General features: G+C 71.0%; 50 protein-coding genes and 1 pseudogene (1 of these 51 running past the window's edge). 35 read left to right on the top strand and 16 right to left on the bottom strand.

Annotated features, from left to right (window positions below; translation table 11 throughout):
* The 11 genes from FPZ41_RS06730 to FPZ41_RS06680 all read left to right on the top strand — a co-directional run.
* Window positions 1-468: the 3' portion of an NUDIX domain-containing protein gene (locus FPZ41_RS06730; RefSeq protein ID WP_152860067.1), read on the top strand. It extends 159 nt beyond the left edge of the window; only the last 468 of its 627 coding nucleotides appear in the window; its start codon lies beyond the left edge, outside the window; it ends in the stop codon at window positions 466-468.
* 216 nt (window positions 469-684) lie between these two features.
* Window positions 685-2,820 (top strand): tetratricopeptide repeat protein, encoded by a 2,136-nt coding sequence (locus FPZ41_RS06725; protein WP_322619902.1) that lies wholly within the window; start codon window positions 685-687, stop codon window positions 2,818-2,820.
* Between the two features lie 165 nt (window positions 2,821-2,985).
* On the top strand, window positions 2,986-4,110 hold the full coding sequence (gene ald, locus FPZ41_RS06720) for an alanine dehydrogenase (RefSeq protein WP_165934851.1): 1,125 nt from the start codon (window positions 2,986-2,988) through the stop codon (window positions 4,108-4,110).
* A gap of 464 nt (window positions 4,111-4,574) precedes the next feature.
* Window positions 4,575-5,711 carry a ParA family protein gene (locus tag FPZ41_RS46915; RefSeq protein WP_322619907.1) on the top strand — a complete coding sequence of 379 codons (1,137 nt, stop codon included), beginning with the start codon at window positions 4,575-4,577 and terminating at the stop codon, window positions 5,709-5,711.
* Window positions 5,696-6,322: a RodZ family helix-turn-helix domain-containing protein gene (locus FPZ41_RS06710; protein ID WP_322619901.1), complete on the top strand. Its 627-nt coding sequence runs from the start codon at window positions 5,696-5,698 to the stop codon at window positions 6,320-6,322. The genes FPZ41_RS46915 and FPZ41_RS06710 overlap by 16 nt, the downstream gene beginning before the upstream one ends.
* Before the next feature lie 57 nt (window positions 6,323-6,379).
* A complete protein-coding gene (locus tag FPZ41_RS06705) occupies window positions 6,380-7,558 on the top strand; it encodes a segregation/condensation protein A (RefSeq protein WP_152860061.1) in 1,179 nt (392 codons plus the stop codon).
* Window positions 7,555-8,229, top strand: coding sequence for an SMC-Scp complex subunit ScpB (scpB, locus tag FPZ41_RS06700; RefSeq protein WP_322619900.1), 675 nt, complete (start codon window positions 7,555-7,557; stop codon window positions 8,227-8,229). The genes FPZ41_RS06705 and scpB overlap by 4 nt, the downstream gene beginning before the upstream one ends.
* A complete protein-coding gene (locus FPZ41_RS06695) occupies window positions 8,229-9,308 on the top strand; it encodes a pseudouridine synthase (RefSeq protein ID WP_152860059.1) in 1,080 nt (359 codons plus the stop codon). The genes scpB and FPZ41_RS06695 overlap by 1 nt, the downstream gene beginning before the upstream one ends.
* 208 nt (window positions 9,309-9,516) lie before the next feature.
* On the top strand, window positions 9,517-10,233 hold the full coding sequence (locus FPZ41_RS06690) for an NUDIX hydrolase (protein WP_152860057.1): 717 nt from the start codon (window positions 9,517-9,519) through the stop codon (window positions 10,231-10,233).
* Window positions 10,233-11,255: an ADP-ribosylglycohydrolase family protein gene (locus FPZ41_RS06685; RefSeq protein WP_152860055.1), complete on the top strand. Its 1,023-nt coding sequence runs from the start codon at window positions 10,233-10,235 to the stop codon at window positions 11,253-11,255. Before FPZ41_RS06690 ends, FPZ41_RS06685 begins: the two co-directional genes overlap by 1 nt.
* 3 nt (window positions 11,256-11,258) lie before the next feature.
* Window positions 11,259-12,047, top strand: a complete 789-nt coding sequence (locus FPZ41_RS06680) for a nucleotidyltransferase domain-containing protein (protein ID WP_322619899.1) — start codon at window positions 11,259-11,261, stop codon at window positions 12,045-12,047.
* Here the strand turns inward: FPZ41_RS06680 and FPZ41_RS06675 are convergent.
* Complete coding sequence (locus FPZ41_RS06675) at window positions 11,952-12,716, bottom strand: nucleotidyltransferase domain-containing protein (protein ID WP_152860053.1); 765 nt, start codon at window positions 12,714-12,716, stop codon at window positions 11,952-11,954. The two genes, FPZ41_RS06680 and FPZ41_RS06675, sit on opposite strands and share 96 nt — an antisense overlap.
* 156 nt (window positions 12,717-12,872) lie before the next feature.
* Here FPZ41_RS06675 and aroH point away from each other — a divergent pair, with 156 nt between their 5' ends.
* From aroH to der, 6 genes and pseudogenes are all read left to right on the top strand, one after another.
* Window positions 12,873-13,235 (top strand): chorismate mutase, encoded by a 363-nt coding sequence (gene aroH, locus FPZ41_RS47980; protein WP_322619898.1) that lies wholly within the window; start codon window positions 12,873-12,875, stop codon window positions 13,233-13,235.
* Window positions 13,232-14,317, top strand: coding sequence for a prephenate dehydrogenase (locus FPZ41_RS06665; RefSeq protein ID WP_322619897.1), 1,086 nt, complete (start codon window positions 13,232-13,234; stop codon window positions 14,315-14,317). The genes aroH and FPZ41_RS06665 overlap by 4 nt, the downstream gene beginning before the upstream one ends.
* Window positions 14,318-14,422: 105 nt before the next feature.
* A pseudogene (locus tag FPZ41_RS47975) lies at window positions 14,423-14,542 on the top strand (prephenate dehydrogenase); the annotation flags it as partial.
* 139 nt (window positions 14,543-14,681) lie between these two features.
* Entirely contained in the window at window positions 14,682-15,359 is a 678-nt protein-coding gene (gene cmk / locus FPZ41_RS06655) for a (d)CMP kinase (RefSeq protein ID WP_322619896.1), read from the top strand.
* 56 nt (window positions 15,360-15,415) lie between these two features.
* On the top strand, window positions 15,416-16,003 hold the full coding sequence (locus FPZ41_RS06650) for a lysophospholipid acyltransferase family protein (RefSeq protein ID WP_152860104.1): 588 nt from the start codon (window positions 15,416-15,418) through the stop codon (window positions 16,001-16,003).
* A 75-nt stretch (window positions 16,004-16,078) separates the two neighbouring features.
* Window positions 16,079-17,557, top strand: coding sequence for a ribosome biogenesis GTPase Der (gene der / locus FPZ41_RS06645; RefSeq protein ID WP_152860051.1), 1,479 nt, complete (start codon window positions 16,079-16,081; stop codon window positions 17,555-17,557).
* Between the two features lie 89 nt (window positions 17,558-17,646).
* Here the strand turns inward: der and FPZ41_RS06640 are convergent, their stop codons facing one another.
* Window positions 17,647-18,066, bottom strand: coding sequence for a hypothetical protein (locus FPZ41_RS06640; protein WP_322619895.1), 420 nt, complete (start codon window positions 18,064-18,066; stop codon window positions 17,647-17,649).
* A gap of 149 nt (window positions 18,067-18,215) precedes the next feature.
* Window positions 18,216-18,989: a hypothetical protein gene (locus tag FPZ41_RS06635; protein ID WP_322619894.1), complete on the bottom strand. Its 774-nt coding sequence runs from the start codon at window positions 18,987-18,989 to the stop codon at window positions 18,216-18,218.
* Between the two features lie 538 nt (window positions 18,990-19,527).
* Here FPZ41_RS06635 and FPZ41_RS06630 point away from each other — a divergent pair.
* The 5 genes from FPZ41_RS06630 (at window position 19,528) to FPZ41_RS06610 (ending at window position 23,800) form a co-directional block, all read left to right on the top strand.
* A complete protein-coding gene (locus FPZ41_RS06630; RefSeq protein WP_152860047.1) occupies window positions 19,528-20,184 on the top strand; it encodes a LysM peptidoglycan-binding domain-containing protein in 657 nt (218 codons plus the stop codon).
* A 104-nt stretch (window positions 20,185-20,288) separates the two neighbouring features.
* Window positions 20,289-20,921 carry a hypothetical protein gene (locus FPZ41_RS06625; protein ID WP_228022529.1) on the top strand — a complete coding sequence of 211 codons (633 nt, stop codon included), beginning with the start codon at window positions 20,289-20,291 and terminating at the stop codon, window positions 20,919-20,921.
* Window positions 20,922-21,073: 152 nt separating this feature from the next.
* Window positions 21,074-22,336 carry a glycosyltransferase family 4 protein gene (locus tag FPZ41_RS06620; RefSeq protein ID WP_152860045.1) on the top strand — a complete coding sequence of 421 codons (1,263 nt, stop codon included), beginning with the start codon at window positions 21,074-21,076 and terminating at the stop codon, window positions 22,334-22,336.
* Window positions 22,333-23,163: a hypothetical protein gene (locus FPZ41_RS06615; RefSeq protein ID WP_152860043.1), complete on the top strand. Its 831-nt coding sequence runs from the start codon at window positions 22,333-22,335 to the stop codon at window positions 23,161-23,163. The genes FPZ41_RS06620 and FPZ41_RS06615 overlap by 4 nt, the downstream gene beginning before the upstream one ends.
* A 421-nt stretch (window positions 23,164-23,584) precedes the next feature.
* Window positions 23,585-23,800: an I78 family peptidase inhibitor gene (locus FPZ41_RS06610; protein WP_131558906.1), complete on the top strand. Its 216-nt coding sequence runs from the start codon at window positions 23,585-23,587 to the stop codon at window positions 23,798-23,800.
* A gap of 122 nt (window positions 23,801-23,922) precedes the next feature.
* On the opposite strand, the gene FPZ41_RS06605 is transcribed toward FPZ41_RS06610, so the two are convergent.
* The gene (locus tag FPZ41_RS06605) at window positions 23,923-24,972 is read right to left on the bottom strand and encodes a phosphatase PAP2 family protein (protein ID WP_322619893.1); all 1,050 of its coding nucleotides are present in this window, start codon (window positions 24,970-24,972) and stop codon (window positions 23,923-23,925) included.
* Between the two features lie 250 nt (window positions 24,973-25,222).
* Complete coding sequence (locus tag FPZ41_RS06600) at window positions 25,223-26,383, bottom strand: glycosyltransferase family 39 protein (RefSeq protein WP_322619892.1); 1,161 nt, start codon at window positions 26,381-26,383, stop codon at window positions 25,223-25,225.
* A gap of 352 nt (window positions 26,384-26,735) precedes the next feature.
* Here FPZ41_RS06600 and FPZ41_RS06595 point away from each other — a divergent pair, with 352 nt between their 5' ends.
* Complete coding sequence (locus FPZ41_RS06595; protein ID WP_152860041.1) at window positions 26,736-28,364, top strand: MFS transporter; 1,629 nt, start codon at window positions 26,736-26,738, stop codon at window positions 28,362-28,364.
* A gap of 151 nt (window positions 28,365-28,515) precedes the next feature.
* Window positions 28,516-29,706, top strand: a complete 1,191-nt coding sequence (locus FPZ41_RS06590; RefSeq protein WP_152860039.1) for an acyl-CoA dehydrogenase family protein — start codon at window positions 28,516-28,518, stop codon at window positions 29,704-29,706.
* A 43-nt stretch (window positions 29,707-29,749) separates the two neighbouring features.
* On the opposite strand, the gene FPZ41_RS06585 is transcribed toward FPZ41_RS06590, so the two are convergent.
* Window positions 29,750-30,187 carry a cell division protein SepF gene (locus FPZ41_RS06585; RefSeq protein WP_152860024.1) on the bottom strand — a complete coding sequence of 146 codons (438 nt, stop codon included), beginning with the start codon at window positions 30,185-30,187 and terminating at the stop codon, window positions 29,750-29,752.
* 673 nt (window positions 30,188-30,860) lie between these two features.
* Here FPZ41_RS06585 and FPZ41_RS06580 point away from each other — a divergent pair.
* The 9 genes from FPZ41_RS06580 (at window position 30,861) to FPZ41_RS06540 (ending at window position 43,733) form a co-directional block, all read left to right on the top strand.
* Window positions 30,861-32,672 (top strand): FAD/NAD(P)-binding protein, encoded by a 1,812-nt coding sequence (locus FPZ41_RS06580; protein ID WP_152860022.1) that lies wholly within the window; start codon window positions 30,861-30,863, stop codon window positions 32,670-32,672.
* Window positions 32,673-33,028: 356 nt separating this feature from the next.
* Window positions 33,029-33,934 carry a S1 family peptidase gene (locus FPZ41_RS06575; RefSeq protein WP_131558918.1) on the top strand — a complete coding sequence of 302 codons (906 nt, stop codon included), beginning with the start codon at window positions 33,029-33,031 and terminating at the stop codon, window positions 33,932-33,934.
* A 232-nt stretch (window positions 33,935-34,166) separates the two neighbouring features.
* A complete protein-coding gene (locus FPZ41_RS06570) occupies window positions 34,167-35,144 on the top strand; it encodes a slipin family protein (protein ID WP_152860018.1) in 978 nt (325 codons plus the stop codon).
* Between the two features lie 283 nt (window positions 35,145-35,427).
* Window positions 35,428-36,510 (top strand): S1 family peptidase, encoded by a 1,083-nt coding sequence (locus FPZ41_RS06565; protein ID WP_152860016.1) that lies wholly within the window; start codon window positions 35,428-35,430, stop codon window positions 36,508-36,510.
* Window positions 36,511-36,772: 262 nt separating this feature from the next.
* Window positions 36,773-40,366: a DNA polymerase III subunit alpha gene (locus tag FPZ41_RS06560; protein WP_322619906.1), complete on the top strand. Its 3,594-nt coding sequence runs from the start codon at window positions 36,773-36,775 to the stop codon at window positions 40,364-40,366.
* On the top strand, window positions 40,363-41,373 hold the full coding sequence (locus FPZ41_RS06555) for a DNA polymerase Y family protein (protein WP_152860011.1): 1,011 nt from the start codon (window positions 40,363-40,365) through the stop codon (window positions 41,371-41,373). The genes FPZ41_RS06560 and FPZ41_RS06555 overlap by 4 nt, the downstream gene beginning before the upstream one ends.
* Window positions 41,374-41,574: 201 nt before the next feature.
* Complete coding sequence (locus FPZ41_RS06550; RefSeq protein WP_152860009.1) at window positions 41,575-42,435, top strand: esterase/lipase family protein; 861 nt, start codon at window positions 41,575-41,577, stop codon at window positions 42,433-42,435.
* A 198-nt stretch (window positions 42,436-42,633) separates the two neighbouring features.
* Complete coding sequence (locus FPZ41_RS06545; protein WP_152860006.1) at window positions 42,634-43,083, top strand: GNAT family N-acetyltransferase; 450 nt, start codon at window positions 42,634-42,636, stop codon at window positions 43,081-43,083.
* Window positions 43,084-43,136: 53 nt separating this feature from the next.
* Window positions 43,137-43,733, top strand: a complete 597-nt coding sequence (locus FPZ41_RS06540; RefSeq protein ID WP_152860004.1) for a class I SAM-dependent methyltransferase — start codon at window positions 43,137-43,139, stop codon at window positions 43,731-43,733.
* A gap of 21 nt (window positions 43,734-43,754) precedes the next feature.
* Here the strand turns inward: FPZ41_RS06540 and FPZ41_RS06535 are convergent, their stop codons facing one another.
* Window positions 43,755-44,303 (bottom strand): DUF402 domain-containing protein, encoded by a 549-nt coding sequence (locus FPZ41_RS06535; RefSeq protein ID WP_152860002.1) that lies wholly within the window; start codon window positions 44,301-44,303, stop codon window positions 43,755-43,757.
* The gene (locus FPZ41_RS06530; protein ID WP_152860000.1) at window positions 44,284-45,204 is read right to left on the bottom strand and encodes a GNAT family N-acetyltransferase; all 921 of its coding nucleotides are present in this window, start codon (window positions 45,202-45,204) and stop codon (window positions 44,284-44,286) included. The genes FPZ41_RS06535 and FPZ41_RS06530 overlap by 20 nt, the downstream gene beginning before the upstream one ends.
* A 95-nt stretch (window positions 45,205-45,299) precedes the next feature.
* Here FPZ41_RS06530 and FPZ41_RS06525 point away from each other — a divergent pair, with 95 nt between their 5' ends.
* Window positions 45,300-45,668, top strand: a complete 369-nt coding sequence (locus FPZ41_RS06525) for a GntR family transcriptional regulator (protein WP_322619891.1) — start codon at window positions 45,300-45,302, stop codon at window positions 45,666-45,668.
* A 144-nt stretch (window positions 45,669-45,812) separates the two neighbouring features.
* Here the strand turns inward: FPZ41_RS06525 and FPZ41_RS06520 are convergent, their stop codons facing one another.
* Window positions 45,813-46,586 carry a DUF72 domain-containing protein gene (locus FPZ41_RS06520; RefSeq protein ID WP_152859998.1) on the bottom strand — a complete coding sequence of 258 codons (774 nt, stop codon included), beginning with the start codon at window positions 46,584-46,586 and terminating at the stop codon, window positions 45,813-45,815.
* Between the two features lie 15 nt (window positions 46,587-46,601).
* The gene (locus FPZ41_RS06515) at window positions 46,602-47,696 is read right to left on the bottom strand and encodes a DUF5925 domain-containing protein (RefSeq protein ID WP_152859996.1); all 1,095 of its coding nucleotides are present in this window, start codon (window positions 47,694-47,696) and stop codon (window positions 46,602-46,604) included.
* Window positions 47,697-47,909: 213 nt separating this feature from the next.
* Between FPZ41_RS06515 and FPZ41_RS06510 the strand changes: the two genes are divergently transcribed.
* Window positions 47,910-49,331: a GH39 family glycosyl hydrolase gene (locus FPZ41_RS06510; protein ID WP_152859994.1), complete on the top strand. Its 1,422-nt coding sequence runs from the start codon at window positions 47,910-47,912 to the stop codon at window positions 49,329-49,331.
* 76 nt (window positions 49,332-49,407) lie between these two features.
* On the opposite strand, the gene FPZ41_RS06505 is transcribed toward FPZ41_RS06510, so the two are convergent.
* The 6 genes from FPZ41_RS06505 to FPZ41_RS06480 form a co-directional block, all read right to left on the bottom strand.
* Window positions 49,408-53,193, bottom strand: coding sequence for a lipopolysaccharide biosynthesis protein (locus tag FPZ41_RS06505; RefSeq protein WP_322619890.1), 3,786 nt, complete (start codon window positions 53,191-53,193; stop codon window positions 49,408-49,410).
* Entirely contained in the window at window positions 53,186-53,983 is a 798-nt protein-coding gene (locus tag FPZ41_RS06500) for a polysaccharide deacetylase family protein (protein WP_152859992.1), read from the bottom strand. Before FPZ41_RS06500 ends, FPZ41_RS06505 begins: the two co-directional genes overlap by 8 nt.
* Entirely contained in the window at window positions 53,976-54,995 is a 1,020-nt protein-coding gene (locus FPZ41_RS06495; protein WP_152859990.1) for a glycosyltransferase, read from the bottom strand. The genes FPZ41_RS06500 and FPZ41_RS06495 overlap by 8 nt, the downstream gene beginning before the upstream one ends.
* Window positions 54,992-55,819: a glycosyltransferase family 2 protein gene (locus FPZ41_RS06490; RefSeq protein ID WP_152859988.1), complete on the bottom strand. Its 828-nt coding sequence runs from the start codon at window positions 55,817-55,819 to the stop codon at window positions 54,992-54,994. The genes FPZ41_RS06495 and FPZ41_RS06490 overlap by 4 nt, the downstream gene beginning before the upstream one ends.
* 339 nt (window positions 55,820-56,158) lie before the next feature.
* On the bottom strand, window positions 56,159-57,280 hold the full coding sequence (locus tag FPZ41_RS06485; RefSeq protein WP_322619889.1) for a GNAT family N-acetyltransferase: 1,122 nt from the start codon (window positions 57,278-57,280) through the stop codon (window positions 56,159-56,161).
* A 19-nt stretch (window positions 57,281-57,299) separates the two neighbouring features.
* On the bottom strand, window positions 57,300-57,671 hold a 372-nt coding region (locus FPZ41_RS06480), incomplete at its 5' end, for a hypothetical protein (RefSeq protein ID WP_228022527.1).

The following is a 57,671-nucleotide window of genomic DNA, read 5'->3' as shown; positions in this document are numbered from 1 at the left end:
GCCCTCGACGACACCGGCCGTGTCCTGGTCATCCGCCAGTACCGCCACCCCGTGCGCCAGAAGCTGTGGGAGATCCCCGCCGGGCTCCTGGACGTCCCCGGCGAGAACCCGCTGCACGCCGCCCAGCGCGAGCTGTACGAGGAGGCGCACGTCAAGGCCGAGGACTGGCGCGTCCTCACCGATGTCTACACCACGCCCGGCGGCTGCGACGAGGCCGTGCGGATCTTCCTCGCCCGCGGCCTCTCCGAGGCCGACGGCCGGCGCTACGAGGTCGAGGACGAGGAGGCCGACATGGAGCTGGCCCGCGTCCCCGTCGACGAGCTCGTACGCGGCGTCCTGGCCGGTGACCTGCACAACAACTGCCTGGTCGTCGGCGTCCTCTCCCTGGTCGCGGCCCTGAGCGGCGACGGGCTCGACGCGCTGCGCCCCGCTGAGGCCCCGTGGCCGGCCCGGCCGTTCGAGCCCTGAGAGGCGCCTTGGGGCGTGTTTCGAACGTCCCGCCTGCCCCGTGTGCGGGCTTCAGACCGGTCCGACACCGCCGGTCCTACGATCGCCTGATCCGATCGGGGGACGCCTCCGCCGTGCTCTGCCGGGATCGTTGCAGAGCGTGAACTAGGCTCTGCAGCACGCCCGCACCGGAGTCCCGGCGGGCCTTGCGCGTGCAGTGGGACGGGAGCGTGACCCGTGACGGATCAGGCGGTCGACACGGAGAGCACCGAGGTGTCCGGAACCGAACAGCCCCCGGCTGTCGACGACACCCCCACGGATCGTCAGTTTCTCGGCCGCGAGCGCGAGTTGAAGGAACTGCGTGCCGACATCGAGAGCGCCGGTCTCGAAACCCTCTCCGGCCGCAAAGCGCCACGCGCGCGCGTACTCCTCATCGCGGGCCGCCCCGGCTACGGCCGCACCGCGCTCGCCGAGGAACTCGCACGACAGGTCGCCGAGAGTTACCCCGACGGCGTGCTCCGTGCGCGCCTCACGGAGCCCGACGGCACCCGCGTACCGATCGAGCGCGCGGCCCGCGAGCTGCTCTCCGCGCTGGACCTGCCCTCCCCGCCCGGCGCGGCCGAGGACGACCTCAGCGCGGCGCTGCGCGACGCCCTCGCCGACCGGCGGGTGCTGCTCCTGCTGGACGACGCGGCCGACGCCGAGCAGGTCGACGCGCTGCTCCCGGACAACCCCGACTGCCTGGTCGTCGCGGTGTCCGGCGGGCCGTTGACCGGCATCTCCGACGTGCGCCCGTGCACCCTGGGCGGCCTGGACACCAAGTCCGCGGTGGAACTGCTCAGCCGCTTCACCGGATCCGTGCGCGTCACCGTCGACCCGCGCGCCGCCGAGGAACTGGTCCTGGAGTGCACCGGCCAGCCCGCCGCGCTGATGCTCGCCGGGGGCTGGCTCGCCGCCCGCCCCAAGGCCGCCGTGGCCGACCTGGCCCGGCACCTGAACGTCGCGGACGAGGAGGGCCCGCCGCTCGCCCGCGTCTTCCGGCTCGCGTACGGCTCCCTGCTCAGCCCCGCCGCCCGGATACTGCGACTGCTCTCGCTCGCCCCGGCGGGCCTCGTCGACCCGCACACCGCGTCCGCGCTGGCCGGCTGCTCGGTCGGCGCCGCCCGCACCACGCTGGACGACTTCGTGGCGCTCGGCTTCCTCCACGTGGTCGACTCGCCACTGCCGCAGTACGAGGTGCCCGGGTGTCTGCAGCCCATGCTGCGTGCCCTCGCCGAGAGCCAGGACCGACCGGCCGAGCTCCAGCTGGCCCGAGCCCGGATGCTGGAGCGCACCCTGCGCCTCCTGCAGTCCTGCCGCACCATCACCGAGACCGACAGTTCCCAGGCCCGCGAGAAGCTCCAGGAGATGCCCCGCGCCCTGCGCTTCCCCACGCCCCGGGCCGCCGAGGACTGGCTGCGCATCCGCCGGCCCGCGCTGCTGGCCGCGGCGCGGCTCGCGGTCGCCGACGGGGAGCTGGACACGCTCGCCCGGCGCCTGATGTCCCAGCTGGTGCGCACGATGGTCGCCCACTTCGGCACCCAGGCCGCCGCCCCCGATCTGTACGGCATCCACCGGCTCGTCCTCGATGTCGCCGAGCGCCGGAAGCTGCCCCGGGAGAAGGCCGCCGCCCTGCTGAACCTCGCCGACCTGGACGCCCGCACCGGCCGTACGAACGAGGCACTCACCCGCTACCGGGCCGCGCTGGACGCCGGACGGGAGGCGAACGACCCGTATGCGACCGGCCGCGCGATGGAATCCGTAGGGGGCGCCCACCAGGAGCTCGGGGATTACGAGCGGGCCGCCGACTGGTACGGCAGGGCGCTCGCCCAGCGGCTCGCCCGCGACGAGCGCGCCGACGCGGCCCGGCTCTACGGCCGTATCGCCGGCACGCACACCTGCGTGGGCCGCTACAGCGAGGCGCTGCGCACCTGGTCCTCGGCCCTCACCGGCTACCGCAGGCTCGGCGACATGAGCGGCCAGGCGAGGGCGCTGAGCGAGATGGGGCGCGTACAGGAGTACGCGGGACGGTTCGAGGAGTCACTGGCCATCTGCCAGGAGGCCCTGGAGTGGGCGCGCCGCGCCGAGGACACGCGGTTGCAGGCCGCGCTGCACGTCCGGCTCGCCGACACGCTGGAGAGGCTCGGGGACCCGGCGGCGGCCCGGCTGCACCGGGGGGCGGCCGAGCGCATGCTGGGAGACGAACTCGACCGACTCGACGAACTCCACGCACGCCACGGAATCCACGAGGGCGAAGCCTGCGCCGCCGACGAGACCGAGACGGAACACCGCGCTAACACCTGCGAAATCCGTAGCGGATCGGCTGGAGCTTGATGCATTGGAAGGCTAGACAGTAGCGAAGCCTTCATTAAACTGGGTTCGCCGCCGGTTCCCTGCGGTGTCTCCCGGTGCGCTCCGGTGCGTACGGGTATGTCCTGCATTGCCTGAGTACGCGTCGCCCCCTGCGCGCGTGCGCCACACCCCTCTGAGCCAAGGACCGTGATCGACGTGAAGGTCGGCATCCCCCGCGAGGTCAAGAACAACGAGTTCCGGGTGGCCATCACCCCCGCCGGCGTGCACGAACTGGTGCGCCACGGCCATCAGGTCGTCGTCGAGCGGAACGCCGGTGTCGGCTCGTCGATCACGGACGACGAGTACGTCGCCGCCGGTGCCGCGATCCTGGAGACCGCCGACGAGGTGTGGGCCACCGCCGACCTGCTGCTCAAGGTCAAGGAGCCCGTCGCCGAGGAGTACCACCGCCTCCGCAAGGACCAGACGCTCTTCACATACCTTCACCTGGCCGCCTCCAAGGAGTGCACGGACGCCCTCCTGGAGTCGGGGACGACCGCGATCGCGTACGAGACCGTCGAGCTGCCGGGCCGCGCGCTGCCGCTGCTCGCCCCCATGTCCGAGGTCGCGGGCCGGCTGGCCCCCCAGGTCGGCGCCTACCACCTCATGCGCGCGGGCGGCGGCCGCGGCGTGCTGCCCGGCGGTGTCCCGGGCGTGCCGGCCGGCCGGGCCGTCGTCATCGGCGGCGGCGTGTCGGGCTGGAACGCCGCTCAGATCGCCATCGGCATGGGCTTCCACGTGACCCTGCTCGACAAGGACATCAACAAGCTCAAGGAGGCGGACAAGGTCTTCGGTACGAAGATCCAGACCGTCGTCTCCAACGCCTTCGAGCTGGAGAAGGCCTGCCTGGAGGCCGACCTCGTCATCGGCGCCGTCCTCATCCCGGGCGCCAAGGCCCCCAAGCTGGTCACCAACGAGCTCGTCTCCCGGATGAAGCCGGGAAGTGTCCTTGTCGACATCGCGATCGACCAGGGCGGCTGCTTCGAGGACTCGCGCCCCACGACCCACGCCGAACCGACCTTCACGGTCCACGAGTCGGTCTTCTACTGCGTCGCCAACATGCCGGGCGCGGTGCCCAACACGTCCACGTACGCGCTCACCAACGCCACGCTGCCGTACATCGTGGAGCTCGCCGACCGCGGCTGGGTCGAGGCGCTGCGCCGTGACCCCGCGCTGGCCAAGGGCCTCAACACCCATGACGGCAAGGTCGTTTACCGCGAGGTCGCCGAGGCGCACGGCCTGGAGTGCGTCGAACTGGAGTCGCTGCTCGGCTAGACCGCCGACATGTCCCGGCCCAGCGCCGGACCTGTTCCGGACCCGCTCCGCATCTGCTCCGGACTGCTCCGAGTCGACTTGCCGACGGAAAAAGGCGATACGTCAACACGACTCGTCAACAGCGCACTTCCGGCCGGACCTGGCCTGATGAGGTCCGGCCGGAAGTGTGTATGTTCACCTCACAATGCGTGGTCAACTCGCCTCGAACGTAACCCTTCAACCGATTCGCGCAACGGTGAAACCTGCCGTGCGACGGCCGTACGCCCTTGACAGGGGGATGGTTCATTGCCGACACATCGGGCCGGGTCCGGCGGATTGTGTTGCTGCGAACCGCCGACACGCCATAGAGTCGCCAACCGTCGGCATGGTGCCACGCTGACCTATCTAGAAGTTCCCTGGTCACCAAGGAGGTAAGACGACTTGTGAATGAGTCGACATTTACTCCCGGGGGTGGTCAACCAGGAATCCCTGCGCAGGGTCATCGGCCCACGGGGCTTCAGGCTGTCGGCTCCGTAGCTGTGCGCACCTTCGCAGCCCACCGGAGTCACCCAGGTCCAGGGGTGACTCAGACAGCACACATGAGCATGGATGGCCATCACGTGAACGCCATGGCCGGCGACGGAAGTGGCGAGATCCGCAACCACTTCGCCGACTACGACGAACTGCCCGAGGGGCACTTCTACGACCCCGACGCCGAGTACGAGCCCGATCCGGAGTACGCGGCCACGCTCGCGCCCGACGCGGCCCGACAGCGCCGTGAGCGCATCGGCCCGACCGGGCGCCCGCTGCCGTACTTCCCGATCCCGGGCCCGCTGACCGACCACGGCCCCGCGAAGATCATCGCGATGTGCAACCAGAAGGGCGGCGTCGGCAAGACGACGTCGACCATCAACCTGGGCGCCGCGCTCGCGGAGTACGGACGGCGTGTCCTGCTGGTCGACTTCGACCCGCAGGGAGCGCTCTCGGTCGGCCTCGGCGTGAACCCGATGGAGCTCGACCTCACCGTCTACAACCTGCTCATGGAGCGGGGCATGGCGGCCGACGAGGTCCTGCTGAAGACCGCGGTCCCCAATATGGACCTGCTGCCGAGCAACATCGACCTGTCGGCCGCCGAGGTCCAGCTGGTGAGCGAGGTCGCGCGCGAGTCCACGCTGCAGCGCGCCCTGAAGCCGCTCATGGCGGACTACGACTACATCGTGATCGACTGCCAGCCCTCGCTGGGTCTGCTCACGGTGAACGCGTTGACGGCCGCGCACAAGGTGATCGTCCCCCTGGAGTGCGAGTTCTTCGCCCTCCGTGGTGTGGCGCTGCTGACCGAGACGATCGAGAAGGTTCAGGAGCGGCTCAACCCGGAGCTGGAGCTCGACGGGATCCTCGCCACGATGTACGACTCGCGCACCGTGCACAGCCGCGAGGTGCTCGCGCGTGTCGTCGAGGCGTTCGACGATCACGTCTACCACACGGTCATCGGGCGTACGGTCCGCTTCCCGGAGACCACGGTCGCCGGTGAGCCGATCACCACGTACGCCTCCAATTCCGTCGGTGCCGCCGCCTATCGCCAGCTCGCCAGGGAGGTGCTCGCCCGGTGTCACGCCGAGTGAGTCTGCCGGGGGCCGACGAACTGTTCCGAACGACAGGGGGGATGGCGCTCCAGGCGTCCACTCCCCGGCGCCAGGCCAACGGCGAGGCCAGGGTGCCGGCGCCGGCGGGGGAGAGTGATCCCGCCACCGCGGAGGACGCGCCGCCGTCGGTGCCCGCGCAGGGCGGTGACGGCGAGGGCGCCGAGCATGTGGCCGCGGACGCGGAGCCGGCCGACGCGGGGGAGTCCCGCAGCCGGGCGGCCGCCACGGAGGCGGACAAGGCCACCGGGCCCGTTCCGGGGGCGACGCGCTCGACTCGGCGGCAGCCCGGGCAAGCCGTTCAGCCCGCACAGGAAGGTTCGCCCGCGTCCGCCGCCGGTGCGTCCCGCCGCCGAGGGCGGGCCGCGGGGCGGCGGCCCAGCGGGCGCGAGCGGCACGACGAGAAGATCACCGTGTACGTGTCCGCCGAGGAGCTCATGGACCTCGAACACGCCCGGCTGGTGCTCCGCGGGGAGCACGGGCTGGCGGTCGACCGGGGGCGGATCGTGCGCGAGGCGGTCGCCGTGGTGCTGGCCGACCTTGAGTCCCGCGGGGACGCGAGCATCCTCGTACGCCGGCTGCGGGGGCGATAGCCGGTCCGGAACCGGTGGTCGGCTTCGGAGGGTGGTACGCGGTAGCCTGCGACGGCTATGACCTCGTCCCATACGTCCCACTCCGGCGGTTCGGCCGGTCGTCGGCGTGCGCTGGGCCGAGGGCCCAAGGCGGGGCCCCTCATGACGCCCCCGGAGGTCGTGGGGACCGAAACGGATTCTGAGCCCGAGAACGCCGGGCGTCCTCACCCGGAACCCGAGGCCGTGGCCCTGTCCGGAACCGCGGAGCCCCGTCCGGAACCGGAGACCGCCGCACCCCGCCCGCAGGCCGAGAGCGCCTCCGTCGAGCCGGAGCCGCCCGCCCGGCCCGAGGACACCGAGCCCGACGTCCCCCAGCCGGCCGCCGAAGACACAGGCGAACACGGCGAACCCGGCGAACCCGTCGAGCCGGAACCCGGCCAACCCGACGACGGCATCTTCAAGGTCCGGCTCGCCAACTTCGAAGGGCCCTTCGACCTTCTCCTGCAGTTGATCTCGAAGCACAAGCTGGACGTCACCGAGGTCGCGCTGTCGAAGGTGACCGATGAGTTCATGGCACACATCCGGGCCATGGGGCCGGACTGGGATCTCGACCAGACGACCGAGTTCCTCGTCGTGGCCGCCACGCTGCTCGATCTCAAGGCTGCGCGGCTGTTGCCGTCCGCGGAGGTCGAGGACGAGGCCGATCTCGCATTGCTGGAGGCGCGGGACCTGCTGTTCGCGCGGCTGCTGCAGTACCGCGCGTACAAACAGATCGCCGACATCCTCAGCCACCGCCTGGACGAAGAGGCCCGGCGCTACCCCCGTACCGTAGGGCTCGAACCGCACCACGCGGAGCTGTTGCCCGAGGTCGTCATCAGCATCGGCGCGGAAGGGTTCGCGAAGCTCGCCGTGAAGGCGATGCAGCCGAAGCCGAAGCCCCAGGTGTACGTCGACCACATCCACGCGCCCCTGGTGAGTGTGCAGGAGCAGGCCGCGCTCGTCGTGGGGCGGCTCAGGGAGCTCAAAGAGGCCACCTTCCGGGTGCTCGTCGCCGACACCGACGACACCCTCACCGTCGTCGCCCGGTTCCTGGCCCTGCTGGAGCTGTACCGCGAGAAGGCCGTGGCACTGGAGCAGGAGACCGCCCTCGGGGAGCTGCTCGTGCGGTGGACCGGGGGCGAGGGGGACGGGACGCCGCTGGTGACCGACGAGTTCGACCGACCGCCCGAGCGGCCCGAGGAGGAGAAGAAGACGTGAGCGAGGAGATCACCGAGGCGCCGGCCGGTCACCGGAACGTCGCCGATCTCGACCTCAAGCCCGCTCTGGAGGCCGTCCTCATGGTCGTGGACGAGCCCGCCACCGAGGAGCACCTGGCGAAGATCCTCGATCGGCCCCGGCGGCAGATCGCGAAGGCGTTGCGGGAGCTGGCCGACGACTACACCGTGCAGGGGCGGGGGTTCGAGCTGCGGTTCGTGGCCGGGGGCTGGAGGTTCTACACGCGAGGTGAGTATGCCGCCGCCGTCGAGCGTTTCGTTCTCGACGGGCAGCAGGCACGGCTCACGCAGGCCGCCCTGGAGACGCTGGCCGTGGTCGCGTACCGGCAGCCGGTCAGCCGTTCCCGGGTCTCCGCCGTGCGTGGCGTGAACTGTGACGGGGTCATGCGCACCCTCCTCCAGCGCGGACTGGTCGAGGAGGCGGGCGCGGAACCCGAGACAGGTGCGATCCTGTACAGGACGACGAACTACTTCCTGGAGCGGATGGGCCTGCGCGGTCTGGACGAGCTCCCGGAGCTCGCGCCCTTCCTCCCGGAGGCGGAGGCGATCGAGGCCGAGACCCAGGAAGCCGTACCGTCCTTCGATCCGGACGCCCCGGACGCGGACGACGGTCCGGCGACGGACATGCCGAAAACGACGACGACGGAATTTTGATGCGAAGCAGCGGTAGCGGTAAGAGCGACGGGCGCGGTAACTACCGCGGTGCCGGCAACAACAGGGACCAGAAGCAGGGGCAGGGCCGCCCCCGCAAGCCCCGCCCGGAGGAGCGCCGCTACGACGTCGGCCCCGGTGCCACCCCGGACGGACCGAAGTCGGGGCGCGGCGGCTCCGCGCGCGGCGGCGCCAAGGGCGGGCCCAAGAAGCCGCAGCAGGGCGAGCGGCAGGCCGGGCGCGGGCGTACGGCCCCCGCACGCTCCCGTGAGTACGACGCGCGCGCCGAGGAGCGCAACCGCGAGCGGTACGCGGGCAAGGAAGCCGTCAAGCCGCCCAAGACCTTCCCCGGAGCCGAGCAGGAGGGCGAGCGGCTGCAGAAGGTGCTCGCACGGGCCGGTTACGGTTCGCGGCGTGCCTGCGAGGAGCTGATCGAGCAGGCGCGGGTCGAGGTCAACGGCGAGATCGTTCTCGAGCAGGGCCTGCGGGTCGACCCCGAGAAGGACGAGATCAAGGTCGACGGGCTCACCGTGGCCACGCAGTCGTACCAGTTCTTCTCGCTGAACAAGCCCGTCGGAGTCGTCTCCTCGATGGAGGACCCGGAGGGGCGGCAGTGCCTCGGTGACTACGTCACGAACCGCGAGACCCGGCTCTTCCACGTCGGTCGCCTCGACGCCGAGACCGAGGGCGTCATCCTGCTCACCAACCACGGGGAGCTGGCCAACCGGCTGACCCACCCCCGGTACGGAGTGAAGAAGACCTACCTGGCGCACATCGTCGGCCCGATCCCGCGCGACCTGGGCAAGCGCCTGAAGGACGGCATCCAGCTGGAGGACGGGTACGCGCGCGCGGACCACTTCCGGGTGGTCGAGCAGACCGGCAAGAACTACCTCGTGGAGGTCACCCTGCACGAGGGCCGCAAGCACATCGTGCGCCGCATGCTCGCCGAGGCAGGCTTCCCGGTCGACAAGCTCGTGCGCACCGCTTTCGGGCCGATCACTCTCGGCGACCAGAAGTCGGGCTGGCTGCGACGGCTGTCCAACACCGAGGTCGGGATGCTGATGCGTGAGGTCGACCTGTAGATCCGTCGACAGGTCCGTGAAGATCCACGGCACCTCTTCGTGACGCTTCGAAGCGGCCGGGCCCGGATGACTCGGGTCCGGCCGCTTCGTCATGTCTCGTTTCTTTGCCGCCAACGGGTTGTCGGCACCCTCCGAACTCTTTATAGTCGTAGTGACTATTGGTCATGGTGACCATTAAGAGTGACCGATCAAGAGGGGTAGGTGGACCATGAACGGTTACGACAAGTACGCCTACGAACCCTTCGCCGTCACCGCCGACCTGGCAGTCCTCACCGTCCGGGCCGGCACGCTCCAGGTGCTGCTCGTCGAGCGCGGGCAGGAGCCGTACGCGGGCCACTGGGCGCTGCCCGGAGGGTTCGTGCTGCCGCACGAGTCCGCTGAGACGGCCGCCCGGCGTGAACTCGCCGAGGAGACCGGCCTGGAGGACGTCTCCGAACTCCACCTCGAGCAACTGCGGACGTACAGCGAACCCGGCCGGGACCCGAGGATGCGGGTCGTCACCGTCGCGTTCGCCGCGCTGCTGCCGCACCCGCCCGAACCGCACGGCGGCGGCGACGCGGCACAGGCCCGGTGGCTGCCGTACGACACGGCCGGCCCGCTCGCCTTCGACCACGACCGGATCCTCGCCGACGCCCACGAACGCGTCGGCGCCAAGCTCGAGTACAGCTGTCTCGCCACGTCCTTCTGCCCACCCGAGTTCACGCTCGGCGAGTTGCAGCAGGTCTACGAGACCGTGTGGGGCACCGCCCTCGACCGGCCCAACTTCCGGCGCAAGGTGCTGAGTACGCCGGGCTTCGTCGAGCCGGTCCCTGGCGCCGCGCGCCTGACCGGGGGCCGCGGCAAACCCGCCGCGCTCTATCGCGCGGGCGAGGCCACCACCCTGCACCCGCCTCTGTTGCGACCCACGCCCGAAGGACGGCTCTGATGACCACGACCCTGCTTGCCAAGCGCGCCGCCACCGGATCCCTGCTCGGCCTCGCCCTCGGCGACGCGCTCGGCTTCCCCACCGAGTTCAACGACGTCCCGTCGATCCTCGCCAAGTGTGGGCCCTGGCGGGAGATGGAGCTCCCGAAGCCCGCGTTCGTCACGGACGACACCCAGATGACCCTGGCTCTCGGACGGGCGCTGCGCACCGCGATGGACCGCGGCCCGCTCGGCCCCGAGGCCCTGGAGCGGGCCGCCCGCGCCGAGTACGTCGCCTGGTCCCGCTCGCCGGAGAACAACCGAGCCCCCGGCCGCACCTGCCTGGTCGCCTGCGACCTGCTCACCAAGGAGCGCCGACCCTGGCAGGACGCCAGCCAGATCCACTCCAAGGGCTGCGGGGCCAACATGCGGGTCGCCCCGCTCGGGCTCGTCCCCCGGCTGAGCGACGAACAGCGTGCGGGCGCCGCCCAGTTGCAGGCCGCACTCACCCACGGGCACCCCACGGCGCTCACCGCCGCCGACCTCACCGCACACGCGGTACGGCTCCTCGCCCAGGGCGTCGAACCGCTGGGCCTGGTCGACCGGTTGAGGTCGTACGCGTACGAGAACCGCGGCCGCTACCACACGCGCTGGCTCGGCGACCTCTGGCGCTACAGCCAGGACGCCTCGCCCGAGGTTTTCATCTCCCGCGGCTGGGACGAGTGCCTGAGCGCCCTCGACCGGCTCCAGCAGGCCCTGAGCCACCCGTCACCCGAGACCGACCCCTGCCTGGCCACGGGTGAGGGCTGGATTGCCGAGGAGGCGCTCGCCACCGGCCTGCTCTGCTTCCTGCTCTTCCCCGACGAACCCGTCACGGCCCTGCGCCGCGGAGCCTGCACCTCGGGCGACTCGGACTCCATCGCCTGCCTCGCCGGTGCCTTCGCGGGCGCTTACCTCGGCCCGGCGGCCTGGCCGACGGAGTGGGCCGACCGCATCGAGTACCAGGGCGACCTCGTGTCGCTGGGGGCGCTCTGGGACGCTTGAGCGGTGACTGAGACCCTCGCGACTCTCGACATCGACATCGATATCGACCTTGCGCCGGTGGTCGCCGAACAGCCCGACGAACTGCTGTTCGCGACCGTCTCCGGAGCGCACCTGTACGGCTTCCCCTCGCGCGACTCGGACGTCGACCTCAGGGGCGTCCACCTGCTGCCGACTGCTGAACTGATCGGGCTGCGGGAGCCGGAGGAGACCCGTTCCAGGATGTGGGACCGGGACGGCGTCGAGCTGGACCTCGTCACGCACGACCTGCGCAAGTTCGTCCGGCTGATGCTGCGCCGCAACGGCTACGTGCTGGAGCAACTGCTCTCCCCGCTGGTCGTGCACACCACTGACGCCCACCGAGAGCTGGCCGCGCTGGCCCCCGGTGTCCTCACCCGGCACCACGCCCACCACTACCGGGGCTTCGCGGCCACCCAGTGGCGGCTTTTCCAGAAGACCGGCGAACTCAAGCCGCTGCTCTACACGTTCCGCGTGCTGCTCACGGGGATCCACCTGATGCGCAGCGGCGAGGTCCAGGCCCATCTGCCCACGCTCGCGGGGGAGACCGACGCGCCCGCGTACCTGCCGGACCTCGTCGCCGCCAAGGCCGAGCACGAGCACGGGGCCGCCGACGTCGACCACGCGCGCGTGGAGAGCGATGTGGAGCGGCTGCACGGCGTGCTGGACGAGGCGCAGGCCCTATCCGCGCTGGCGGACGCCCCCGCCGCGTACGACGCCCTGCACGACCTCGTCGTACGGGTCCGGCTCACGGGCGTGGACGGCTTCGAGGGCTGAGGCGCGGCGGGTCCGTACGAGGAAGTCCTCCACGCGGGCCCGGTCCGGCTCCGGCGGCAGTGGGGAGCGGGTCGCCGCCTCGTCCGCCTCCGCCGCCAGCCGGGTCATCCGGGACTGCACCTCGGACCAGGGCACCTCGCCGTGCTTGACCGCGAGGAGTGGCGTGCGCAGCTCGCCCACGTCGAGGGTGAGTTCGCCCGTGCGCAGGAGGTCACGGCAGCTCGTCAGGAGGCGCAGCAGGTGCATCGCGTGCTTCCAGCGCGGGGCGCCGTGCTTGCGGACGTCCGCTTCGAGCTTCCTGCGCTGGGCGAGGGCATAGCGCACGAACGTTTCGTGGACCTGCCGGGACAGAAACGCCCCGCGCAGGGACAGGAGTTCACGGCCTCTGTCGTCGACGTGCTCCACCAGCGGTGAGTGCAGGCATTCCAGGATGTTCGGGTTGGCGCGCAGGGCGAGGGAGCAGAAACGCTCCAGCTCCCAGCTGAACTGTTCCTCCGCCGGGCCTTCCACATGCGTCGGCGGCTTCTCGAAGCGCCAGTACAGGGGAGTGGGGGCGAGGAAGACGCCCCTGCGGTCGGTGTCGCTGTCGTCCGTGGCCAGGCCGAAGGCGCGCGACCCCATGACACAGGCGTAGATCGTGTGGTCGCGGACCAGGGCCTCGGACTGCATGCCCGGGAGCGTACGGGGTGGATCACGCCTGGCGAACCGAATTTCCCGGTGCCTCACGGCGGCCTTCTCGGCAGGCGGGCGCCGCGCACCGGTGCGTTCCGGGCTGACTACGCTTGGGTGACGAGTCGTGTACGTACATCAGCGAGGAGCACAGCCGTGCCGGTACGAGCGGTCCGAGGCGCCGTCCAACTGGAGCGGGACGAGGCCGGACACATGGAGGAGCAGGTCAGCGAGCTGCTCACAGCCATCCTGCAGCGGAACGAGCTCACCGCGGACGACCTGATCAGCATCTGGTTCACGGCGACACCCGACCTGCACAGCGACTTCCCGGCGGCCGCCGCCCGCAAGCTCGGCATCGCCGACGTCCCGCTGATATGCGCGCAGGAACTGGACGTGAAGGGCGCGATGCCCCGGGTCGTACGGGTCCTCGCGCACATCGAGTCCGACCGGCCGCGCGCGGAGATCGCGCACGTCTACCTCGGCGCCGCGGCCGCACTCCGCAAGGACATCGCCCAGTGAGAACCGCACTCGTCATCGGGACCGGGCTGATCGGCACCTCGGCGGCCCTGGCGCTGGCCCAGCGCGGGGTGACCGTCCACCTCACCGACCACGATCCGGAGCAGGCCCGTACGGCCGCCGCGCTCGGCGCGGGCACCGACGAGGCGCCCGACGGGCCCGTCGACCTCGCGATCGTGGCCGCGCCGCCCGCGCACGTCGCCGCGACGCTGGCCGACGCCATGCGGCGCGGTCTCGCCCGCGGCTACCTCGACGTGGCTTCCGTCAAGGGCGGACCGCGCCGTGAGCTGGAGGCTCTCGGCCTCGACCTCAGCGCGTACATCGGCACGCACCCCATGTCGGGCCGCGAGAAGTCGGGCCCTCTGGCGGCCACCGGCGACCTCTTCGAGGGCCGCCCCTGGGTGCTCACCCCCACCCGGGACACCGACACCGAGGTCCTGAACCTCGCCCTGGAGCTGGTCTCGCACTGCCGTGCCGTGCCGGTCGTCATGGACGCCGACGCCCACGACCGCGCGGTCGCCCTGGTCTCCCACATGCCGCACCTGGTGTCGAGCATGGTCGCCGCGCGCCTGGAGCACGCCGAGGAGTCCGCCGTACGGCTCTCCGGCGGAGGCATCCGTGACGTGACCCGCATCGCGGCCTCCGACCCCCCTATGTGGATCGACATCCTCTCCGCGAACCCCGGACCGGTGGCCGACCTGCTCAGCGAGTTCGCCGCCGACCTCGACGAGACCGTCCGCGCCCTGCGCGCCCTGCAGTCCTCCGACGAGGCCAAGCGCCGTGAGGGCACCACCGGCATCGAGGACGTCCTGCGCCGCGGCAACGCCGGCCAGATCAGGGTGCCCGGCAAGCACGGTTCCGCTCCGCGGGTCTACGAGGTCGTGGCAGTACTGATCGACGACCAGCCGGGCCAGCTGGCCCGCATCTTCGCCGACGCGGGCATGGCCGGGGTCAACATCGAGGACGTACGGATCGAGCATGCGACGGGGCAGCAGGCCGGTCTGGTGCAGTTGATGGTGGAGCCGAGGGCGGTGCCGGTGCTGACGGCGGCGTTGCGGGAGCGGGGGTGGGCACTCCGCCAGTAGTGCGGGGTGCCTTGATGTCGGCGGTCGGAGGCCGCCGCAGCAGTCCCGAAGCCTGGGAGGCGCCCCTGGCGCCGAGCGGTGCGAGGGCGGCGTCGAGGGTTGGTCGTACGGATCGAGCATGCGACGGGGCAGCAGGCCGGTCTGGTGCAGTTGATGGTGGAGCCGAGGGCGGTGCCGGTGCTGACGGCGGCGTTGCGGGAGCGGGGGTGGGCACTCCGCCAGTAGGGCACGCGAACGATACGGTCGTGGGGCCCCTGGGTACGGCCAGATGAGCGACGCGCACCCAGTACCCTTGTCCGGGGCACCTAAGCGGCGCCGCTTAGCGCCCCCTCCACCACCCCGGACCAGGAAAGGTGCCCCCACAGTGGAACGCGCCGCAGTGATTGTCGCCATCGACGGCCCCTCCGGCACGGGCAAGTCGAGCACCTCGAAGGCCGTCGCCACGCAGCTCGGGCTGAGCTACCTGGACACCGGCGCCCAGTACCGGGCGATCACCTGGTGGATGGTGAACAACGGGATCGACATAGACGACCCCTCGGCGATCGCCGCCGTGGCCGGCAAGGCGGAGATCGTCTCCGGGACCGATCCGTCCGCGCCGAGCATCACCGTGGACGGGACGGATGTGGCCGGTCCGATCCGTACGCAGGAGGTCACCTCCAAGGTCAGCGCGGTCAGCGCGGTGCCCGAGGTGCGTACCCGGATCACCGAGCTCCAGCGGTCGATCGCGGCCGGCGCGGAGAACGGCATCGTCGTCGAGGGCCGTGACATCGGCACCACCGTGCTGCCGGACGCCGACCTGAAGATCTTCCTCACCGCCTCTTCGGAGGCCCGCGCCGCCCGCCGCAACGGTGAGCTCAAGGGCGCCGACGTCAACGCCACCCGCGAGGCGCTGCTCAAGCGGGACGCCGCCGACTCCAGCCGCAAGACCTCGCCGCTCGCCAAGGCGGACGACGCGGTCGAGGTGGACACCTCGGACCTCACGCTCCAGCAGGTCATCGAGTGCGTGGTCACCCTCGTCGAGGAGAAGCGGGCGGGGAAGTGACCGGGGCACCTTCCGAACGCGGGGCCGAGGTCGGGCGCCGTATCGGCGTCGGCCTGATGTACGGGCTGTGGAAGCCGCGTGTGCTCGGCGCCTGGAAGGTGCCCGCGACCGGCCCGGTGATCCTCGCCGTCAACCACTCGCACAACATCGACGGCCCGATGGTCATCGGCGTGGCGCCCCGGCCGTCGCACTTCCTGGTCAAGAAGGAGGCGTTCGTCGGCCCGCTCGACCCCTTCATGCGCGCCGTCGGACAGCTGAAGGTGGACCGTTCGACCGCCGACCGCACGGCCATCACCCAGGCGCTCGGCGTCCTGGAGAACGGCGGTGTTCTCGGCATCTTCCCCGAGGGCACCCGCGGCGAGGGCGACTTCGCCTCCCTGCGCGCCGGGCTCTCGTACTTCGCGGTCCGCAGCGGCGCCCCGATCGTGCCGGTCGCGGTGCTGGGAAGTTCTGAGAAGCCAGGCCGGTTGATAAAGGCGCTGCCCCCGCTGCGCCACCGCATCGACGTCGTCTTCGGCGACCCGTTCGAGGCGGACGACGGCAGTGGGCGGCGCACGCGCAAGGCGCTCGACGAGGCGACCGAGCGCATCCAGAAGCAGCTCTCCGGGCACCTGGAAAATGCCAGGCGGCTCACCGGCCGCTGAACCACACTTGAGTAGTGGATCACCCGCACACCGGAGCGTTCCACCGATCACCACGATGAACGAGGTACCGACTTCATGAACGACCACATCCCCTCCGACGGCTCGGGCGAGTACGAGCACGAGCACGGAGAGCTTGGCGACGCCGAGTACGCGGAGTTCATGGAGCTCGCCGCCGAAGAGGGCTTCGACATCGAGGACGTCGAGGGCGCCATCGAGGCGGCCGGGCACGGACCGCTGCCCGTCCTCGCCGTCGTCGGCCGCCCGAACGTCGGCAAGTCGACATTGGTGAACCGCATCATCGGCCGCCGTGAGGCGGTCGTCGAGGACAAGCCGGGCGTCACCCGCGACCGTGTCACGTACGAGGCCGAGTGGGCGGGCCGCCGCTTCAAGGTCGTCGACACCGGCGGCTGGGAGCAGGACGTCATGGGTATCGACGCCTCCGTCGCCGCCCAGGCCGAGTTCGCGATCGAGGCGGCCGACGCGGTCGTGTTCGTCGTCGACGCCAAGGTCGGCGCCACGGACACCGACGAGGCCGTCGTACGGCTGCTGCGCAAGGCCGGCAAGCCCGTCGTCCTGTGCGCGAACAAGGTCGACGGCCCGAGCGGTGAGGCCGACGCGTCGTACCTGTGGTCCCTCGGGCTCGGCGAACCGCACCCGGTGTCCGCGCTGCACGGCCGCGGTACCGGCGACATGCTGGACGCCGTCCTGGAGGCGCTGCCCGAGGCGCCCGCGCAGACCTTTGGCACCGGGCTCGGCGGCCCACGCCGTATCGCCCTCATCGGCCGCCCGAACGTCGGCAAGTCCTCGCTGCTGAACAAGGTGGCGGGCGAAGAGCGCGTAGTCGTCAACGAACTGGCGGGCACCACCCGCGACCCGGTCGACGAGCTCATCGAACTTGGCGGCGTCACCTGGAAGTTCGTCGACACGGCGGGCATCCGCAAGCGCGTCCACCTCCAGCAGGGCGCCGACTACTACGCCTCGCTGCGCACCGCGGCGGCCGTGGAGAAGGCCGAGGTCGCGGTCATCCTGATCGACGCCGCCGAGTCCATCTCCGTACAGGACCAGCGCATCGTCACGATGGCCGTGGAGTCCGGGCGGGCGATGGTCATCGCGTACAACAAGTGGGACACCCTCGACGAGGAGCGCCGCTACTACCTGGAGCGGGAGATCGAGACCGAGTTCGGCCAGGTCGCGTGGGCGCCCCGGGTCAACGTCTCGGCGCGCACCGGGCGGCACATGGAGAAGCTGGTCCCGGCGATCGAGTCGGCCCTGGCGGGCTGGGAGACCCGGGTCCCGACGGGCCGCCTCAACGCGTTCCTCGGTGAGCTGGTCTCCGCCCACCCGCACCCGATCCGGGGCGGTAAGCAGCCGCGCATCCTCTTCGGCACCCAGGCGGGCACCAAGCCGCCGCGGTTCGTGCTCTTCGCCTCGGGCTTCATCGAGGCCGGCTACCGGCGCTTCGTCGAGCGGCGGCTGCGCGAGGAGTTCGGCTTCGAGGGGACGCCGATCCATATCTCGGTGCGGGTGCGCGAGAAGCGCGGCAAGAAGAAGTGACGTCCGCGTAACGGTGACGACGAGGAGGGCGGCCTCCTCAAGGCGTCCGGGAGATCCGGGGACCTTGAGGAGGCCGCCCTCCTCGTGTGTCAGTGGCCCCGGCGTGGGCCCGGCGGCAGCGCGGCCGGGATGTGGTGCATGCCGGTGTGCCCGGTGGGCATCCGTCCGACCGGCTGCCACACGGACGTCACCGGGGCCGCGGAGCCCTGCTGCCGGGTGCCCTGCTGGGGGGCGAAGTGGCCGGTCGCGTGCGGGGCCGCGCCATGGCGGCCGCCGTACACCCCCGACTGGTACGCACCGTACGAGCCGGTGCCGTGCGAGGAGTTGCCGAAGAAGGACTGGAACCCCAGGTCCTCCTCGCCGTGACGGTCGCCGGGCAGTGCCCGGTAGGACTTGACCCACTCGGCGTAGAGAGCGTCGTAGATCGGCGTGGCCGAGGGGCCCTGGGCCGGCCGCAAGGACGGACTCGGCTGGTAGGCGTGGCGGCGGGGAACGTCGTATGCGTGCACGTCTGTGCCAACGACGTCATGGCCCAACGGATGCGGCCGTTAGGCCGAATTGGAAAGGCCCCGGTCCAGCGCCCCGTCGGGGGCGCGGGCCATGAACGACCCGCACGCGACCGACGAGCGGACCCTTCACGGTCCCCGAAGCGGAGCGTTCACGTGCCGGCCAGCGGGAGCGTCGCCGCCACCAGCTTCCCGTTCGCCGCGGCCTTGTCGAGCGCGTCGCGCAGCAGGTCCTCGCGGGGCTGGCGGCCGATGGAACCGACCGGGGCCGCGAACAACAGCACCTGCTGGTGCTTGTTGGCGGCCGCGCGCCAGCTGTCGGCGACCTGGAGCGCCTGGTGGGCCTGCCACCAGGCGACCGGCTGGCCGCCGTCCGCGCCCGGCTGGAGGATGGCGTGCAGCTGTCCCATGGCGAGCAGCACGGACCAGCCGTGCAGCACCGACGGGACCGAGTCGATCTCGGTCAGCGGCATGAAGCCCTGCTCGATGAGCAGCGGCAGGAAGTCGTCGCCCGTCGTGGTCGTGCCGGGGCGGGCGATGGGGGCGGTCGGTTCGACGACGAGCGCCGGGTGCAGCTCGCCGTTGATCAGGACGAGTCCGCTGGTGACACCGAGCACGGCCTGCTCGGGCACGGCCTTGGCGGCGCCCCCGTCGGCCGAGATGGACCGGACGGCGCCCTGCAGCTGCTCCTCGGTGACCTGGACGACCTGCGAGGGCAGACAGGTGGCGTGGGCGAAGGCGAGGACGGCGGTCTCGTCGCCGATGAACAGCACGGTGCTGGTGCGCTCCTGCTCGGAGTCGCCCGGGGTGCGGCAGGACGTGCAGTCATAACTGCCGGGGGCGTTCTCTCCGGCGAGCAGCCGGTCTGCTTCTTCGTCGCCGATCTCGGCGCGTACGTCGTCGCTGACGTCGAGCATGCGCGGCACGGGTGGCTCCTCGGGATGTGATGAGGGCGACAGCCGGGTGGCTCCCGGCCCATGAGCGCGGGTGGCTCCCGGCTCATGAAAAGGACAACGGGCGATCTGTGGCCGGAGTCACGCCCGGGAGCGAACGGAATCGAACCATCCGAAGCGCAGCGTGAAACCGCGGGCGGAACCTGTCACTCCACGGCAAGTGCTTTGATTTCCAAGGAAGTTACGGCGGTGAAGTGGGTCACAGATCGCCAGAGATCGTGGTTGACAAATCCCGAAATCAGGCAATGAAGTGGGTGTCCGAAAATGGACGGTACCCGTGGTAACGGTGAACTGGCCTCGAACGACAGGGCGTTGCTTGATGGCGGGCCGCCGGGCTCCCTAGATTCCTCGGCCGAGTGCAACGAGCACCGCTCGGGTCGTCCGCCGGCCGCAGCACAGTCAGTTCCTCAGTACCACCGCCGGCGGACGGGGCGGAGTACGACGACCGCGTCCGTGCGTGGGGAGTCGTAGGCCGCCTTGGGGGATCCCGGGTCCTGCGAGAGGGAACTACATGTCCGCATGTGCCGACAACACCCACGACAGCACGCGCAAGACGCGAACGACGCGTACGACGGCGGTCCTCGCCGGGGCAGCACTGCTGGCCCCGCTGGGCCTCCTCGCCGCCGGCGGTGACGCCGTCGCGGCGGACAGCGGAGTCTGGGACCGCATCGCCCAGTGCGAGAGCGGAGGGAACTGGCACATCAACACCGGCAACGGCTACTACGGCGGACTCCAGTTCGCCGCGTCCACCTGGCGCGCGTACGGCGGCACGGCCTACGCGGCCACCGCCGACAAGGCATCCAAGGCCCAGCAGATCGCGATCGCCACGAAGGTCCAGCGCGGTCAGGGATGGGGCGCCTGGCCCACCTGTTCGGCCCGCGCCGGGGCGTCCGGCGGGGCGCCCGCCGCGCCGTCCACCGGCTCGGCGTCCGGAGAGTCCGCCAAGTCGGCCTCGCCCGCGCAGTCGTCGAAGACACCGGCTCGCTCGTCGGGACACACCGGCCGCGGCACGTCCCGCGGTGGCGACTACACGGTGAGCAGCGGTGACACGCTGAGCGGCATCGCCGCCCGGCACGGGACCACCTGGCAGCGGATCTACGCCGCCAACAGGGCCGTCATCGGTGGTGATCCCAACTTGATCGTGCCCGGGCAGCGGCTCGACATCTGAGCCAACTCCCCGTCCCGGGCACGGGGTCCCGACCGGCGCGCCGGTCGGGACCCTCGGCGTTGTCGCGAGGCCGTACCGCGACGGACAGGGTGCACGGTCCGCTGATGGAGTTGCACGATGCCCGCTGCGAGCCGACCCTGAAAGCACCGGGCGCGCACGGCCCGGACCGACAGCCGGTGGTGAGCCAGATGGTTCTCGGGAGCTACCTCAGGGGGAGGAGCGGACGGCTGGGGGCACTGACCGCGGGGGCGGTCCTCGCCCTCGCCCTCACGGGATGCGGCGAGGGCGGCAAGGGCGACAGCGCCGCGTCCGTCCGTATGGCGGACAGGACCACGAGCGTCGTGGCGACGCCCAGCGCGAGTCCGAGCGCGGCCCAACCGGCCGACCCCGGTGCGGCCAAGAAGGAGATCACGGCGAACTGGGAGAAGTTCTTCAACTCCCACACGTCGAAGAAGGACCGGCAGGCCGTCCTGGAGAACGGCAAGATGATGGGGCCGGTCCTCGACGCCCTCAGCCGCGTCGAGCGCGGACGGCAGATCTCGGCGAAGGTCACGAAGGTCGAGTTCACCTCGGCGACCGACGCGAAAGTGACGTACTCGCTGCTCATGAAGGGTGCCACCGTCCTGCCGAACGCGAAGGGCACCGCGGTCGAGCAGAACGGCACCTGGAAGGTGTCCGTCAAAACGCTGTGCGGACTGATCAAGCTGAGCGGCCAGCGGTCCGTCCCGGGCTGCTGAGTGCGTCTGCGGTCGAAAGGTTCCCCGTATCGCCTACCGATCGGGCAACCGTTCCAGCACAAGTTGATGATGAAGCCCAACCAAGTGCGGGGTTCCCGGGTCCAACCATCTGCTAGGCGGATGAGACCAGGGAAACAGGGGGTTCGGGGGACATGCATATCTCTTTCCTGATACACAACGCATACGGCATCGGGGGGACGATCCGGACCACGTACAACCTCGCGAACGCTCTGGCCGAGCAGCACGACGTCGAGGTCGTCTCGGTCTTCCGGCACCGCGACGAACCGGTCTTCACGCCCGGCCCGCGGGTCCGCGTGCGCCACCTCGTCGACGTCCGCCCGGACGGCGCCGACGCCGAGGATCCGGATCTGGGCCGCCCGGCGCGCGTCTTCCCGCGCGCGGAGGGCCGTTACGAGCAGTACAGCGCCCTCACGGACCGGCGTATCGCCGAGCACCTCGCCACGGTCGAGGCGGACGTGGTCGTCGGCACCAGGCCGGGCCTGAACGTGCACCTGGCGCGGGAGACCCGCCGTGGCCCGGTCCGTGTCGGCCAGGAGCACCTCACGCTCGACAGCCACCCAGCGGCCCTGCGCGCCACGCTGCGCGGCCTCTACCCGCGCCTCGACGCGGTCACCACGACCACTCAGGCCGACGCCCGCGCGTACCGCGACAGGATGCGGCTGCCCGGTGTCCGGGTGCAGGGCGTGCCCAACCCGGTGCCGCGGCCGGGCATCGACCCCGCGGACGGCTCCGGCAAGTGGGTCGTCGCGGCCGGACGGCTGGCCCCCGTCAAGCGGTACGACCTGCTGATCAGGGCCTTCGACACGGTACGCACCCAGCGGCCCGACTGGCGCCTGCGGATCTACGGAGGCGGCAAACAGAAGGACAAACTCCGCGAGCTGATCGACCGGATGGGCCTCTACAACCACGTCTACCTCATGGGTCCGGCCAACCCCATCGAGCCGGAGTGGGCCAAGGGCTCCATCGCCGCCGTCACCTCCAGCATGGAGTCCTTCGGCATGACGATCGTCGAGGCCATGCGCTGCGGCCTGCCAGTCGTCTCCACGGACTGCCCGCACGGGCCCGGCGAGATCATCGACAACGGCGTCGACGGGCGTCTCGTCGAGGTCGGCAACGTCCAGGCCATCGCCGAGGGCCTGCTCGAACTGATCAACGACGACGCGCTGCGGCAGCGGATGGCGCACGCGGCGCTCAAGGACTCCGAACGCTTCGATCCGTCCCGCATCGCCGAGCACCACGAGTCGCTCTTCTCCGCACTGCTCGCCGGTGGCGGGAACTCGCCGGGCGGGCGGACGCGCGGTTCGCTGCACCGCACCCGGGCAGCGCTGCTCGCCGGCGCGTACGCCGTACGGGACGCGGGTCGCACCGCTTTCGGGAAGGGACGCACCGCATGACGACGCCGGCTCCCACCGCAGCGAACCAGCACCTCCACGAGGCCCCCGTCCCGGGTCCGCGTGCCGACTGCGTCGCCGACTCCGCGGGCGGCCTCACCTTCGACGTCACCGACAGCGGCGAGTCCGCGCCCGCCCATCTCCTCCTGAGGCTCCGCGACAGCGAGCAGGAGGTGCGCCTGCCCCTCACTCCGGCCGCCGACGGCCGCCTCAGGGCCGCCCTGCCCAGCAGCGTCGAGCTCCCCGAGGGCCGCTGGGACGTGTACGTTCAGGTGTCCGACGACGAGCCGCGCCGCCTGGCGCCCGGCGTCAACGACCTGCGCGCCCTCGTCGACCGCGTGCCCGACGGCTCCCACGGGCACGTCGCCGCCCGCGTCCCGTACTCGACCAGGTACGGCAACCTCACCGTCCGCAGCTGGCTGCGCGCCCCGCACGCCGAGGCGGGCGAAATCCTCGTGGACAAGGACGAGCTGAGCGTCAAGGCGCGGGTGTACGGCACCGGGCTGGCGCCGGACGCGTACGTCGAGCTGGTGGCCAGGAAGGCACCGGAGGCTGTCGTGCGCGCCGGTCTCACCGCCGACCGGTCCGAGTTCCGCTTCACCGTGCCGTACCGGGCTCTCCGCCCCGGCCTGTGGGACCTGTGGCTCCGGCCGGACGGGGTGACCGGACCCCGGGTACGGATCGCGCGCCTCCTCGACGACATCGCCGACAAGAAGCCGATCTTCACCTACCCGAAGGCGACCCTGGAGACCGAGTACGGCCCGGTCCTGGCGGGGCCGTATTACACGGGGGACAACGACCTCGCGGTGAAGGTGGCCGCGGTCGAGTGACGCGCCCGGCCGGCCGCGCCCGCTACTGCTCGACGACGAGGAGGCCGTCGCCACGTCCCATCGCCGCCCGGCGTCCTGGGCCTGCGCCTAACTGTGTATTGCCTGTGCGGCGCGGGCTTCCCGGGAACACCGGTAATCGGAAAGAAATGCGGTCTCCGTGCGATCGGCGGCCCGTTTTCCGAGGTGCTATTCGAGACGGCGTCATGTCGGCCGGGAATTACGTACGACAGCGGGCGTGACACGTACGGAACCGCTCGTACGTGTGACGCGGTTCGGCCGTAACGCGTGTCGTGGTCCTGTGACACAAGTGTGACCGCAGGGGAACAGTGACCCTCTGCCACACCCGTCCCGGCCGGTGCGGTGGAACGCCTCCGCGGGCCCGGGCTTCCGTGCGCGCGGGGCGCCGCCTAACGTGGCCGTCATGGCACCCATCCCCACTCCGCCCCCGGAGCCCCAGGACAGTCCGGACACCTACGTCGGCCTTGAGGCGAGCAGCGCCGAGCGCCGCGCCCGGGAGCACGGCTGGTCCACGGTCCGGTCGCTGCCGCCGGGCGCGATCATCACCATGGAGTACCGCGTGGGCCGGCTGAACTTCGAGGTCAGGGACGGCCGTGTGACGCGCTGCTGGAAGGGCTGAGACAAGCTGAGGGACCACAGGCGAAGGCCCGGCCCCCCGAGGGAGCCGGGCCTTCGTCGTGCGCTGAGGTCGGCGGAGTGAGGTTGTGTGTACCGGCCCCGCTGTCTCGTGGCTGTCTCGTGTCAGCCGCCCGCGACGGGGCGCGCCGACGTCGTGCTCCGTGGTGCCCGGTCGGAGTGCGGCGGACGGCGGCTGCCGGCCGGGGTGACCGGGATGCGTTCCGAACGTGTGGAGTGCGGCCCCGACGACAGGTGCAGCGGCGGCCGGGCGGACCGTGCCGCGACGGAGGTGTCGCGGGCCGTGGCCGGGTCCTGGGCGGGCGAACGCAGCGGGGAGGCACCCACGGACGCCGTCGCCGACGGGAGCCCGCCCGCCGGAGCGGGGCCGAGCGCGGGAGAGGCGGCCGGAGCGCTCTGACGTGCCCACCAGGCGTCCCGCAGCGACAGGATCCATGCCTCGGCGCGCGCGATGAGCGGCTCGAACCAGGGCAGCGCCAGCAGGATCAGCAGACCGGCGGCCCAGCCCAGCAGGACGTCGCTCAGCCAGTGTGTGCCGAGGTAGACCGTGGTCAGGCCCACGCCGAGCGAGGTCACGGCGGACAGCGCCGACAGCCAGCGCCGGGCTCTCGGCGTGGAGGCCAGATAGGCGAGGATGCCCCAGGTCACGACGGCGTTCGCGGTGTGGCCCGAAGGAAATATGTCGCCGCCCAGCCACATCTCGTTCGAGCCGATCGAGGTCGCGTAGTGCGGTCCGAGGCGGCCCATGCCGAGCTTCGCGGCGCCGACCGTGACGTTCAGCAGCAGCAGTGACACGCCCAGCGCGAGCAGCGGGCGCAGGGTGTGCTGCCGCCAGGAGCGCCAGCCCAGCCAGGCCGCCACCATCACGGCGGTGGGGCCGCGCTGCCCGAGGACCACGTAGTAGTCCAGGAACGCGTGGACCTCCGGCCACTGCTGGTACGGCCGGAAGAACATGAGCTGCCAGTCGAGGCGGACCAGCCACGAGGTGATGAGCACGGCCCACACGATGGCCGCGTAGAAGGCCAGGGTGGCGGCGAAGAGCACCACCCTGTGCCGGCTCATCACGGGCACATCGATGTGGGCCGGTCGTTCCGGCTCACGGTCCAGCCGCGCGAAGACCCGCTCAAGGCGGGTCAGGAAACGTTCGGTACACACTCAATCGACGTTACAGCGAGTGAGCTCTGTCCCGGCCCGAATCACTCGCTTTGTGATGACGATGTGATGTGGGATTGCTCTCAGGGTGACGTTTATTTTCGTGGAATCCGTAATCAGCGGGAGGCGCCGCCTTCAATTCCGCTGATCTTTCGGCGTCCTGGTTTTATGGCTATTTTGGATTCGTTCACCGAATGCTGGTGTGGAATTCGCCGTCCGCTCACGGAGTGTTGGCCGACGGACGCCGGGAGGGTCAGGGCGGACCGGAGCCGCTCAGCCAGAACGCCCCGTAGAGTGCGGACGCCACGGCGATTCCCCCGAGAACCGTCCCTGACCTGGTCGTACGCAGCCCGGCCAGGACCCTGGCGAGCGGCAGCAGCAGAGGGAAGGCGGGCATCAGCAGGCGCGGTTTCGAGCCGAAGTAGCCGGACGCGCCCAGGGCGAGCGCGACCACGACGCCCGTGTACACCGGCAGCGGGAGCGGCTGCCGCTGCCGGACGCACACCACGTACAGCCAGATCACCAGCGCGACACCGAGGACCAGCCCGACGCCGGCGAGTGCCAACGGGAACGACGTGAACCTGCCGGCGACGAACCGGGCGAAGGCGTAGCCCCCGTCGAAACCGTTGCGCCAGCCCGCCTGCACGTCCAGATACCCGAACGGGCCCCTGTCCGTGTGGTGCCCCACCCACAGCACGTAGCCGGCGGCGCCGAGCGGCGCGAGCAGCATGCCGAGGGCGCGCCGCCACATGGGGGCGCCGTCCGGTTCTCCCGCGCTCCACTCTCGCACGAACGAGGGAGCGAGCGCCGCCGCCCACACCGCCGCGGCCACCGCGAGGCCCACCGGGCGGGTCAGCCCGGCGAGCGCGGCGAGCGTGCCCGCGGTGACCCAGCGGCCGGTCAGGACCGCGTACAGCGCCCACGCGGCGAGGGCGGTGAACAGTGACTCGGTGTACGCCATCGACTGCACGATCCCGATCGGCAGCACGGCCCACAGCAGCACCGCGCAGATCCCTGTCCGGCGCCCGTACACGTGGTCCGCGACGGCGAAGATCCCCCAGGCCGCGGCCAGCGAGGCGAGCGTGCTGACGACGAGGCCCGCGTCCGCGTACGCCAGCCGGGTCACCGCCGACACGGCCCGCTCCAGCCAGGGCAGCAGCGGGAAGAAGGCGAGGTTCGAGTGGACGTCGCCGTTCGGGAGGCGGACCTCGTAGCCGTAGCCCAGGTCCGCGACCCTGACGTACCAGAGCGAGTCCCAGCGGGCGGTCAGCAGGGTGTACGCGCTCTTGTCGCGTGCCGCGCTCCACACGGCGAGGGTGACGAGGCCCAGGGCACGCACGGCGGCGTACCCGAGGAGGGCGGGGGCGGCCCTTCCGAGGAGGGGTGGCGCCGGGCGCGTTGCAAGGTCGGTCACGCGCTCGATTATCAAGGCCACCCGGAACCGGGCGGCCATTTCGGGCGTGGTGAACCGTGACGGGCGAGCGGAGCGTGGCGCACGCCACACGGTGTCCGAACGTTCCATGAGAGGTCCACCACGCGCCACTGGCGTGTTCTCGCGTACCCTGACGGCTCACTCGCCTTTGTTCGGGCCCTGTCGTCGAAGTGCCGTCGTCCGCCCGGAGGGCGGGCCGCCAGACGTCGCGCGGCAGGCGGCACTTCGACGACAGGGCCCAGGCCCGGGACACCGCTCCTCCCGGGCCGAGCCGCCGGGGAGTCCCCACCCCGCGGCCCCGCCGAGCGCGAGGGATCATCTGGGAGGTACGTACATGTCCGGGACGACCACGGCCGCTGCGCGGTGCCGTCGGGCGGCCGGAAACGGTGCCAACCGCTGGGTCGTCCTCGTCGTCCTCTGCGCCAGCCTGTTGCTGGTCGCTGTCGACGCCACCGTGCTGCACGTCGCGGTGCCGGCCGTCACGGAGGACCTCAAGCCCAGCGGCGTCGAACTGCTCTGGATCGTCGACGTCTATCCCCTCGTCTGTGCCTCGCTGCTGATCCTCTTCGGCACGCTGGGCGACCGGATCGGCCGCAGACGGGTCCTTCTCCTCGGCTACGGGCTCTTCGGTGTCGCCTCGGGCCTGGCGGCCGTCGCCGAGAACGCCTCGATGCTGATCGGGGCCCGGGCGCTGCTCGGTGTCGGCGGCGCCATGATCATGCCGGCGACGCTGTCGATCCTGCGGCAGGTGTTCCCCGACCGGCGCGAGCGCGCGCTGGCGATCGGCGTCTGGACCGGCGTGGCCGCGGTCGGCGCCGCCGTCGGCCCCCTGCTCGGCGGTTTCCTGCTGGAGCACTTCTGGTGGGGCTCTGTCTTCCTCGTCAACATCCCGCTGATGCTCGTCAGCCTGCCGGTCGGGCGCCTGCTGCTGCCCGAGTCGACCGGCGACCGGAACGGGCCCTGGGACGTGGTGGGCGCGCTGATGGCCGCCGCCGGTCTCTTCGGCCTCGTCCTCGGTGTGAAGCGGCTCGGCAGCGGGGACAGCCCGTTCGACCTGTACACGCTGCTTCCCCTGGTGCTGGGCGCCGGGCTGCTGGCCGCGTTTGTACGGCGGCAGAAGCGGCGCACGTACCCCCTGGTGGACCTGCGGATGTTCGCGCGCCCCGCGTTCAGCACGTCCGTCGGCTGCATCGTGCTCGCGATGCTCGCGCTGGTGGGTCTGGAACTGATCGCGGCGCAGTACCTGCAACTGGTGCTGGGGTTGTCCCCGCTGGAGACCGGCCTGCGGATGCTGCCGCTCACGATCGCGGCCATGGCGGCCGGGCTGCTCGGAGCGCAGATGCTGCGCCGCTTCGGGCCCCGCCGCATGGTCTCCGTGGGCTTCTGCCTCACGGCGGGCGCGGTCGTCCTGCTGACCGTGATGGGTACCCACGACAACCCCGCCCTGCTGCTCGTCGGCTTCGTCCTGCTCGGCTTCGGCCTGGAGACGACGCTCTTCGGGGCTTACGAGTCGATGCTCAGCGAGGCGCCCCAGACCCAGGCGGGCGGGGCCGCGGCCATCGGCGAGACGTCGTACCAGCTCGGCGCGGGCATCGGTATCGCCCTGCTCGGCAGCGTGATGAACGCGGCGTACACCCCCGGACTCTCCGGTGTGCCCGGCGTCCCGGAGTCGGCCTCGATGGCGGCCGGGCACTCGCTGGGCGAGGCGTACCAGGTGGCCGGGCGGCTGGGCGGTTCGTCGGGCGAGGCGCTGCGCCATGCCGCGCGGGACTCCTTCGTGCACGGACTGCATGTGACCTTGCTGGTCAGCGCGGCGTTGCTGCTGCTGGGCGCGGCGATGGCGCTGCGGTTGCCGCGGGTCATGGAGTGCGGGGCGTCCGCGGCGGGATCGGCGGACGTCGCCCCGGTGCCCGCGCCTCGGGAGGCGAACACGAAGGTGCGGGCGGAGTCGTCCGTGAGCTGACTGCCTTGAGGCGAGCTGACCGCCTTGCGGGCGTGGGGGACCACAGCCGCACCGTCGGCTGCTCGCCGTTGCGGCGGAAAGAAGTGTCGTCGTAACGTCGGCGTCGACGCTGGACTAGCGCTGCTAGTTTTCCTGAGCCGGAGGCCGCCCGATGACCGCTTCCCCCAAGCTGCCGCCCTTCGACCCCGCCGATCCGCTCGGTATCGACGAACTGCTGGACGCGGAGGATCTCGCCGTCCGGGACACCGTGCGCAGGTGGGCCGTGCGGCGGGTACTGCCCGACGTTGCCGACTGGTACGAGAAGGGCGAGTTGCCCGGGATTCGTGAGCTGGCGCGGGAGCTGGGGGAGCTCGGCGCCCTCGGGATGTCCCTCAGCGGGTACGGGTGTGCCGGCGCCAGCGCCGTGCAGTACGGCCTGGCCTGTCTGGAGCTGGAGGCGGCCGACTCGGGAATCCGGTCCCTGGTCTCCGTCCAGGGGTCCCTCGCCATGTACGCCATCCACCGGTTCGGCAGCGAGGAGCAGAAGCAGACATGGCTGCCGCGTATGGCCTCCGGTGAGGTCATCGGGTGCTTCGGGCTGACCGAGCCGGACCACGGATCCGACCCCGCGTCGATGCGCACGTACGCGGGGCGTGACGGCGGGGACTGGGTGCTGAGCGGGCGGAAGATGTGGATCACCAACGGGTCCGTCGCCTCGGTCGCCGTGGTCTGGGCGCAGACCGAGGAGGGGATCCGCGGGTTCGTCGTACCGACGGACCGACCCGGGTTCGCCGCGCCCGAGATCCGGCACAAGTGGTCCCTGCGGGCGTCCGTCACGAGTGAGCTGATCATGGATGACGTGCGGTTGCCCGCGGATGCGGTACTGCCCGGGGCCGTCGGACTCAAGGGGCCGCTGAGCTGCCTGTCCCACGCCCGGTACGGGATCGTGTGGGGTGCGATGGGGGCGGCGCGGGCCTGTTTCGAGGCCGCCGTGGACTACGCGAGGACGCGGGAGCAGTTCGGGAAGCCGATCGGCGGGTTCCAGCTCACCCAGGCCAAGCTCGCCGACATGGCGGTCGAGCTGCACAAGGGGATTCTGCTCGCCCATCACCTGGGGCGGCGGATGGACGCGGGACGGCTGCGTCCGGAACAGGTCAGCTTCGGCAAGCTGAACAACGTACGGGAGGCCATGGAGATCTGCCGTACCGCCCGGACGATCCTCGGTGCCAACGGGATCTCCCTGGAGTATCCGGTCATGCGGCACGCCACCAACCTGGAGTCCGTGCTCACCTACGAAGGCACCGTCGAGATGCACCAGCTGGTGCTGGGTAAGGCGCTCACCGGCCTCGACGCGTTCCGGTGATCCCCCCACCGGAATGCGGGGCGGCGCGGGTGAGCCGCCCTGCTCAGCTCTGGTTGAAGAAACCGCCCGACTGACGGCCCGCGGGCTCGCCGCTGACGATCTCCGTGTCCGCCGGGGTCAGCAGGAACACCCGGGTCGAGACCCGCTCGATCGAACCGCGCAGACCGAAGATCAGGCCGGCCGCGAAGTCGACGACACGCTTGGCGTCGGCGGGCTCCATGCTCGTGAGGTTCATGATGACCGGGACCCCGTCCCGGAAGAGCTCGCCGATCTGCCGGGCGTCCCGGAAGCTGTCCGGGGTGACCGTGCCGATTCGGCGACCCTTGTCGTGGGCGGACTCGGACGCGACCTTCACACGCGGGTCGGTGACCCAGGCATCGCCGGACTCCTGCCCCTCGGCGTAGTCGTCGTCGTAGTAACGCTCGTCATCGTTGTCGTCGACGAGGCCAAGCCAGGCACTCGCCTTGCGCACCGATCCCATGGACGCCTCCTCTCACAGCGGTCATTCTTGCTTTCCGCACCCCTATCGTCGTCCATGATGCGGATGGCGCGCCAAGTGATTGGACACCGCGCTGGGGTTTCGTGACGGTACTGGTGCAGAACCCGTTCGTCGAGAGCCCGTGTGTCCCAAGGGCTGTGCTGTGCATGGCTGCTGACTGTGAGTGAAATAATATTTGTTTCGGCGGACGGGTGATGAGCAGCGCGTACGGGTGAATGACGCGGCCGGCCGGTCCGATGTGGCGACCGAGGTTCTCGCTTCCGCTGCCCCCGAGGGGTTTGTGTGTGAAGGCATGGCGCCGGGGCGTGAGGCGGAACGCGGAGGCGAGAACGGAGAACGCCGAAGAAGCCCGTCGTGAGCGGGCGAGCAGGGGGTCAGCTCAACAGGACGAGGACCACACTCGACCGAAGTCGATGTGGGAGCGCGTGACCAGCCACTGCTGCGGATGCATGGGCACAAGTGGAACAGGCATCCGTTTCCGCGTCAACCGATCTGAGACAGGCCGCTCACATCATGGACAGCCTTGACAGTGAACAGAAACATCCCCGTACTCTCCAGGGACGGCCCTGCTGAGGGGCTAGGCCGTACGGCGTCCTCTTGACGCCCCCGTGTGAAGGCACCCCGTGTTCGACTCGACGCATCGCGGAGCCTTCACATGCCCTCTTCCCGTACCGCCATCTCCGGACCGCAGAACGCGGCGCCCTCACTCGTCATCGTCGGCGCCGGGCCGCGGGGGACCGGTGTCCTGGAGCGGATCGCCGCCAACGCCCCCGAGCTGTACGCCGGTTCCGCGCTCGACGTGCACCTGGTGGACCCGTACCCACCGGGCGGTGGCCGTATCTGGCGGCCGGACCAGTCGCCGTTGCTGTGGATGAACTCCGAGGCCCAGGACGTCACCATGTTCACCGACGACACGGTGGACATGGCCGGACCGGTACGCCCGGGACCCACCCTGCACGAGTGGGCGGCCGTGGGTGGACGCACCTTCGCCGACCGGCAACTTCAGGGCGCGTACCTGGCCTGGGTGTACGAGCAGACTGTCGCCGCCCTGCCGCCGGGCATCCGCGTCCACCGGCACACCCGGCGCGCCCTGCGGGTGAGCGGACCGCGCGAGGGGCGCCAGCAGGTGTGGCTGGAGGGCCGGCCCCGGCCGCTGCCCGCCGACCTCGTGGTGCTCACGCTGGGTCACCTCGACGCCGAACCCGACGAGGAGCAGCGCGCGCTGGCCGCGTACGCCCGGGAGCACGGTCTGGTGTACCTGCCGCCCGACTTCACCGCCGACAGCGACCTGTCCGCCCTGGCGCCCGGCGAACCCGTCCTCGTGCGCGGCTTCGGACTCGCGTTCGTCGACCTGATGGTGCTGCTGACCGAGGGCCGGGGCGGGCGCTACGAGGACGACGGCCGGGGGGAGCCGACGTACCTGCCGTCGGGGCGGGAGCCGGTCCTGTACGTGGGCTCCCGGCGCGGGGTGCCCTACCACTCCAAGATCGGCTACGACTGGGAGGGCGAACGGCCGCCGCTGCCACGGTTCTTCGGGTCGGCCGAGGTGGACGCGCTGCTCGCACGGCCCGACAAGTTCGACTTCCGGCGGGACGTGTGGCCCCTGGTGGAGAAGGAGCTGGGGTTCGCGCACTACCACCGGCTGTTCTCGGTGCATCCCGAGCGGACGACGGCCGCCTGGTCCGGCTTCGAGGAGAAGTACGCGTCTGCCGCGAGTGGTGCCGAGGTGGCGGCGCTCGTCGCGTCCGCCGTGCCCGACCCGGCCGACCGGCTCGACCTCACCGCGCTCGACCGTCCCCTCGACGGGCTGCGCTGCGGATCGTACGAGGAACTCCAGGACGAGCTGCGGACGTACATCCGCGACGACCTGGACCGCCGTCACAACCCGCTGCGCAGCCAGGACCAGGCCGTCTTCCTCGGGCTGCTGTCCGTCTACGGGCAACTGGTGCGGCTCGGGGACATCGGGCCCTGGTGGCACGGGTTCTTCAGCCATCTGGCCTCCGGGCCGCCCGGTCCCCGGCTGCGGCAGATGCTCGCGCTGTCCCGGGCGGGAGTGCTGCGTTTCCTCGGCGCGGAGACGACCGTCACCGCCGAGGACGGTGTGTTCACGGCGCGCGGTGCCGGTGTGCCCGGGGCCGCCGTCCGGGCCCGTGCGCTGGTGGAAGCACGGCTGCCCCGCCCCACGGTCGAGCGCACCCGGGACACGCTGTTGCGCGCGCTGTACGCCGACGGGGCCGCCGCCACCGCCGAGGGACTGCTCGCCGTGGACCCCGCCGACGGCCGGGTGCTCGACCGCTCCGGCGCCCCGCACCCACGGCGCTTCGCACTCGGCCCGCACACCGACGCCCGGGGCTCGGGCGCGTTCACCCGGCCGCGCACCGGTGGGCCCGCGTTCCGCCAGAACGACGCGACGGCACGGGCCGCGCTCGAATTCCTGAGCGCACTGCCCTGCCGCGCCGCGGCGTGATCCCCACCCCGGCAACTCGCCCAACGCGCCGCGTAAGACGCCGGTTGCGCAATCCGCTCCGACCGCCACAAAGGAAAACACACTGGTCCACTCAGAGGGCCGCTCAGGCGCGACTCAGGGCCTGCACAGAATCCTCACATGGCCTGTTGTGAGATCAAGTGCCGCTGATAATGGGCCAGTTGATTTTCATGCGTCCGAACGCCCTCTTGCGTCACTCGCCCGCCTGACCGAATACTCCCCTCAGCGCCTTGTCAGGGGCACGACGTGTTCGGAATCCGGACGCATTCCTTGACTTGCGCCTCACGGGCCCCAAACCCCACGGCGGGCCCCCGACTTCCCTCAGGAGGGAACGAACTGTGAGGATCACGCGCACCACCCCCCGTAGCGGCGTTGCGAGACGGACTCGGCTGATCGCCGTGACGACCGGACTCGTGGCCGCGGCCGCCGTCACGGTCCCCACCGCGCAAGCGAGTGACGTGCAGACCTTCAGTACCGCCCAGCTGAAGAGCGCCAGCTCTTCCATCCTTGAGGCCGATGTGCCGGGCACCGCCTGGGCGATCGACCCGAAGACCGACAAGGTCCTCGTCACGGTCGACAGCACCGTCTCCCAGGCCGAGATCAAGAAGATCAAGGACGCGGCCGGCAGCAACGCCGGTGCTCTGACGATCAAGCGGACCCCGGGCAAGATGAACAAGCTGATCAAGGGTGGCGACGCCATCTACGCGAGTAGCTGGCGCTGCTCCCTCGGCTTCAACGTGAAGAACAGCAGCGGAGCCGACTACTTCCTGACCGCCGGTCACTGCACCGACGGCGCCGGCACCTGGTGGTCGGACTCGGGGCACGCCACGACGCTCGGGACCACCTCGGGTTCCAGCTTCCCGACGAACGACTACGGCATCGTCCGGTACACCAACACGTCCGTCACGAAGTCCGGCACCGCCGGCAACGTGGACATCACCCGTGCGGCCACCCCGAGCGTGGGCACCAGCGTGATCCGTACCGGTTCCACGACGGGCACCCGCACCGGGTCCGTCACCGCCCTCAACGCGACCGTGAACTACGGCGGCGGTGACATCGTCTACGGCATGATCCAGACCACGGTCTGCGCCGAGCCCGGCGACTCCGGCGGCCCGCTCTACGGCAGCAACGGCACCGCCTACGGTCTGACCTCCGGCGGCAGCGGCAACTGCACCTCCGGCGGCACGACGTTCTTCCAGCCGGTCACCGAGGCCCTGAGCGCCTACGGGGTCAACGTCTTCTGACCGGTGCGCACGGCCGGAGGACGCTTCGGCTATCGCGCGGCAGAACCTGCGGCCAGCAGCAGGCGAGCCCCCGCACGGCAAGTGCCGTGCGGGGGCTCCCGCTTGTCCGTGTGACGGAGTTACCGTCGAAGGACATGCGGAGTGCGCGCCCGTACTCCGAAGCGCCCGCAGGTACTCCGGCGCACGCACGTACTCCGCACTCACACTCCGACTTCGGACCCTGGGGGCCGACATGGTCGAGGAGCTGGTCGTCGCGGGAGTCTCCCTCGCGTCCGTCGGCGCGGTGTACGTGATGTCGGCGGCCCGGGTGGTGAAGCAGTACGAGCGGGGGGTGGTGTTCCGGCTCGGGCGGCTGCGGTCGCATGTGCGGGGGCCGGGGTTCACGATGATCGTGCCCTTCGTCGACCGGCTGCAGAAGGTCAACATACAGATCGTGACGCTGCCGGTGCCCGCACAGGAGGGGATCACGCGGGACAACGTGACCGTGCGGGTGGACGCCGTCGTCTACTTCAAGGTGACCGCGCCGGCCGAGGCGATCGTCCGGGTCGAGGACTACCGGTTCGCCGTCTCGCAGATGGCGCAGACCTCGCTGCGGTCCATCATCGGCAAGAGCGAGCTGGACGATCTGCTCTCCAGTCGAGAGAAGCTCAACCAGGGGCTGGAGCTGATGATCGACAGCCCGGCCGTCGAGTGGGGTGTCACCATCGACCGTGTCGAGATCAAGGACGTCTCGCTGCCCGAGACCATGAAGCGCTCCATGGCCCGGCAGGCCGAGGCCGACCGCGAGCGGCGGGCCCGGGTCATCAACGCCGACGCGGAGCTCCAGGCGTCGAAGAAGCTCGCCGAGGCGGCCCAGCAGATGGAGGACACTCCCTCCGCGCTCCAGCTGCGGCTGCTCCAGACCGTGGTGGCGGTCGCGGCCGAGAAGAACTCCACGCTCGTCCTGCCCTTCCCCGTGGAGCTGCTGCGGTTCCTGGAACGGGCCCAGCAGGGGCCTGAGGTGGCGCAGCAACGCCCAGTGCAGCAGGCGCCCCAGCAGATGCCGCAGGTGAGTTCGCAGACGGGTCCGCAGGCAGGTCAGCAGGCGGGTCAGCAGACGGGTCCACAGGCAGGTTCGCAAGTTCGGGAGCAACCGGTGCAGGAGCAACTGCCGCCCCTTGAGCCCCGGTTGAATCCGGACCCCGATGGGTCGACATCCGGACAGGACTAGACCCCGCCGACCGCACAGGGATAACCCTCGGTTGTTGTGTTTGCAGTGGGGACCCACCGGGTGTGGCCTCCGCAGGTTTACGCGCGTCAAGCAGTAAGGGGCGTACACCGGTTGACGCGCGCGCGTCCTGAAGTCGGCCTTGTGTGCTCCCTGGGGGCCTCGGAATAGTGGGCGTCGTCCGTTGGCATGGACGCGCCCTTTTCGGGCAGCAGATCCGTGCCCACCCTTCGGTTCCTCCGGTCCCCACAACCTCCGGAACCGACCCCCCACAGGAGGACGTGAGTTGAAGCACCGACGCATACCCAGGCGACGCGCGGCCGTGGCAGGAGCGGGTATCGCCACACTGGTGGCCGCGGGTGTCACCTTCCAGACTGCGAACGCGAGCGAGAACGCGAAGACCCCCGACCTCAAGATCCTCTCGGCCGTGGCGGCCGGAAACCTCGCCTCGATGCTCGGCGAGGACCTCGGTGGTGACGCGGCGGGAACGTATTACGACGCGAAGGCCAGGCACCTCGTGGTGAACGTGCTCGACGAGGCGGCGGCCCAGGCCGTCGAGTCGGCCGGAGCAAAGGCGCGCGTCGTCGAGAACTCCCTCGCCGAACTGAGCAGCGCCCGTACCACGCTCAAGGAGGACGCCACCATCCCCGGCACCTCGTGGGCGACCGACCCGAGGACCAACAAGGTCGTCGTCACCGCGGACCGCACGGTCTCCGAGGCCGAGTGGGCCAAGCTCACCGAGGTGGTCGACGGTCTCGGTGCGAAGGCCGAACTGAAGCGCACGAAGGGTGAGTTCAAGCCCTTCATCGCGGGCGGCGACGCCATCACCGGGGGCGGCGGCCGCTGCTCCCTCGGCTTCAACGTGGTCAAGGGCGGGGAACCGTTCTTCCTGACCGCGGGCCACTGCACCGAGTCCATCTCCACCTGGTCGGACTCCAGCGGCAACGAGATCGGCACCAACGAGGACTCCAGCTTCCCCGACAACGACTACGGCCTGGTCAAGTACACGGCCGACGTCGACCACCCGAGCGAGGTCAACCTCTACAACGGCTCCGCCCAGGAGATCACGGGTGCGGCCGAGGCCACCGTCGGCATGGAGGTCACCCGCAGCGGTTCGACGACCCAGGTGCACGACGGCACGGTCACCGGCCTGGACGCCACCGTGAACTACGGCGGCGGCGACATCGTCAACGGTCTCATCCAGACCGACGTCTGCGCCGAGCCCGGAGACAGCGGCGGCTCGCTCTTCTCGGGCGGCGACGCGATCGGCCTCACCTCCGGCGGCAGCGGCGACTGCACCTCCGGTGGCGAGACGTTCTTCCAGCCGGTCACGGAGGCGCTCTCCGCGACCGGTACCGAGATCGGCTGACACACCCCCCACACACTCGGACCCGCAGGCTTCCCGTGCCTGCGGGTCCGAGTGCGTCCGGGGTGCGTCCTGGGTCGGGAGGGACGTTTCGCCCCCGTCGTGTCATGTCCCCACGGACCGGTCCGACCGGTGTTTCCGCAGGTGGGGTGGGTTCGAGCGGGAGTCGTACATGAGTTCGAGATTGGGGGTATGGTGAGGGTGAGGAAGCTGGGAACTGATGTTCGAGGGCTCGCGCAGGGGCCCCTGGAGTGCGGAGGTGCGTGTGCCGGGTTTCGCGCATCTGCACACCGCGTCCGGGTTCTCCCTGCGGTACGGCGCCTCGCATCCGGAGCGGCTCGCCGAGCGCGCCTCCGAGCGGGGCATGGACGCCCTCGCGCTCACCGACCGGGACACCCTCGCGGGGGCGGTGCGCTTCGCCAAGGCCTGCGCGGGGGCGGGGATCCGGCCGCTGTTCGGGGTGGATCTGGCGGTGGAGGAGCCGCCGGCGGCGGGGCGTGCGGTCGAGGGGGTCGGCCCGCGCGGGAAGCGGCGGACTCCCGTCCGTGGTGGTGCCTTCATCGATGAGTCGATGTCTCGGGTGACCTTCCTCGCCCGGGAGGGCGCGAAAGGCTGGGCCGAGCTCTGCCGAATCGTTTCGGCAGCGCATGCGGGCGACCACACGGGAGAGAACGGCGGCCGGCCGCTGCTGCCCTGGGCCGCGTGCGCCGCCGAGGGTCTGACCGTCCTGCTCGGCCCCGACTCCGACGTGGGCCGCGCGCTCGCCGCCGGCCGCCCCGACCGGGCCGCACGGCTCCTCGCGCCCTGGCGGGAGATCCATGGCGACGCCCTGCGCCTCGAAGCGGTGTGGCACGGCCGCGACGGCACCGGCCCGGGCTCCCTGCGGCTGGCCGCCCGGACCGTCGGCTTCGCCGCCGAGCAGGGGGTGCGCCCGGTGCTCAGCAACGCCGTCCGGTACGCCGACCCCGGTATGGGCCCCGTCGCCGACGTCCTGGACGCAGCCCGCCGGCTCGTTCCCATCGACCCCCGCCGCGAGCTGGACTCCGGAGAGGCCTGGCTCAAGGACGCGTCCGCCATGCTGGGCGCCGCCGAGCGGATCGTCGAGGCCGCGGGCTACCGCCGTGACACCGCGTACCGGCTGCTGGAGCAGACGCGGGCCACCGCCGCCGAGTGCCTGGTCGACCCGGAGGACGACCTCGGCATCGGCAGCGTGCACTTCCCCGAGGCCCATCTCGTCGGCGCGGGCCGTCGCACCGCACAGCGCACCCTCGCCTCCCGGGCCGCGGCGGGGATGGTGCTGCGCGGGTACGACGGGCGGCGTGAGTACTGGGAGCGGATGCACCAGGAACTCGACGTCATCGCCCACCACGGCTTCGCCTCCTACTTCCTGACGGTCGCCCAGGTCGTGGACGACGTACGGAGGATGGGGATCCGGGTCGCCGCGCGCGGCTCCGGGGCGGGCTCCCTCGTCAACCACCTCCTGGGCATCGCACACGCCGACCCCGTCCAGCACGGGCTGCTGATGGAGCGCTTCCTGTCCAAGCGGCGGATCGCGCTGCCCGACATCGACGTCGACGTGGAGTCCGCGCGCAGGCTGGAGGTCTACCGCGCGATCATCGACCGCTTCGGCACCGAACGGGTCGCGACCGTGGCGATGCCGGAGACGTACCGCGTACGCCACGCCATCCGCGACGTGGGCGCCGCCCTGTCCCTGGACCCGGCCGACACCGACCGGATCGCCAAGTCCTTCCCGCACATCCGGGCACGCGACGCACGGGCGGCCCTCGGTGAACTGCCCGAACTCAAGGCGCTGGCAGAGGAGTTCCAGCGGGAGGGGGCGAGGTACGGACGGTTCTGGGAGCTGGTCGAGGCACTCGACGCCCTCCCGCGCGGAGTCGCCATGCACCCGTGCGGGGTACTGCTCTCCGACGCCTCCCTCCTCGCCCGTACGCCGGTGATGCCGACCAGTGGCGAGGGGTTCCCCATGTCGCAGTTCGACAAGGACGACGTCGAGGACCTCGGGCTGCTCAAGCTCGATGTGCTGGGTGTGCGGATGCAGTCCGCGATGGCGCACGCGGTGGCGGAGGCCGAGCGGGCGGCGGGCACCCGGATCGATCTGGACGACGTCGACATCGACGCGGGCGACCCGGCGACGTACCGGCTCATCCGCTCCACCGAGACGCTGGGCTGCTTCCAGATCGAGTCGCCGGGACAGCGGGACCTGGTGGGGCGGCTCCAGCCGGCCACCTTCCACGACCTGGTGGTGGACATCTCGCTGTTCCGCCCCGGTCCGGTCGCCGCCGACATGGTGCGGCCGTTCATCGCGGCCCGGCACGGACGGGCGCCGGTCCGCTACCCGCACCCGGACCTGGAGGAACCGCTCAGGGAGACGTACGGCGTCGTGGTCTTCCACGAGCAGATCATCGACATCGTGCACATCATGACCGGCTGCGGACGGGACGAGGCGGACCAGGTGCGGCGCGGGCTGTCGGACCCCGAGTCGCAGGGGCGGATCCGGGTCTGGTTCGCGGAAGCCGCGGCCGCCAAGGGGTACGACGCCGAGACCGTCGCGCGGACCTGGGAGATCGTCGAGGCGTTCGGGTCGTACGGCTTCTGCAAGGCGCACGCGGTCGCCTTCGCGGTGCCGACGTACCAGTCGGCGTGGCTGAAGGCCCATCACCCGGCCGCGTTCTACGCGGGGTTGCTCACGCACGACCCCGGCATGTACCCGAAGAGGCTGCTGCTGGCGGACGCACGGCGGCAGGGGGTGCCGATCCTCCCGTTGGACGTGAACCGGTCGGGCGTCGCCCACCGTATCGAACTGGTGTCTGAATCCAGGGCGGGCAAGGGCACTTGGGGACCCGAGGGACCCCGGGAGGGCAAGGGGATCTGGGGTGTGCGGCTGGCGCTCTCCGACGTGTACGGCATCAGCGAGGCCGAGGCGGCACGGATCGCGGACGGGCAGCCGTACGCCTCCCTGCTCGACTTCTGGGAACGGGCCCGGCCCAGCCGCCCGCTGGCCCAGCGGCTCGCCCAGGTCGGCGCGCTGGACGACTTCGGCGCCAACCGGCGTGACCTGCAACTGCACCTGACCGAACTGCACCGGGTCGCCCGGGGCGGACGCGGTGCGGGTGGCGTGGGCGGGGCGCAACTTCCTCTCGCCGGCGGGAGGGGAACCGCCTCCGCCGGGCTGCCCGACCTGTCCTCGGCGGAGCGGCTCAGTGCCGAGCTGGGCGTGCTCTCCATGGACGTCTCGCACAACCTGATGGACGACCACCGGGAGTTCCTGACCGAGCTCGGCGTGGTGTCCGCGCGGCGGCTGCGGGAGACACGGCATGGCGAGACGGTCCTGGTCGCGGGCGCCAAGGCGGCCACCCAGACCCCGCCGATCCGCTCCGGCAAGCGGGTCATCTTCACCACCCTCGACGACGGCACCGGCCTGGTCGACCTCGCCTTCTTCGACGACTCCCACGACGCCTGCGCCCACACGGTCTTCCACTCCTGGCTGCTGCTGGTGCGCGGGGTGGTGCAGCGGCGGGGGCCGCGCAGCCTCAGCGTGGTGGGCTCCGCCGCCTGGAACCTCGCCGAACTGGTGGAGCTGCGGCGGGAGGAGGGCCTGGACGGAGTGGCGCTGCGGCTGGCCGGGCCGAGCGGGGTGGCACAGGCCGGTGAGGCTGGTGAGGCCGGTGGAGCAGCGGGACCCGACGGTTCCCCCGACGGGGAGGAACCGGCGGGCGGCCGGCGCATCCGGATGTCCACGGGGTACGAGATGCACCCCTGGGCGGATCTGCGCCCGGCGGGCGAAGGGCCCGCGAGCGGACGGAAGTTGTGGCACCAGAGCCCGGGGAGTGCGGGATGACCATCCTCTGCGTCCAGTTCCAGCTGCCTCCGACGTACGAGGCCGCTCTGCCCCGGCTCATCGGGTTGCTGGAGGAGTTCACGCCCGTCATCGAGGCGCTGCCACCCGACCGCGCCCTGGTCGACCTGCACGGTGCCGAGCGGTACTTCGGCCGGGACGCCCTGGAACTGGCCTCGATGATCCGGGTGCGCTCCCTCGCCCGGTACGGGATCGACTGCGCGATCGGAGCCGGGCCGGGCCCGCTGTTCGCCAGGATGGCCCTGAACGGCTCCCGCCCCGGGCTGATCCGTGTGGTGCCCGAAGAACCCGGCGCCCTCACCGAGTTCCTGGCCGGGCAGCCGGTCGCCGCGCTCCCCGGAGTCGGCGCCGCCACCGCCCGCACCCTGTGCGAGTACGGCCTCGACACCCTCGGCAAGGTCGCCGCCGCCCCCCTGTCGACCCTGCAACGGCTCACCAGTGCCCGCACCGGCCGCGAACTGCGGGAGAAGGCGCAGGGCATCGACCGCGGCCGGGTCGTCCCCAACTCCGTCTCGCGCTCTCTCGTCGCCGAACGCTCCTTCCAGCGCGACGAGCTGGACCCGGACGAACACCGCCGCGCCCTGCTCTCCGCCACCGAGGAGCTCGGCATCCGGCTGCGCGCCCTGGAGAAGGTGTGCCGCACGCTCACCCTCACCGTGCGGTACGCCGACCTCCCCCACTCTCGGCTTCGCTCAAGCGGGGGGACCCCCATCTCGACGACCCGCAGTCGCAAGCTCAAGGAGCCGACCGCGCACTCGCCGGAGCTCACCGCCACCGCGTACCGCATGTACGAGGCGCTCGGCCTCCAGCGCGCCCGCGTCCGTGGAATCGCCGTCCGCGCCGAGGGGCTGAGCCCCGCCGACCAGGCCACCCACCAGCTCACCTTCGATCCGGTGGACGAGAAGGCCCGCCGCATCGAGGAGGTCGCGGACAAGGCGCGGGCCAGGTTCGGTGCCCATGTGATCGGGCCGGGCACGCTGGCCTCGTAACTCCCTGCCCTCGTAACCCCTTTATCGCATGTCCAGCGGTACGCACCAGGGCCTCACAGCTGGCACTGGAACTTTTTACTGACGCGTAACTTCACACTTCACCTACTCGCCCGTAACTTGGCGAATCGAACAGCATCCTCGTGATCCGGATCACAGGGCGTATGTCGTCGCACCTCCCTTGAGCCGCAAGGAGATCACCCGATGCTGCCCTGGAAACGAGTGCTCATCCCGCTCGCTTCACTGCTCCTGGCCTCCGCCGCCACCATCGCCCCCGCCACCACCGCACAGGCAGCCGCCGCCCCGAGCAGCGGCTGGAACGACTACTCCTGCAAACCCTCCGCCGCCCACCCCCGTCCCGTCGTCCTCGTCCACGGAACGTTCGCGAACTCCGTCGACAACTGGCTCGGGCTCGCCCCCTACCTGGTGAACCGCGGCTACTGCGTCTACTCCTTCGACTACGGGCAACTGCCGGGCGTCCCGTTCTTCTACGGCCTCGGCCCCATCGACAAGTCGGCAGAGCAACTCGACGACTTCGTCGACAAGGTGCTCGCCGCGACCGGAGCCGCCAAGACCGACCTCGTCGGCCACTCGCAGGGCGGCATGATGCCCCGCTACTACCTCAAGTTCCTCGGCGGGGCAGCCGAGGTGAACGCCCTGGTCGGCATCGCGCCCAGCAACCGCGGCACGACCCTGGGCGGTCTCACCGAACTGCTCGACTACTTCCCCGGAGCGAAGGACCTCATCTCCACCGCGACGCCCGCGCTCGCCGACCAGATCACCGGCTCCGCCTTCCTCACCAAGCTCAACGCGGGCGGCGACACCGTGCCCGGCGTCAAGTACACGGTCATCGCCACCAAGTACGACGAGGTGGTCACGCCGTACCAGTCCCAGTTCCTCAACGGGCCGAACGTCCGCAACGTCGTGGTCCAGGACCTGTGCGCGGCCGACCTCTCCGAGCACGCCGCGATCGGGCTCCTCGACCGCATCGCGTTCCATGAGGTGACCAACGCGCTCGACCCGGCCAACGCCACACCGACGACGTGCCTTTCGGTGATCGGCTGACACATGTGCCCGACGGCGCATGCGTTCGGGGTCTGTCCGGCCTGAGCCGCCGGACAGACCCCGGAGTCGTGCTCCTCGACGTGATCAGAAACTAGCCGCAGGAAACCGCCGAATCGCCTGCTGGAGGCGGGTGATCGAGATCCTTATGCTCGCCTTAAGGAAGTGCTCATGCTCCGCTCAGGTAGGTAGCGTGCGGGCATGACCGATGAAGGGATCCGGCCGGCCGTCGCCGCCGACGTCGCCGCCGTGAAGGCGGTGACCGACGCCGCGTACCACCACTACATCGAGCGCATCGGGGTCGTGCCGGCACCCATGGAGGCGGACCACGCGGCGAACGTGGCCGCGGGGCGGGTGTTCGTCACGGGCGATCCCGTGATCGGCCTCGTGGTCGTCGAGGCGTACGAGGACCATCTGTTGCTCGACAGCATCGCCGTCCACCCCGACGCGCACGGACATGGCGTGGGGCGGCGGCTGCTGGAGTTCGTGGACGCACGCGCGCGCGTGCTCGGCCTGTCGGAGGCCAGGCTCTATACGAACGCGCTGATGTCGGAGAACCAGAAGATCTACCCGAGGTTCGGGTACGAGGTCGTGGAGCGCCGCGTGGACGGGCCGTACGACCGGATCCACTACCGCAAGCGGCTGGACTGACCGGCGGGCGCCTCAGCCGTCCGATTGTCAGTGGCGGGTGTCACCCTGACGGAATGACTGCGAACCATGACGTCGACTGGGACACCGAGGCCGTCACCTTCGACGACGAGCCGGACCATGGCCTGCGCGACCCCGAGGTGAGGCAGGCCTGGGCGGACCGGCTGGCCGCCTGGCTGCCCGCGCGGCCGGCCGACGTGCTGGACCTCGGCTGCGGGACGGGCAGCCTGTCGCTCCTCGCCGCCGAGCGGGGGCATCGGGTGACGGGTGTCGATCTCTCGCAGGCGATGGTCGACCGGGCCCGTACGAAGCTCGCCGGCCGGGCCGCGGTGTTCCTCGTCGGGGACGCGGCGACGCCCCCGGTGGGGGAGGAGCGGTTCGATGTCGTACTCGTCCGCCATGTGCTGTGGACGCTGCCGGACCCGGAGCGAGCGCTGAGGGGATGGTCTGCGTTGCTGCGTCCCGGAGGGCGGCTGGTGCTGATCGAGGGGGTGTGGGGGACGGTCAGCCCGGTCGGCATATCGGCGGAGCGGCTGACCGGGTTGCTCGCGCCCCTCGCGGAGGACGTGCGGGTGGAACGGCTCTCGGACGACGCCCGGCTGTGGGGGCGGGAGGTGGAGGACGAGCGGTACGCGGTGATCGCCCGCCCCTGACCGTCCACCACACGCGTGCGTTCAGCCGAGGAGTGCCTCGAAGCCGCCCTCGCGGGCCAGGGCTTCCAGCTCGTCGAGGGCGGCCACGGCGGCGGAGGCGGCCTCGGGGTCCGTCCGAGCCAGACCGCTCGCCGCGAACTCGTCCTCGTCCAGGCGCAGTACGGCGCTGCCGTCCGCGGAGCGCCACAGGTCCAGGTCGAGGTCCTCGACGACGAGTTCGGTACCGGACGGGGTGGCCGAGACGGTGGCCGGGCGCGTGATGTCGCAGTACCAGCCCTTGACGGTGCCCGCGCCGTCGCGTACCTCCTTCACCGCGTACCACCGGTCGCGCCAGTAACGTTCGACGAAGACGTCGCCTGGTTCGAACCGTACGAAGCCGAAGTCCCGGACGCCCTCGCCCGCCCAGGGGGCGCGTACGGTGACGCGGGTGCCGTCGTCGTGGAGGAGCTCGGCGGGGTAGCGGATCTTCGTACGCCCGGCCTTGACGAGAACGACCTCCAGGGCGACGTTCACGACGACTTCCCGAGCGACGTCCGAACGGTCCGTGGGGTCAGCCGAGTTCGCGGACATAGCGCACCTCCGTCGCGCAGACCTCGTAGCCGAGCCACTTGTTGATCGCCAGCATGGGTCCGTTGGACGCGTCGTTGCCGGTGAACGCCTCCGTGCAGCCCGCCGCGCGGGCGCGGTGCAGGGAGGCGTTCTTGGCGAGCTTGGCCAGGCCCCGGCCGCGGAAGGCACGTGCCGTGCCCGTCATCGCTGTGAAGTAGCGGCCCTGGCCGTCGGTGCGGGCCGCGGTGAACGCGGCGGGGGTGGCGTCCACCACGGCCACCGTCGTCAGCTCGTGGTCCAGGAGCGGGTGGTGCCAGGTGTTGCCGAGCCACTGCTCGTAGTCGTCGAGCTCCGCGTCGATGTCGCCGGGCTCGTCCGCCGTCGTCTCCGCGTCCAGGGCGAACAGCGGGCGCGGGTCGTCGGCGAAGTCCGCGGCTGCGCGCAGTTCGACACCGGACGGTGGCACGGCCGGCGGCGGAAGGGGGCCGTCGGCCAGGTCCAGACGGAGGAAGCGGGACGAGCGGCTCGCGCGGTAATCCCGCCGCTCGGCGAAGGCACGGTTGTCCGCGGTGTCCAGCACCCAGCAGAACAGCGCCGTCGCGCCGAGCGCGGTGAGCCGCTCCTCGGCGGTGCGGGCGAGCAGGGCGCCCGCGCCACGGTGGACGCGCTCCGGGTGCACGTACACGTTCAGGTAGCCCTGGCCCGGCACCGGGCTGTCGTGGGCCATACCCGAGTCGGCCGTGCCGATCACCTCGCCGTCCTCCTCGGCGACGAGCAGCCCGTAGTGGGCGTCGGGGTGCATGCGGGTGACGTCGTGGAGGACGGACTCTGCAGTGGAGATCAGAACGGGAAGGGCCTGGCGCCGCACCTGGGCGAGTGCCGCGGCGTCCTCGGGGCGGAACTCGCGCACGATCACAGTCATGGAGTCGCACGCTACGGGGCGAGCACGGGTGGGTGCCTCCGATTTTCCGGCGGGTACGGGGCGATCGTTCCGGGCGGGTACGGGACAATCGGTCCGTGACCTTGAAGATCCGTATCACCGAGGGGACCGCGCCCTACGAGCAGGTACGCGCGCAGATCTCCGAGCAGGCCCGTTCCGGGACGTTGCCGGTCGGCTACCGGCTGCCCACCGTGCGGGGGCTCGCCGAGCAGCTCGGGCTGGCCGCCAACACCGTGGCCAAGGCCTACCGCGCCCTGGAGACGGACGGGGTGATCGAGACGCGGGGGCGCAACGGAACGTTTGTGGCTGCCGCCGGATCAGCAGCGGAACGGGCCGCCGCGGCGGAGGCCCAGGTGTATGCGGAGCGGGTGCGGCGGTTGGGGTTGAGTGAGTCCGATGCGTTGGGGGCTGTGCGGGATGCCCTGCGGGCGGCTTACGAGGGGTAGGGGTTCTGTTGAGTTTGATGCGGTGGGGCGGCCAAGAGCTCGGGGCTGTTGGTTGTTGGCCGGGTGCGGGTTGGTTGTGGCTGGTCGCGCCCACGCGGCGGAGCCGCATATCGATGCAGCCCCGCGCCCCTTTGGGGCGTGCCGTTACCGCCCGGCCCTGGAAGGAACCGAGACCCTCGTGACCCTTAGGCCCGCTTTGTTTGCTGCGGATGCGAATACCCTCGCGTCCTCCACCGCCGCCCCGTTCGGGTCGTTGTTGAAGTACGTGTATACGTCGTCGTCGGGGGACCAGGTCGTTGCGACTCGGTCGACCCATGTCTCCAGGGACCGGCGGCCGTAGCGGGGCCACTGCTGGGCGCGGCCCTCGTGGAAGCGGACGTAGCCCCAGTCGGTGGTCCGCCACAGCGGGGTCATTGGCTGGGCGCGTACGTCGGCCCAGCACAGGGCGGCGCCCCGTTTCTCCAGAGCCCTGCGTACTTCGGGCGTCCACCAGGAGTCGTGGCGGGGCTCCACCGCGATGCGGGTCCCGGAGGGGAAGCAGGCCAGACAGGCGTTCAGCAGGCCGGGGTCGGCGCGCAGTGTGGGTGGTAGCTGGAGGAGGACCGGGCCCAGGCGGTCGCCGAGCCCGGTGGCGTGGCTCATCAGCCGGTGCACCGGTTCCTCGGGGTCCTTCAGCCGCTTGATGTGGGTGAGGAAGCGGCTCGCCTTGACGGCGACGACGAAGTCCCGCGGGGTGCGGTCCCGCCAGGCCTCGAAGTTCTCCCGGGACGGCAGCCGGTAGAAGGCGTTGTTGAGCTCGACCGTGGCGAACCGTGCCGCGTACTCCTCCAGCCAGAGCCGCGTGGGCACCCCGGCCGGGTACAGGACCTCGCGCCAGTCCTTGTACTGCCACCCCGACGTGCCGACGAACAGGGTCATACCTCCATCAAAGCACTACAGGTACAGCCCCGCGTCCGCCCCCGCCCGCGGCTCCGGCAACGCCGTCGGGGACGTCCCCCGGCGCAGCGCGTACAGCTCCGCCAAGGTCGCCCCGTCGCGGCCCACCCCCTCCTCGCTGCCCAGCCAGCTCACCGCCTCCCGGCGGGTCAGCGGGCCGACCTCGATGCGGGCGAGACAGCGGCCGGGGCGGACCACGGCCGGATGGAGGCGCTCCAGGTCCTCGTTGGTGGTGACGCCCACCAGGACGTTGCGGCCCTGGCCCAGCAGGCCGTCCGTGAGGTTGAGCAGACGGGACAGCGCCTGGCCCGCCGTGTGCTTCGCCTCACCGCGGATCAGCTCGTCGCAGTCCTCCAGGAGCAGCAGGCGCCAGCGGCCCTTGCCCGCCGCGTCCTCCTCGCCGATCGCGATGTCCATCAGATAGCCCACGTCGGAGAACAGCCGCTCGGGGTCGAGGACGCAGTCCACCTGGCACCAGTCCCGCCACGAGCGGGCCAGGGTGCGCAGCGCCGATGTCTTGCCCGTGCCCGGCGGGCCGTGCAGCAGCAGGAGCCGGCCGGCGATGTCCTCCGGAGTCGTCTTCATCAGGTGGTCCATCGCGTCCGCCACCGGCGCGGTGTAGTTCGGGCGGACCTCCTCCCAGGTGCCCGCGGAGATCTGTCGCGTCGTACGGTGCGGGCCGCGCCTCGGCGACACGTACCAGAAGCCCATCGTCACGTTCTCCGGCTGTGGCTCCGGCTCGTCCGCCGCGCCCTCAGTGGCCTGGCCGAGTACCTTCTCCGCCAGCTCGGCGCTGGTCGCCGTGACCGTGACGTCCGCGCCCCGGTTCCAGCGGGAGACCAGCAGCGTCCAGCCGTCGCCCTCCGCGAGGATCGCGCTGCGGTCGTCGTCCCGCGCCGAGCGCAGCACACGGGCGACGGGCGGCAGCAGCGTCGCCCCGGAACGCACCCGGTCGATGTTCGCCGCGTGCGAGTACGGCTGCTCGCCCGTCGCGAAGCGGCCGAGGAACAGCGCGTCGACGACGTCCGAGGGTGAGTCGCTGTCGTCGACGTTGAGCCGGACCGGCAGAGCGTCGTATGGGTTCGGGGACATGCCGCCATGATCCGGCACGGGGGCGGCCCGTGCACCTGGTTTCGCCCGTGTGCCGGTCGTGTCGGCTCCGCCGCCCGACGTTCCGCCGGCGGCGGGCCGAACTCCCGGAACGGGCCCGGCCGTACTTGCCGATATGTACGGGCCGTCCTGTTACCGGGCTGTCGCATGACGGGATCTGTCCCCCCGACAGCCCCGCCGTTACTGTTGTCCCCGATGGGACGTCATGGGTGGAATTCGGGGGCGCGGTGGTGGCGGCTCACCGCTCTGCTTGGTGTGGGCGCGGCCGCTCTGGCCCTGGTACTGACCCTGATCAACACACTGCCCGGGGACGGTGGAAGCACCGCCGGGACCTCGCGCGACGGCGACAAGGTGCACGGCACGCCGGCCGTCCCGCCCAAGGACCTCGGACCGGACGTCGGCTGGGGCTTCACGCACACCCAGTTCAGCGCCGACGAGGGCAGCGGCAAAGCCACCGGGCGGGTCGAAGGGCTGCTGTCGAAGACCGCGATGCCGCAGATCCAGCACATCATGGGCTGGGGCGCGGGCAACCCCGAACCCGTCAAGGGGCGGTACGACTTCGAGGACATGGACCGCCGCATCGACTTCGTCCGCGCCTCCGGCGGCGTCCCGGTCGTCACCCTGTGCTGCGCCCCGGACTGGATGAAGGGCGGCAAGTCCGGCGCCGACAACACGAACTGGAGCCAGGACGCGCTGGAGACCGCCCCCGATCCGGAGCACTTCGAGGACTACGCGGGGCTCGCCGCGACCGTCGCCAAGCGGTACCCGGACGTACGGCACTTCATCGTCTGGAACGAGTTCAAGGGCTTCTGGAACAACGCCGAGGCCCGCTGGGACTACGAGGGCTACACCAAGCTGTACAACCTCGTCTACAAGGCCCTGAAGAAGGTCGACGAGGACATCATGGTCGGCGGCCCCTACCTGGTCATGGACAGCTTCGACCCACGCCAGGAGTACGGCGTGTCGCGGTCCCTGAGGGGTCCCTGGGGCGCCATGGACCAGCGCCCCCTCGACGCCTTCGACTACTGGAACAAGAACAAGGTGGGCGCCGACTTCGTCGTCGTGGACGGCTCCAGCTACACCGAGGACGACGAGATGCTGCCCGACGAGTTCCAGGCCACCGACAAGCTGACCGCCGTCAGCCGCTGGGTGCGCGAACGGATCGGTGACCTGCCGCTGTGGTGGGCCGAGTACTACGTCGAGCCGGGCGACGCGAACGACGAGCGGGAAGGCTGGTCCGAGACGCGGCGCTCCGCCGTTCACGCGGCCGGGTTGATCGCCATGGCCCGTGGTGGGGCCACTTCCGGTTTCTACTGGAATCCGGAGAACGAGAAGGGGCCCGACTGCGCCGGGTGCCTGTGGTCTCCGACCGATACGAGTGACGGCGGGCGGGCCTTGCCCATGCTGGGCCTGCTGTCCCGGTTCAGCAAGGAGTTTCCGCCGGGTACGACGTACGAGTCGGTGTCCGTGGCCGACGACGACAAGCCCAATGTGCGGGTGCTTGCTGATGACAAGGCCGTTCTTGTGGTGAACACGCTGGATCGGTCGATCAGTGCGGAGGTTGATGGGCGGCGGTTCGAGATGGGGGCGTATGAGGTGAAGTGGTTGCGGCGTTGAGCGTCCGCGTCTGCCTGGATCGGTTGGTTGGCGGCTGCGGGTTGTGTGTAGTTGCTCGCGCAGTTACCCGCGCCCCTTATGGGGCGCCCCCCATCGTCAGGAACCGCTGCACCAGCGAAGCCAGCAACACCGCCAGCAGCGGTAGCGAGAACCAGAAGCTGCTCTGCAGCCACTGGAGCTGACGGACGCTCGGGTGCATCGCCACCCGTACGATCTCCCGCGCCGTCAGGAGCAGGATCAGCGCTGCCGCCGCCAAACCGCCCACGACCGACCATGGTGTCCAGGTCACCTGGGGACCGATCGGGCCCGGGTCGGCCTTCGGGGCACTGCCCTCCGGCTGATCGCGGAGTGTGTACATCGTGACGTCCGCGTTGGTGAACGCCCTCTTCAGGTCCTTGCGGGCGTCGAGGTTCCTCAGGAGGCGGGTTTCCCAGGTGGCCGAGTAGCCGGCGTCCAACTGGAGGTAGGTCACCTGACTGCGGTTGATCATCAGGTACGAGTTCGGGCCCGCGTCCTTGAGCGACTTGGCCAGACCCGACACCAGCACCGGGTCGGGCGGCGCGAGCGTGGGCAGGTACTCGACCTTCTCCATGTCCCGTGCGCCCCACGGCATCGCGGGCGTCACGTCGTTCACCGTGTCGGTGCTCAGCCACAGCAGCCGTACGGACGGGTCGTCGTGGGCGTACACGTACTCCATGGCCGCGACCTCGCCCGTGCGGGTCCGTTCGAACGGCTCGTTGCCCCACCGGGCCACCAGGAAGCCGCCGATGAGGACGAGTCCGGCCATCAGTGCGGCCAGCGGGGCGAGGCTCACCTTGTCCTTGTCGCGTTCCTCGGCCGTCACGCCGGTGCGCGGGAAGAGGGCGAGCCCGGCGAGCAGGGCCGCTCCCGGCAGGGCGAACATGAAGACGCGCAGGGCCATTTCGCCGCCGTACGACTGCATGCCGAAGCCCAGGAACGGGACGAAGGTCAGCACGAGCAAGGAGCGCTCGCGGTACTTGTGGTCGCGGCGGCGCCACCAGCCGTAGCAGGCCATCGCCATCACCGAGCCGGCGAGCGCCACGCGTGCGTACAGCACGAGTTTGTGAGTCGAGCTGCCCTCACCGATCCGGCCGGAGACGGAGGACGTGACGTTTCCGCCGACTCCGCCGACTCCGCCGAAGAGCTCGTCGAAGTGGCCCGACCAGTACGGCTCCGCGAGGAAGCCCACCCATACCGTCACCAGGACCGCGAAGAGGATGGGCAGGCCACGGAGTTCGGAGCGGCCGATCAGGACCAGGGCCGCGAGCACGCCCAGCATCACGAACGGCGTCAGCTGGTGGGCCGGGACCGTGGCCGCGTACAGCGCGATCAGGATCATGAGCAGCACCGCACGGCGGTGGCGGTCGGCCGGCTCCACCTCCGCCTCGCCGGGGCGCACCCTGCCCCACAGCATGCGCGGCGCGCGGAACCACACGAGCAGGATCGCCACGAAGACGAGGTACAGGAGGTACGTGAAGCCCTGAGGGGAGAAGTAGTCCTGGCCGACCCAGCTGCTCAGCACGAAGATCCAGATGCCGGTCCACTTGGCGCGCCAGCCTGCCCGCATCGAGCGCGTCAGCAGGAACATTGGCGCCAGATAGAGCAGTTGCATGGTCAGCGGCCACCAGCGGATCACCTCGGTGAAGTCGCCGACCCCGCAGGCCTTCGCCACGAACGCGGCCGCCGCGAAGAAGCCGGGCCAGCTCCAGCGTGCGTCCAGGTCGGGGACCGCGGATCCGGTGCGGTCGATGTAGTCGATGAAGCCGAGATGCTGCCAGGCCGTCGCGAACCGCGGTTCGGTCTCGATCACCGCCGGCAGTGCGTGCAGCGACACCACCGTCGCCAGCAGCGTGACCAGCAGCAGTCCCTTGTGTTCCCGGCCCGCCCACAGCAGCGAGCCGAAGACGACGGCCAGCAGTCCGGCGCCGGCCAGCGTCGGCATCGGCAGCACGGAGATCAGGCCGAGTCCGCCCATCCCGTCCAGCACCGCGTCGTCGAGCCGCAGCGCGGGCACCCAGTACAGCAGCAGCGCGGACAGCAGCAGACAGCCCAGCAGCGTCCCGGACCTGGTGGGCCGCGGCAACCTCGCGCGAAGGGACGGGGGAGAGGGCTCGGCGACCTTCCGTGCGGGCGCGGCGATCCGTCGCACAGGCAGGGCCCCGATCTCCGGCCGTACGGACGGCACCGGCCGTGCTTCCGGCTCCTCCTGGACCTCCCGCTCGCCCGGCGGGCCCGTCCGCTGCTCCGGCAGTGGGATACCGAGCGCCCAGGTCGGCCGGTGATCCCGCCGTACGGCGGGTGTGCCCGTCGGCGGGGTGCCCGGGCCCGGGCGGACGTCCGGGCGGCGTTCCTGGTGGTCGAAGTCGACGTGGATGCCGAGCGCGAGCGTGTCCGAGTCCAGCGGGCGTGCCCAGGCGGAGCCGGGCCTTTTGGCGACGGCGCCCAGGTCGGCGAGGTCGCCGTCCGGCGGGACGTCCTCGGGCACCGGGTCGGACGGCGCCGTGCGCAGGATGCGGTACAGCCTCGGCGCGGCGATCAGCACGATCACCGCGAGGCTGGAGATCTCCGCGACGCCCGCGCCGACCAGGCCCATACGGGGCAGGAGCAGCAGCGTCAAACCGAGGACGAGGACGCACAGCAGGCCCTGCAGCCAGGCGAGTCCGGCGGTACGGCTCTGGGCGCGCAGCACCGCGAAGTACGTCTCCATGACGACACGCAGCAGCGCTCCCACGGCGAACCAGCGCAGCAGCGGTGTCGCCGCCTCCGCATAGCCCGCGCCGAACACACCGAGGATCCAGGGCGCCCCCACGAACAGCACCCCGCACACCGGCAGCATGATCCGCGCCATCCGCTTCAGGGCCGCCCGGGTGTTCGCGGCGAGCCGCCCCGGATCGTGCGAGCCCTCGACGGTCAGGGAGGCGCCCATGTTGATGGCGAGCAGGTTGACCGTGCCGCCGATCGTGGTGGTGATGTAGAAGTACGCGTTGTCGGCGGAGCTGACCTGCGCCGCGATGATCACCGGGACGAGGTAGACGACGGCGAGCGAGAACAGCGAGCCCGTGTAGTCGCCCGCCAGGAAGCGGCCGATCTCCTTCAGGGACGGCGGACGCGCACGGTCCTCGGTCGCCTTCACATGCCGCGGCACCAGGCGCCGGAACACCAGCCAGCCCAGCGGCAGCACGGACACCGCGATGGCCGCCACCCAGGACACGAACACACCCGTCGCGGGGATCGCGGCGGCGAAGACGACCAGCAGCACCAGCTTGACCGCCGAGAACACGGTGTTGCCCACCGGCACCCAGACCGCGCTGCGCAGCCCGGTCAGCACCCCGTCCTGGAGCGTGAGCAGCGACCAGGCCACCACCGCGAGGACGAAGCCCAGCCCGTTCAGGGGGCCGTGCAGGAAGCGGTACGAGGGCCCCCACATGTCCAGCGTCAGCAGGAACATCATCGCGGCCAGTGCCACGGCCACCGAACTGCCCGCGTACGTACGGAAGATGAGCCGCCCCGTGCCCTGGCCCGCGATCGGGATGAAGCGGGCCAGGGCACCCGTCAGGGTCAGCGCGGCGAGCCCCGCGAGGAACTTCATCGCGGCGATCGCGGCGGAGCCCTGGCCGACGGACGACTCGGAGTAGTAGCGGGCGGCGGCGAGCCAGAAACCGAGCCCCAGCACGGCGGAGATACCCGTGTTGAGCATCAGGGCGTAGGCATTCCGGAACAACTGGTTGCCGCCCGCCCCCTTGCCCATTCCGGGCAGCCGCATCCGGCGGCCGGACTCCCCCTCGGGCGCACCGGTCCCGGTGGCGGCGTCGGCCTGGGCTGTGGTGGTCGTTTCAGACACGGGAACGGACGGCCTTCCGGACCTGTCGTGCTCTGCGGACCATGGCGTACCCCTTGGTGAGGGCACGGTCCCTGGCGAAGGTGCGGGCGATCGCGCGGCCCTCGACGAGCCGCTCGAACTCCTCGATGCCCGTGCTGCGCCGCACGGTGACACGGCGCAGCGCGTACGGCCCCTGCGCGCGCCGCGCGAGCCCGTTGCCCACGGCGAGCGCCTGCGCGAACCCGGTCTCGCGGACCGCCCGGCGGACCCGGCGGCTGGAGTAGCCGTACGGGTAGGCGAACGAGACGGGGACCGTGCCCAGTTCACCGGCGACGATCTCGTAGCAGCGGGCCAGCTCGAACCGGAGCTCGTCGTCGTCGAGCATGTCGAGCTGCGGATGCGTGTGGCTGTGCCCGCCGATCTCCACGCCCGCGTCGGCGAGGTCGCGCACCTGCTGGAAGTCGAGCATCGTGTCGAGGGCGCCCCCGGTGTCGTACGCGCCCCTGAGCCAGCCCGTGGAGACGAACAGCGTCGCCGCGAAGCCGTGCTCGGCGAGGACGGGCAGACCGTGCCGGTGCACGCCTTCGTACCCGTCGTCGAAGGTGACGAGGACGGGACGGGCGGGCAGGGGGCGGCCCGTGCGCCAGCTCGCCCCCAGCTCGGCCGTACTCACCGGAGTGAAGCCCCGGTCCCCGAGCAGCGCCATCTGCTCGGCGAACGCCTCGGGGGCGACGGACAGGGCGCGCGTCGCGTCGCCCGGCGCGGCCGCGACCGCGTGGTACATGAGGATCGGCACGGGTTCGTCAGTCATGTCTCGGCCCCCCGGGTTCCCGCAGTCGCCCCTCGAACTCCCCCACCGGAGCCACCGAGAACTCCGCCTCGCCCCGGCGCGCCCGGACGCTGCCGACCGCGTACCCGCCGGCCGCCGTCAGCACTCCGGCGACGATCGCACCCGCGCGCCCCGCACCGCCCGGACGGGCCAGCAGCGCGTCGCGCAGTCCGCGGGCCACCCCGGCGGGCAGCACGCGGGTCGCGTACCGGCGCTCCGACTCCAGGCCCTTGTCCGCGCCGACGCTCTGGGCCACCAGCGCCTTCGACAGGCCCTCGGCGTAGGTGCGCGTGCGGAAGTAGCGGAAGTGCTCGCGCGCCTCGGGCACCCGGTGGTGGATCACCGCGCGGTCGTCCAGCAGCAGCACCGCGTCGGGTCGGGCACGGGTGAGCCGGATGCACAGCTCGGTTTCCTCGCAGCCGAGCGGCCGCTTGTCGCCGTCGCGGCCGATGCCGGTCGCGAAGCCGCCGGCCGCGTCGAAGGCGGTACGGCGGAACGAGGCGTTGCCGCCGAGCACGTTGCGCACCCGGGCCCGTCCCCGGGGCAGGCCCCGGTAGGCGCAGCCCACCACCCAGTCGAACTCCTCGGGGAACCAGGCCGGGCGGCGGCCGGACGCCCAGACGGGCACCGTCCGGCCGCCCACGGCCATGACCCGCGGGTCCGCGTACCCGTCGGCGAAGTACCGCAGCCAGTGGCGCTCGGCCACGGCGTCGTCGTCGAGGAACGCGACGATCTCGCCGGACGAGGCGGCGATCCCGGTGTTGCGGCCGGCGGACAGACCGCGGGGGCCCGCGTTGGCGAGCACCCGCACCTCCCCGGTGTCCTTGTACTCTTTCGCCAGCCGGTCCAGGAGCGCCTCGTTGTGGTCGACGACCAGGAGGGTCTCCAGAGCCGGCCGGGACTGTGCGCGCACCGAGGCGACCGCCGCGAGGATGTCCTCCCAGCGGTCCTCGGTGTACACGCAGATGACGACCGAGACACGCGGCTCGCTCAAGACGCCTCTCCCCGGCCGGCGGTGAGCACGGGGGAGTGCGAACGGCGGCGCAGCGCACGCCGGTTGGAGCGCTCGTTGAGGATCACCCTGAGGACCCGCAGTCCGTCGCGCACGGCCCGCAGGTTGCTCGCGCCGTGGATGCGCAGATACTCGTGGCTGGGAATCTCCTGCACCTTCAGGCCCGCCTTGACCACCCGGATGTTCATCAGGGTCTCGACCTCGAAGCCGGTGCAGTCGAGTTCGATCTCGTCGAGGCAGTGCCGCCAGAACGCGTTGTAGCCGTAGCACAGGTCGGTGTAGCGGGCGCCGAACTTGCGGTTGACGACCGCGCACAGCGCCCGGTTGCCGAGCTTGCGGATCGGTGTCATGTCGTCCGTGCCGCCGCCGTTGGCGAACCGCGAGCCCTTGGCGAAGTCGGCCCCGGACACCAGTGCCGACACGTACGACACGATCTCGTGGCCGTCGGCCGAGCCGTCCGCGTCGATCATCACGATGATGTCGCCGGTGCACGCCTCGAACCCGGTGATCAGGGCATCCCCCTTGCCCTTCCCGTGCTGCGGCACGACCTTCACGTCCGGCCACAGCTCGCGGGCCACCTCGACGGTGTTGTCGGTGGAGTTGCCGTCGACGAGGACCACCTCGTGGATCCAGGCCGGCAGCGTCTTGAAGACGTACGGAAGGTTCTCCGCCTCGTTCATGGCGGGGATCACCACGCTCACCGGCGGCGCGATGGCCAGGTGGGTGGAGATCGGCCGGTACTTGCCGGCCTCCTGTGCATGCTCGCCCGTGTCGTCGGGTATGGCCGGGCGCAGAACTGAGCTCATGAGTCTGGTCCCTCTCGTCCGGCGGACCGCCCGCCCCTGGGCGGCCCGGCTCTTGATCCGGTTCGAAAGGGGGGTTTGTTTCTCACTCGGGCATGACGAACTGGCTCTCCGTGCACGCCGTGTGAGCTGGCAAAGCTGGCCGACTGCCGAAAAGTGGCAGCCGGTCGCGCGGCACGGCTCGGTGACAAGTGCGGTCACCGAGCACGGCACCCCCCTACCGCGCCCCGCGCCGGGCCATCGCGGGCCCCTCCCCTGGAGCCGCTGGATGATGGACCGATGCGGGTGGATGTACGACGGTATTGATGATTGAGCCCGTATGGCAAGACCTGAAACGAGCTCTCACATTTTTGTTGTTGTGTCCGATAACTGACCCCTCGAGCGGATTTTGCCCATCCGTTTGAGCAGTCTGTCGGCCGGCTCGAACAGTTCCGGCCGGGCGACCACCGTGTTCCGCAGCGCCCGGACCGGAGCTCGGCGAGCCCGGTGTCCGAAGGCCACGGGATGACGGCGGGTCACCCACCCCTCGGACACGGCGATCTCCCGTGTCTTCAGGGAATCCTTGTACTGCTTCTGGCCCCGGCCCAGGTCCAGGTACGCGACACCGTCGGCGGCGGCCTCCTCGGCCATGTGCAGATGCAGCAGCAGACCCGGGGAGAACCTCCCGTACGCCGGGTCGTACGCAGGGAACCAGTCGGTCAGCACCCGCTCGGAACGCAGTCCGAAATGTGCGGCGATCGGCTTGCCGTCCGCGTACAGCACGGACAGGTTCCCCGTGAACGACTCGGAGCGGGTGTGGAAGAGGCGGCGTACCAGCCGGCTGATCCAGGGGTGCGCGAAGCGGTCCATCCGGCCGGTCCTGCGGTACTGCGCGGACTTCCAGGCCATCAGGGTGCGCAGGGCGGCCGGGTCACGCTCGTCGTGCACGTAGCGGACCTCGCCCGCCGCCCGGCCCAGCCGGCGTTCCTTGGCGAGAGTCGACCGGACGAACTTCGGTGACCTGGCGCGCAGCCGGGCCAGATACGCCTCGTAGCCGCCCTCCAGATCCATGACCGGGGACGGGAAGGTGCCGGTGGCGTGGGCCCCGAAGGGCGCCTGGCCCTGTGCCAGATGGTCGAACTCCCACACCGCGAGCCCGCAGGCCCGCATCAGCTCCCGGGCGTCCCAGACGAAGCCGGGCCGGTGCACCAGGCCCTGACAGTCCGACAGGCCGAGTCCGATGGCCCGCCCGACGCCGAGGGCGGTCCGCTGGAACGGGAAGAACGCGGCGGCGTCCCCGTTCTCCCGTACCACCGCGATCCGCACCCCGCGCCGGCAACTGCCCACCGCCAGGGTGAACTCCGGGGACAGGAACGGGTTCGCCAGCTCGGGCGAGCCGTGGAGATGGGCCTTCGACTGCAGGGCCGTCCAGGCGGCCCGGTCGGCGGCGGTGAGTTCGCCCGGGCGGTACACGCTGATGTCCACGTCAGAAGGTCCGTCTTCTTCAGGAGGTCCGTCTTCTTCTCTCCGCACGGCCGCGCAGGCGCCGTACCAGAACCAGCAGGAGGACGAGCGAGCTGATGGCGGCCACAGCCGCGATACCGCCACGGACCGACCACGAGTGGGTCGCCAGCATCCCCTGTGCGACGAGGAGGTTCAGCGCGACCGCGCCCGCGATCGACGCCACGGCGCGGCCGAACGGGTCCAGCCCGCGCAGCGCGGCCCCGATGGCGGCTCCGGGTGCCGCGAGGAGGAAGAACAGCGTGAACGGGCCGCGCAGGGGTGAGTCCGCGTCGGCGAACGCGAGCAGAGCACCGGCCGCCGCGACGACGGCGGCCACACCCGCGAGCAGCGGCCCCAGGTCCCTCCCCGGACC

The organism is Streptomyces acidicola, assembly GCF_009377235.1.
Lineage (GTDB): Bacteria > Actinomycetota > Actinomycetes > Streptomycetales > Streptomycetaceae > Streptomyces > Streptomyces acidicola.
This window is presented reverse-complemented; position numbering and strand designations above follow the sequence as displayed.

What these genes read in the sequence shown, in the direction of transcription:
- FPZ41_RS06625 (WP_228022529.1), top strand. Translation starts at nt 20,289, where the DNA reads ATGGAGTTGCACGATGCCCGCTGCGAGCCGACCCTGAAAGCACCGGGC.
- FPZ41_RS06500 (WP_152859992.1), bottom strand. Translation starts at nt 53,983, where the DNA reads ATGACTGACGAACCCGTGCCGATCCTCATGTACCACGCGGTCGCGGCC.
- FPZ41_RS06620 (WP_152860045.1), top strand. Translation starts at nt 21,074, where the DNA reads ATGCATATCTCTTTCCTGATACACAACGCATACGGCATCGGGGGGACG.
- FPZ41_RS06685 (WP_152860055.1), top strand. Translation starts at nt 10,233, where the DNA reads ATGACCACGACCCTGCTTGCCAAGCGCGCCGCCACCGGATCCCTGCTC.
- FPZ41_RS06705 (WP_152860061.1), top strand. Translation starts at nt 6,380, where the DNA reads ATGACCTCGTCCCATACGTCCCACTCCGGCGGTTCGGCCGGTCGTCGG.
- FPZ41_RS06570 (WP_152860018.1), top strand. Translation starts at nt 34,167, where the DNA reads ATGGTCGAGGAGCTGGTCGTCGCGGGAGTCTCCCTCGCGTCCGTCGGC.
- FPZ41_RS06545 (WP_152860006.1), top strand. Translation starts at nt 42,634, where the DNA reads ATGACCGATGAAGGGATCCGGCCGGCCGTCGCCGCCGACGTCGCCGCC.
- FPZ41_RS06695 (WP_152860059.1), top strand. Translation starts at nt 8,229, where the DNA reads ATGCGAAGCAGCGGTAGCGGTAAGAGCGACGGGCGCGGTAACTACCGC.
- FPZ41_RS06550 (WP_152860009.1), top strand. Translation starts at nt 41,575, where the DNA reads ATGCTGCCCTGGAAACGAGTGCTCATCCCGCTCGCTTCACTGCTCCTG.
- der (WP_152860051.1), top strand. Translation starts at nt 16,079, where the DNA reads ATGAACGACCACATCCCCTCCGACGGCTCGGGCGAGTACGAGCACGAG.
- FPZ41_RS06490 (WP_152859988.1), bottom strand. Translation starts at nt 55,819, where the DNA reads ATGAGCTCAGTTCTGCGCCCGGCCATACCCGACGACACGGGCGAGCAT.
- FPZ41_RS06555 (WP_152860011.1), top strand. Translation starts at nt 40,363, where the DNA reads ATGACCATCCTCTGCGTCCAGTTCCAGCTGCCTCCGACGTACGAGGCC.
- FPZ41_RS06530 (WP_152860000.1), bottom strand. Translation starts at nt 45,204, where the DNA reads ATGACTGTGATCGTGCGCGAGTTCCGCCCCGAGGACGCCGCGGCACTC.
- FPZ41_RS06535 (WP_152860002.1), bottom strand. Translation starts at nt 44,303, where the DNA reads ATGTCCGCGAACTCGGCTGACCCCACGGACCGTTCGGACGTCGCTCGG.
- FPZ41_RS06615 (WP_152860043.1), top strand. Translation starts at nt 22,333, where the DNA reads ATGACGACGCCGGCTCCCACCGCAGCGAACCAGCACCTCCACGAGGCC.
- FPZ41_RS06610 (WP_131558906.1), top strand. Translation starts at nt 23,585, where the DNA reads ATGGCACCCATCCCCACTCCGCCCCCGGAGCCCCAGGACAGTCCGGAC.
- FPZ41_RS06650 (WP_152860104.1), top strand. Translation starts at nt 15,416, where the DNA reads ATGTACGGGCTGTGGAAGCCGCGTGTGCTCGGCGCCTGGAAGGTGCCC.
- FPZ41_RS06590 (WP_152860039.1), top strand. Translation starts at nt 28,516, where the DNA reads ATGACCGCTTCCCCCAAGCTGCCGCCCTTCGACCCCGCCGATCCGCTC.
- FPZ41_RS06585 (WP_152860024.1), bottom strand. Translation starts at nt 30,187, where the DNA reads ATGGGATCGGTGCGCAAGGCGAGTGCCTGGCTTGGCCTCGTCGACGAC.
- FPZ41_RS06595 (WP_152860041.1), top strand. Translation starts at nt 26,736, where the DNA reads ATGTCCGGGACGACCACGGCCGCTGCGCGGTGCCGTCGGGCGGCCGGA.
- FPZ41_RS06690 (WP_152860057.1), top strand. Translation starts at nt 9,517, where the DNA reads ATGAACGGTTACGACAAGTACGCCTACGAACCCTTCGCCGTCACCGCC.
- FPZ41_RS06630 (WP_152860047.1), top strand. Translation starts at nt 19,528, where the DNA reads ATGTCCGCATGTGCCGACAACACCCACGACAGCACGCGCAAGACGCGA.
- FPZ41_RS06540 (WP_152860004.1), top strand. Translation starts at nt 43,137, where the DNA reads ATGACTGCGAACCATGACGTCGACTGGGACACCGAGGCCGTCACCTTC.
- FPZ41_RS06520 (WP_152859998.1), bottom strand. Translation starts at nt 46,586, where the DNA reads ATGACCCTGTTCGTCGGCACGTCGGGGTGGCAGTACAAGGACTGGCGC.
- FPZ41_RS06515 (WP_152859996.1), bottom strand. Translation starts at nt 47,696, where the DNA reads ATGTCCCCGAACCCATACGACGCTCTGCCGGTCCGGCTCAACGTCGAC.
- FPZ41_RS06580 (WP_152860022.1), top strand. Translation starts at nt 30,861, where the DNA reads ATGCCCTCTTCCCGTACCGCCATCTCCGGACCGCAGAACGCGGCGCCC.
- FPZ41_RS06510 (WP_152859994.1), top strand. Translation starts at nt 47,910, where the DNA reads ATGGGACGTCATGGGTGGAATTCGGGGGCGCGGTGGTGGCGGCTCACC.
- FPZ41_RS06675 (WP_152860053.1), bottom strand. Translation starts at nt 12,716, where the DNA reads ATGCAGTCCGAGGCCCTGGTCCGCGACCACACGATCTACGCCTGTGTC.